This window comes from Streptomyces sp. NBC_01446, assembly GCF_026340095.1.
Classification (GTDB): domain Bacteria; phylum Actinomycetota; class Actinomycetes; order Streptomycetales; family Streptomycetaceae; genus Streptomyces; species Streptomyces aureus.
The window spans coordinates 1,246,148-1,301,303 of record NZ_JAPEPO010000002.1 but is presented as its reverse complement, the minus strand read 5'-3'; the positions used below and the strand labels follow the sequence as shown (position 1 = coordinate 1,301,303).

53 protein-coding genes and 4 pseudogenes (2 of these 57 cut by a window edge) are annotated in these 55,156 nt (G+C 71.6%); 26 read left to right on the top strand and 31 right to left on the bottom strand.

Features of this window, described 5'->3' with window-relative positions; all coding sequences use genetic code 11:
• The 3 genes and pseudogenes from OG456_RS43720 to OG456_RS43710 all read left to right on the top strand — a co-directional run.
• Positions 1-300: the 3' portion of a hypothetical protein gene (locus tag OG456_RS43720; RefSeq protein ID WP_266570655.1), read on the top strand. Its footprint begins 162 nt before the window's first position; only the last 300 of its 462 coding nucleotides appear in the window; its start codon lies off the left edge, out of view; it ends in the stop codon at positions 298-300.
• A gap of 62 nt (positions 301-362) precedes the next feature.
• Positions 363-581 (top strand): annotated as a pseudogene (locus tag OG456_RS43715) (transposase); the annotation flags it as partial.
• Between the two features lie 110 nt (positions 582-691).
• Positions 692-1,615 carry a phosphotransferase family protein gene (locus OG456_RS43710; protein ID WP_266570654.1) on the top strand — a complete coding sequence of 308 codons (924 nt, stop codon included), beginning with the start codon at positions 692-694 and terminating at the stop codon, positions 1,613-1,615.
• Here the strand turns inward: OG456_RS43710 and OG456_RS43705 are convergent.
• Entirely contained in the window at positions 1,583-2,509 is a 927-nt protein-coding gene (locus tag OG456_RS43705; RefSeq protein ID WP_266570653.1) for a Gfo/Idh/MocA family protein, read from the bottom strand. The two genes, OG456_RS43710 and OG456_RS43705, sit on opposite strands and share 33 nt — an antisense overlap.
• Before the next feature lie 368 nt (positions 2,510-2,877).
• Between OG456_RS43705 and OG456_RS43700 the strand changes: the two genes are divergently transcribed.
• From OG456_RS43700 to OG456_RS43690, 3 genes are read left to right on the top strand one after another with little or no spacing between them, the layout of a single operon-like run.
• Entirely contained in the window at positions 2,878-4,359 is a 1,482-nt protein-coding gene (locus tag OG456_RS43700) for an MFS transporter (RefSeq protein WP_266570652.1), read from the top strand.
• A 4-nt stretch (positions 4,360-4,363) separates the two neighbouring features.
• Complete coding sequence (locus OG456_RS43695) at positions 4,364-5,002, top strand: TetR family transcriptional regulator (RefSeq protein ID WP_266570651.1); 639 nt, start codon at positions 4,364-4,366, stop codon at positions 5,000-5,002.
• Positions 4,999-5,781, top strand: coding sequence for a nucleotidyltransferase domain-containing protein (locus OG456_RS43690; protein WP_266570650.1), 783 nt, complete (start codon positions 4,999-5,001; stop codon positions 5,779-5,781). Before OG456_RS43695 ends, OG456_RS43690 begins: the two co-directional genes overlap by 4 nt.
• 134 nt (positions 5,782-5,915) lie before the next feature.
• Here the strand turns inward: OG456_RS43690 and OG456_RS43685 are convergent, their stop codons facing one another.
• The 4 genes from OG456_RS43685 to OG456_RS43670 form a co-directional block, all read right to left on the bottom strand.
• Positions 5,916-6,695, bottom strand: a complete 780-nt coding sequence (locus tag OG456_RS43685; protein ID WP_266570649.1) for an arylamine N-acetyltransferase — start codon at positions 6,693-6,695, stop codon at positions 5,916-5,918.
• A gap of 109 nt (positions 6,696-6,804) precedes the next feature.
• Positions 6,805-8,055: a cytochrome P450 gene (locus OG456_RS43680; protein WP_266570648.1), complete on the bottom strand. Its 1,251-nt coding sequence runs from the start codon at positions 8,053-8,055 to the stop codon at positions 6,805-6,807.
• Positions 8,056-8,171: 116 nt separating this feature from the next.
• Complete coding sequence (locus OG456_RS43675; protein ID WP_266570647.1) at positions 8,172-8,402, bottom strand: hypothetical protein; 231 nt, start codon at positions 8,400-8,402, stop codon at positions 8,172-8,174.
• 135 nt (positions 8,403-8,537) lie between these two features.
• Entirely contained in the window at positions 8,538-10,019 is a 1,482-nt protein-coding gene (locus tag OG456_RS43670; protein ID WP_266570646.1) for a cytochrome P450, read from the bottom strand.
• 123 nt (positions 10,020-10,142) lie between these two features.
• On the opposite strand from OG456_RS43670, the gene OG456_RS43665 reads away from it, so the two are divergent.
• Positions 10,143-10,751, top strand: a complete 609-nt coding sequence (locus OG456_RS43665) for a TetR/AcrR family transcriptional regulator (RefSeq protein WP_266570645.1) — start codon at positions 10,143-10,145, stop codon at positions 10,749-10,751.
• Positions 10,752-10,770: 19 nt separating this feature from the next.
• Here the strand turns inward: OG456_RS43665 and OG456_RS43660 are convergent, their stop codons facing one another.
• The 3 genes from OG456_RS43660 to OG456_RS43650 form a co-directional block, all read right to left on the bottom strand.
• Entirely contained in the window at positions 10,771-12,240 is a 1,470-nt protein-coding gene (locus OG456_RS43660) for a SulP family inorganic anion transporter (RefSeq protein WP_266570644.1), read from the bottom strand.
• A gap of 122 nt (positions 12,241-12,362) precedes the next feature.
• On the bottom strand, positions 12,363-12,740 hold the full coding sequence (locus OG456_RS43655; protein WP_266570643.1) for a hypothetical protein: 378 nt from the start codon (positions 12,738-12,740) through the stop codon (positions 12,363-12,365).
• Positions 12,741-12,889: 149 nt separating this feature from the next.
• Positions 12,890-14,059, bottom strand: coding sequence for a serine hydrolase (locus OG456_RS43650; RefSeq protein ID WP_266570642.1), 1,170 nt, complete (start codon positions 14,057-14,059; stop codon positions 12,890-12,892).
• 212 nt (positions 14,060-14,271) lie between these two features.
• Between OG456_RS43650 and OG456_RS43645 the strand changes: the two genes are divergently transcribed.
• From OG456_RS43645 to OG456_RS43635, 3 genes are all read left to right on the top strand, one after another.
• A complete protein-coding gene (locus OG456_RS43645; RefSeq protein WP_266570641.1) occupies positions 14,272-15,474 on the top strand; it encodes an IS110 family transposase in 1,203 nt (400 codons plus the stop codon).
• A gap of 191 nt (positions 15,475-15,665) precedes the next feature.
• On the top strand, positions 15,666-16,112 hold the full coding sequence (locus tag OG456_RS43640; RefSeq protein ID WP_116513140.1) for a MarR family winged helix-turn-helix transcriptional regulator: 447 nt from the start codon (positions 15,666-15,668) through the stop codon (positions 16,110-16,112).
• Positions 16,113-16,217: 105 nt separating this feature from the next.
• The gene (locus OG456_RS43635) at positions 16,218-16,619 is read left to right on the top strand and encodes a hypothetical protein (RefSeq protein ID WP_266570640.1); all 402 of its coding nucleotides are present in this window, start codon (positions 16,218-16,220) and stop codon (positions 16,617-16,619) included.
• A gap of 62 nt (positions 16,620-16,681) precedes the next feature.
• On the opposite strand, the gene OG456_RS43630 is transcribed toward OG456_RS43635, so the two are convergent.
• Together OG456_RS43630 and OG456_RS43625 are read right to left on the bottom strand one after the other, a co-directional pair.
• Positions 16,682-17,314: an LUD domain-containing protein gene (locus OG456_RS43630; protein WP_266570639.1), complete on the bottom strand. Its 633-nt coding sequence runs from the start codon at positions 17,312-17,314 to the stop codon at positions 16,682-16,684.
• Entirely contained in the window at positions 17,311-17,778 is a 468-nt protein-coding gene (locus tag OG456_RS43625) for a nuclear transport factor 2 family protein (RefSeq protein ID WP_266570638.1), read from the bottom strand. Before OG456_RS43625 ends, OG456_RS43630 begins: the two co-directional genes overlap by 4 nt.
• Positions 17,779-17,922: 144 nt before the next feature.
• On the opposite strand from OG456_RS43625, the gene sigJ reads away from it, so the two are divergent.
• A complete protein-coding gene (gene sigJ, locus OG456_RS43620) occupies positions 17,923-18,906 on the top strand; it encodes an RNA polymerase sigma factor SigJ (protein ID WP_266570637.1) in 984 nt (327 codons plus the stop codon).
• On the opposite strand, the gene OG456_RS43615 is transcribed toward sigJ, so the two are convergent.
• The 8 genes and pseudogenes from OG456_RS43615 to OG456_RS43580 all read right to left on the bottom strand — a co-directional run bounded on the left by OG456_RS43615 (position 18,868) and on the right by OG456_RS43580 (position 26,588).
• Positions 18,868-20,352 (bottom strand): sialate:H+ symport family MFS transporter, encoded by a 1,485-nt coding sequence (locus OG456_RS43615; protein WP_266570636.1) that lies wholly within the window; start codon positions 20,350-20,352, stop codon positions 18,868-18,870. The genes sigJ and OG456_RS43615 overlap by 39 nt on opposite strands.
• A gap of 88 nt (positions 20,353-20,440) precedes the next feature.
• Positions 20,441-21,133, bottom strand: coding sequence for an N-acetylmannosamine-6-phosphate 2-epimerase (locus OG456_RS43610; protein WP_266570635.1), 693 nt, complete (start codon positions 21,131-21,133; stop codon positions 20,441-20,443).
• Between the two features lie 23 nt (positions 21,134-21,156).
• Complete coding sequence (locus OG456_RS43605; protein WP_266570634.1) at positions 21,157-22,092, bottom strand: ROK family protein; 936 nt, start codon at positions 22,090-22,092, stop codon at positions 21,157-21,159.
• On the bottom strand, positions 22,089-23,048 hold the full coding sequence (locus OG456_RS43600) for a dihydrodipicolinate synthase family protein (RefSeq protein WP_266570633.1): 960 nt from the start codon (positions 23,046-23,048) through the stop codon (positions 22,089-22,091). The genes OG456_RS43605 and OG456_RS43600 overlap by 4 nt, the downstream gene beginning before the upstream one ends.
• A 151-nt stretch (positions 23,049-23,199) precedes the next feature.
• Positions 23,200-24,345, bottom strand: a pseudogene (locus tag OG456_RS43595) (exo-alpha-sialidase); the annotation flags it as partial.
• 128 nt (positions 24,346-24,473) lie between these two features.
• Complete coding sequence (locus OG456_RS43590; protein ID WP_266570632.1) at positions 24,474-25,196, bottom strand: FadR/GntR family transcriptional regulator; 723 nt, start codon at positions 25,194-25,196, stop codon at positions 24,474-24,476.
• A gap of 112 nt (positions 25,197-25,308) precedes the next feature.
• The gene (locus OG456_RS43585; protein WP_266570631.1) at positions 25,309-25,734 is read right to left on the bottom strand and encodes a nuclear transport factor 2 family protein; all 426 of its coding nucleotides are present in this window, start codon (positions 25,732-25,734) and stop codon (positions 25,309-25,311) included.
• Positions 25,735-25,763: 29 nt separating this feature from the next.
• A complete protein-coding gene (locus tag OG456_RS43580; RefSeq protein WP_266570630.1) occupies positions 25,764-26,588 on the bottom strand; it encodes a slipin family protein in 825 nt (274 codons plus the stop codon).
• A gap of 422 nt (positions 26,589-27,010) precedes the next feature.
• Between OG456_RS43580 and OG456_RS43575 the strand changes: the two genes are divergently transcribed.
• Positions 27,011-27,820, top strand: a complete 810-nt coding sequence (locus OG456_RS43575; protein WP_266570629.1) for a putative protein N(5)-glutamine methyltransferase — start codon at positions 27,011-27,013, stop codon at positions 27,818-27,820.
• A gap of 40 nt (positions 27,821-27,860) precedes the next feature.
• On the opposite strand, the gene OG456_RS43570 is transcribed toward OG456_RS43575, so the two are convergent.
• The 3 genes from OG456_RS43570 to OG456_RS43560 form a co-directional block, all read right to left on the bottom strand.
• Entirely contained in the window at positions 27,861-28,910 is a 1,050-nt protein-coding gene (locus OG456_RS43570) for a PHP domain-containing protein (RefSeq protein ID WP_266570794.1), read from the bottom strand.
• 123 nt (positions 28,911-29,033) lie between these two features.
• Positions 29,034-30,953, bottom strand: a complete 1,920-nt coding sequence (gene otr(A), locus OG456_RS43565; RefSeq protein ID WP_266570628.1) for a tetracycline resistance ribosomal protection protein Otr(A) — start codon at positions 30,951-30,953, stop codon at positions 29,034-29,036.
• A 226-nt stretch (positions 30,954-31,179) separates the two neighbouring features.
• Positions 31,180-31,674 (bottom strand): protein phosphatase, encoded by a 495-nt coding sequence (locus tag OG456_RS43560; RefSeq protein WP_266570627.1) that lies wholly within the window; start codon positions 31,672-31,674, stop codon positions 31,180-31,182.
• A 149-nt stretch (positions 31,675-31,823) separates the two neighbouring features.
• Between OG456_RS43560 and OG456_RS43555 the strand changes: the two genes are divergently transcribed.
• The gene (locus OG456_RS43555) at positions 31,824-32,882 is read left to right on the top strand and encodes a DMT family transporter (RefSeq protein WP_266570626.1); all 1,059 of its coding nucleotides are present in this window, start codon (positions 31,824-31,826) and stop codon (positions 32,880-32,882) included.
• Here the strand turns inward: OG456_RS43555 and OG456_RS43550 are convergent.
• Both OG456_RS43550 and OG456_RS43545 read right to left on the bottom strand, forming a co-directional pair.
• Positions 32,821-33,258 carry an SPW repeat protein gene (locus tag OG456_RS43550; protein ID WP_266570625.1) on the bottom strand — a complete coding sequence of 146 codons (438 nt, stop codon included), beginning with the start codon at positions 33,256-33,258 and terminating at the stop codon, positions 32,821-32,823. The genes OG456_RS43555 and OG456_RS43550 overlap by 62 nt on opposite strands.
• Positions 33,259-33,335: 77 nt before the next feature.
• On the bottom strand, positions 33,336-34,508 hold the full coding sequence (locus OG456_RS43545) for a dihydrofolate reductase family protein (protein ID WP_266570624.1): 1,173 nt from the start codon (positions 34,506-34,508) through the stop codon (positions 33,336-33,338).
• Positions 34,509-34,665: 157 nt separating this feature from the next.
• On the opposite strand from OG456_RS43545, the gene OG456_RS43540 reads away from it, so the two are divergent.
• Both OG456_RS43540 and OG456_RS43535 read left to right on the top strand, forming a co-directional pair.
• Positions 34,666-35,004 (top strand): helix-turn-helix transcriptional regulator, encoded by a 339-nt coding sequence (locus OG456_RS43540; RefSeq protein WP_266570623.1) that lies wholly within the window; start codon positions 34,666-34,668, stop codon positions 35,002-35,004.
• Positions 35,005-35,009: 5 nt separating this feature from the next.
• Complete coding sequence (locus OG456_RS43535; RefSeq protein WP_266570622.1) at positions 35,010-35,552, top strand: SRPBCC family protein; 543 nt, start codon at positions 35,010-35,012, stop codon at positions 35,550-35,552.
• Between the two features lie 43 nt (positions 35,553-35,595).
• On the opposite strand, the gene OG456_RS43530 is transcribed toward OG456_RS43535, so the two are convergent.
• Positions 35,596-36,222 (bottom strand): helix-turn-helix transcriptional regulator, encoded by a 627-nt coding sequence (locus tag OG456_RS43530; protein ID WP_266570621.1) that lies wholly within the window; start codon positions 36,220-36,222, stop codon positions 35,596-35,598.
• Between the two features lie 212 nt (positions 36,223-36,434).
• On the opposite strand from OG456_RS43530, the gene OG456_RS43525 reads away from it, so the two are divergent.
• The gene (locus tag OG456_RS43525; protein WP_266570620.1) at positions 36,435-39,602 is read left to right on the top strand and encodes a bifunctional cytochrome P450/NADPH--P450 reductase; all 3,168 of its coding nucleotides are present in this window, start codon (positions 36,435-36,437) and stop codon (positions 39,600-39,602) included.
• Positions 39,603-39,680: 78 nt separating this feature from the next.
• On the opposite strand, the gene asnB is transcribed toward OG456_RS43525, so the two are convergent.
• The 3 genes from asnB to OG456_RS43510 form a co-directional block, all read right to left on the bottom strand.
• Positions 39,681-41,522 carry an asparagine synthase (glutamine-hydrolyzing) gene (gene asnB / locus OG456_RS43520; RefSeq protein WP_266570619.1) on the bottom strand — a complete coding sequence of 614 codons (1,842 nt, stop codon included), beginning with the start codon at positions 41,520-41,522 and terminating at the stop codon, positions 39,681-39,683.
• A 276-nt stretch (positions 41,523-41,798) separates the two neighbouring features.
• Positions 41,799-43,139: an MFS transporter gene (locus OG456_RS43515; RefSeq protein ID WP_266570618.1), complete on the bottom strand. Its 1,341-nt coding sequence runs from the start codon at positions 43,137-43,139 to the stop codon at positions 41,799-41,801.
• A 165-nt stretch (positions 43,140-43,304) separates the two neighbouring features.
• Positions 43,305-44,489 (bottom strand): TIGR03364 family FAD-dependent oxidoreductase, encoded by a 1,185-nt coding sequence (locus OG456_RS43510; RefSeq protein WP_266570617.1) that lies wholly within the window; start codon positions 44,487-44,489, stop codon positions 43,305-43,307.
• A gap of 179 nt (positions 44,490-44,668) precedes the next feature.
• Here OG456_RS43510 and OG456_RS43505 point away from each other — a divergent pair, with 179 nt between their 5' ends.
• Positions 44,669-45,442: a GntR family transcriptional regulator gene (locus tag OG456_RS43505; protein WP_266570616.1), complete on the top strand. Its 774-nt coding sequence runs from the start codon at positions 44,669-44,671 to the stop codon at positions 45,440-45,442.
• Positions 45,435-46,124 (top strand): phosphonatase-like hydrolase, encoded by a 690-nt coding sequence (locus tag OG456_RS43500; protein WP_266570615.1) that lies wholly within the window; start codon positions 45,435-45,437, stop codon positions 46,122-46,124. Before OG456_RS43505 ends, OG456_RS43500 begins: the two co-directional genes overlap by 8 nt.
• 67 nt (positions 46,125-46,191) lie before the next feature.
• On the opposite strand, the gene pgm is transcribed toward OG456_RS43500, so the two are convergent.
• Together pgm and OG456_RS43490 are read right to left on the bottom strand one after the other, a co-directional pair.
• Positions 46,192-47,820: a phosphoglucomutase (alpha-D-glucose-1,6-bisphosphate-dependent) gene (gene pgm / locus OG456_RS43495; protein WP_266570614.1), complete on the bottom strand. Its 1,629-nt coding sequence runs from the start codon at positions 47,818-47,820 to the stop codon at positions 46,192-46,194.
• Positions 47,821-47,918: 98 nt separating this feature from the next.
• Positions 47,919-48,647: a Clp protease N-terminal domain-containing protein gene (locus OG456_RS43490; protein ID WP_266570613.1), complete on the bottom strand. Its 729-nt coding sequence runs from the start codon at positions 48,645-48,647 to the stop codon at positions 47,919-47,921.
• Between the two features lie 160 nt (positions 48,648-48,807).
• Here OG456_RS43490 and OG456_RS43485 point away from each other — a divergent pair, with 160 nt between their 5' ends.
• From OG456_RS43485 to OG456_RS43470, 4 genes and pseudogenes are all read left to right on the top strand, one after another.
• Positions 48,808-49,281 carry a cupin domain-containing protein gene (locus tag OG456_RS43485; RefSeq protein ID WP_266570612.1) on the top strand — a complete coding sequence of 158 codons (474 nt, stop codon included), beginning with the start codon at positions 48,808-48,810 and terminating at the stop codon, positions 49,279-49,281.
• A gap of 123 nt (positions 49,282-49,404) precedes the next feature.
• Complete coding sequence (locus tag OG456_RS43480; protein ID WP_266570611.1) at positions 49,405-49,845, top strand: OsmC family protein; 441 nt, start codon at positions 49,405-49,407, stop codon at positions 49,843-49,845.
• A 161-nt stretch (positions 49,846-50,006) separates the two neighbouring features.
• A pseudogene (locus tag OG456_RS43475) lies at positions 50,007-50,458 on the top strand (TNT domain-containing protein); the annotation flags it as partial.
• 27 nt (positions 50,459-50,485) lie between these two features.
• A pseudogene (locus OG456_RS43470) lies at positions 50,486-50,754 on the top strand (hypothetical protein).
• On the opposite strand, the gene OG456_RS43465 reads toward OG456_RS43470, so the two are convergent.
• Positions 50,743-52,431 (bottom strand): glycoside hydrolase family 18 protein, encoded by a 1,689-nt coding sequence (locus OG456_RS43465; RefSeq protein ID WP_323136448.1) that lies wholly within the window; start codon positions 52,429-52,431, stop codon positions 50,743-50,745. The pseudogene OG456_RS43470 and the gene OG456_RS43465 overlap by 12 nt on opposite strands.
• A 197-nt stretch (positions 52,432-52,628) precedes the next feature.
• Here OG456_RS43465 and OG456_RS43460 point away from each other — a divergent pair, with 197 nt between their 5' ends.
• Positions 52,629-52,916, top strand: coding sequence for a DUF1905 domain-containing protein (locus OG456_RS43460; RefSeq protein ID WP_266570610.1), 288 nt, complete (start codon positions 52,629-52,631; stop codon positions 52,914-52,916).
• 188 nt (positions 52,917-53,104) lie between these two features.
• Here OG456_RS43460 and OG456_RS43455 read toward each other — a convergent pair whose 3' ends face one another.
• A complete protein-coding gene (locus tag OG456_RS43455; protein ID WP_266570609.1) occupies positions 53,105-53,614 on the bottom strand; it encodes a DinB family protein in 510 nt (169 codons plus the stop codon).
• A gap of 270 nt (positions 53,615-53,884) precedes the next feature.
• Here OG456_RS43455 and OG456_RS43450 point away from each other — a divergent pair, with 270 nt between their 5' ends.
• From OG456_RS43450 to OG456_RS43440, 3 genes are all read left to right on the top strand, one after another.
• Positions 53,885-54,301 carry a hypothetical protein gene (locus OG456_RS43450; RefSeq protein ID WP_266570608.1) on the top strand — a complete coding sequence of 139 codons (417 nt, stop codon included), beginning with the start codon at positions 53,885-53,887 and terminating at the stop codon, positions 54,299-54,301.
• A gap of 117 nt (positions 54,302-54,418) precedes the next feature.
• Positions 54,419-54,811 carry a hypothetical protein gene (locus tag OG456_RS43445; protein WP_266570607.1) on the top strand — a complete coding sequence of 131 codons (393 nt, stop codon included), beginning with the start codon at positions 54,419-54,421 and terminating at the stop codon, positions 54,809-54,811.
• A gap of 7 nt (positions 54,812-54,818) precedes the next feature.
• Positions 54,819-55,156: the 5' portion of a hypothetical protein gene (locus OG456_RS43440; protein WP_266570606.1), read on the top strand. It continues 250 nt past the right edge of the window; only the first 338 of its 588 coding nucleotides appear in the window; it begins with the start codon at positions 54,819-54,821; its stop codon lies beyond the right edge, outside the window.

Below are 55,156 nucleotides of genomic sequence, written 5' to 3'. Positions count from 1 at the left end.
TCCAGCACGGCCAAACGAGCCCGCCAGGCTGCAGAAGGAACGGATGACCGGCGGGAGTATCTCGCCGCGATGGAGACGGCCGAGCTGACGAGGAGCGTGCTGTTCGAGACCCTCGTCCTCCTGGCGTCGTCAGCAGCGATCGAGGCCGCGCACGAAGTCAACCTCGTCCTGTGGCAAGAGGAGAACACGGCCCGTGACGGAGGCGCCACCCCCGTCGAAGGAGGGCGGGGGCTCATAGAACTGATCAACCGCTATCACGAACAGGCCCGAGCCGATCTGGGCGTTCCTCACAGCGCCTGACGCGACTGGGACTTGTCGGGCCGATCATGTGACTGCCTCGTGCCCGGGTCGCTGGTGGGAGCATGGGGCGGGGTGATCTGAGCGATGCCGAGGGGCAAACGGCTGCGGCCGTTCCTGCCGGCCGGCAACAGGCGTTGTGGCCGGTGGCGGGACCATCGGCAGGTGATCGACGGGATTCTGCACCAGGTCCGGACCGGCGTGCAGTGGCGCGACCTGCCCGAACGGTTCGGCCGTGGAAGACCGTCTACGAGCGGCACCGGTTGTGGTCGGCCGACGGCACCTAAGAACGGCTGCTCCAACAGGTCCAGGCATGGTCGGCCGAACAAAGTCCTAGTCGCCGGGCGCCGAAATCCCGTTGAGGCCCGCCTGGCCCCGTCCTAGGGTGCGGATCATGTTGCCCCTCGTGGAAACCGACGAGCAATGGGACGCCGTGGTCCCCGACGAAGCGGTCATGCGGCGGGGAGCGGACGACCTCTGCGCGCGGCTCGGCCTCACCGGCCTCCCGCTCACGCGCTACGAAGCGGGCACCCAGCCCGTCTACGCCGTCGGTGACGAGCACGTCCTGAAGCTTTTCCCGGCGGCCTCGGCGGAGGACGGCGTCACCGAAGCCCGGGTCCTCACCCATCTCGAGGGCAGGCTCCCCGTGCCCACCCCCGAGGTCCGCTCCGCGGGCGCGTACGAGAACGGGTGGCGCTACATCCTCATGTCCCGGCTGCCGGGCGAGGACCTGGCCGTGGCCTGGCCCGACATCCCGCGCGCCGACCGGGATCGCGTCGTCGCGGAGGCCGGAGCGTGCCTCGCCGCGCTGCACGCCCTCGACCCCACGCCCCTCGCCGGAGCGGTGGGCCCGGGAGAATGGGACACGTTCGTGGGCGAGCAGCGCGCGGGCGCCGTACAGCAGCAGCGCGAACGCGGCCTCGCGGAGGGCTGGTTGGAGCAGATCCCCGACTTCCTCGACTCCGTCAAGCTGCCAGCCGGGCCCGAACGCGCCCTGCTGCACACGGAGTTCATGCGCCAGCACCTCGTCGTCGACTCCCGGAACCGTGCTCTGACCGGACTCCTCGACTTCGAGCCCGCCATGATCGGAGACCCCGCCTACGACTTCGTGGCCGTCGGCCTGTTCGTCACCCGGGCCGACCCGCGCCTGATGACCCGCTTCACCGAGGCATACGGGCGCTCTTTCGCGCCCCGCACCGTGACGGCGTACACACTCCTGCACGTGTACAGCGATCTGCCCTGGTACCTGCGGGAACTGCCCGCGCCGCCGGAGGCGACGTTCGACTCACTCGCCGGGGCCTGGTTCACCGCCGGATGACCCGAGGCGGGCCTCCGCCGCCACGAGGATCTGCGTGACGCGCAACGCGAAAGCGGCGTCGCAGGCGTGCGGCCGGCCCGTGCGCACGGACTCCAGGAGCGCGTCGACCGCCACGCCGAACGCGTCGACCGACGCACCGCCCGTCGGCATCGACACGATGCCGGACTCCCCGCGCAGCTCCACGTCGACGCCCGCCGCCTTCGCCGGAGTGGTCAGACTCAACGCGGCCGTGGCGGACGCGCCCGACGCATGCGCGAGGACCAGATGCACGGTGTCCGCCGGGCCCCGCGCGGCCGTCACGGACGTGACGTCCCCGAGCACCGGAAGCAGTACGGACAGGGCGTGCGGGCCGACGTCCCACAGGGCGCCGCGCCCGACCCGCCACGGCGACGCGGTCAGCTCCGAGGTGTCGCCGGGGATGTACAGGGACCCGTACCAGTCGGCCCGACCCGTGAACCAGCCTCCCTCGACGGCCTGTTGGGCCAGCCAGTCCGACGTGACGGCGGCGAAGCGCAGGGTGAAGAACACGACGGAAGCGACCCCCGCCTCCCGTACCGCGTCCACGACCTCCCTGGCCGCAGGCACCGACGTGGCCAGCGGCTTGTCGAGGAGGAGATGACAGCCCGCGGCGGCTGCCCGCGCGGCGAGCGGTGCCTGCACGTCCGGCGGCACCGCGAACGCCACCGCGTCGCACGCCGCGAACAGCGCGTCGACGTCCTCGAAGACCCGAGTCCCATGGGCGGCGGCGACCCCGGCCGCGGCCTCGGGCCTGCGCCCCCAGACGCCCACGAGATCCGTCCCCGGGTGGGCGCGCAGAGCGGCGGCGTGCGTCCTCGAGGCCCAGGTGCCGGTGCCGACGAGCCCGACGCGAAGGGTAGTGGCAGCAGAAGTCATGGTCGGCAGTATGGCTGGCGTGCGACGGAGGGAACAGGAGCAGCCGGCGCCCCGGTGGCCTCACGCGTCCCCTTTCGGGCGAATGCCTTTCGCACCATCCCCGCCCCGGACAGCACGACCGCCACCCCTTCCACCACTCGCCCCGAAAGGTCCTCGCCGAGCACGACGGCGCCCAGCGCCGCCGAGACGACCGGCAGGAGAGGCCGGCCGTCGCCGCAGTACACCGGGGCTCGTGCCTGGTATGCAGGGCTTTGTCCATACGTTCTGGTCAGATGCGAGGGCTCTGGTGAATACTGATTCACCACTTAGGTGAATAGAAATTCACCCCACCTCCCGCCTCCGCCCTCGAGGCGTCCACCGGAGCGCTCATGGAGCCCGCGATAAACCCCGACCTACGCCCCGAAACAGCCCCACTGCCCGGTCTGCGCGGCCGGCTGACGATCCCGGTCCTCGCCTTCGGCGGCATCCTCATGGCCGTCATGCAGACCGTCGTGGTCCCGCTGCTCCCCGACCTGCCGCGGCTGACCGGAGCCTCACCCGGCGCGGTCTCCTGGACGGTCACCGCGACCCTCCTCGCCGGCGCCGTCCTCACCCCCGTGCTCGGCAGGGCGGGCGACATGTACGGCAAGCGGCGCGTCCTGCTGCTCGCGCTGGGCCTGATGACCGGCGGGTCGGTGCTGTGCGCGCTCACCTCCGACATCCGCGTCCTGATCGCGGCCCGCGCGCTCCAGGGCGCGGCTGCCGCGGTCGTCCCGCTCTCCATCAGCATCCTGCGCGACGAACTCCCGCCCCACCGCACGGGATCCGCGGTCGCCCTCATGAGCTCGACCGTGGGGATCGGTGCCGCGCTCGGCCTGCCGCTCGCCGCCCTGATCGTCCAGTACGCCAACTGGCACGTCATGTTCTGGGCGACCAGCGCCCTCGGCGCGCTCGGCCTCGCCCTCGCCTGCTGGGCCGTGCGCGAGTCGCCCGTACACGAACCGGGCCGGTTCGACACACTCGGCGCGGCCGGGATCGCCGGCGGTCTGGTCTGTCTGCTGCTCGCCGTGTCGCAGGGCGGCCAGTGGGGCTGGGGCAGCGCCCGCGTGATCGGCCTGTTCGCCGGAGCCGTCGTGATCCTGGCGCTGTGGTCGTGGCAGCAGCTGAGGGCCGAGCGACCGCTGGTGGACCTCCGGCTCGCCGTCGGCCGCCGCGTCGGCCTGCCGCACCTCGCCGCCCTGATCGCCGGATTCGCCTTCTACGCCAACTCGCTCGTCACGGCACAGCTCGTCCAGGCGCCCAAGTCCAGCGGCTACGGGCTCGGCCTCTCCATCGTGCAGACCGGCCTGTGCCTGCTGCCCAACGGCGTGATCATGCTGCTCCTCTCGCCGGTGTCGGCCCGTGTCTCCGCGGCGCGCGGCCCCCGCCTGAGCCTCGCCATCGGCGGCGCCGCCATGGCGCTCGGCTATGTCGTCCGCATCGCCGACAGCCGCGACCTGTGGGTGATCGTCCTGGGCGCCGCCATCGTGTCGACCGGCACCACGTTCGCGTACTCGGCGCTGCCCACCCTCATCCTGCGGGCCGTGCCCGCGGGCCAGACCGCCTCGGCGAACGGCGTGAACGTCCTGATGCGGACCATCGGCCAGGCAGTCTCCAGCGCCGCGGTCGCCGCGATCCTCGTCCACCACGCGACCGGCGCCGGCTTCCCGTCACTGCGCGGCTATCAGTTGGCCTTCGTCATGGCGGGTACGGTCGCCCTCGTGGTCATAGCGGCGGCGTTCACCGTTCCCGCCGACGCGGCGGACAATGGAGGGCGCAGGTCCGTCAGCGGCACGACCGGGCGGACGGACAAGGCCTTCGAAGGAGCGTGACCCCGTGACGAGCCCGGCCCCGACGGCGTCCGCCGAGGCGCAGTCCGCCTCCGGCGTGACCGGCGACCACCGTTCGGGGCCGGCCCGCCGTGACGCCGAGGCGACCAAGGCCGCCATCATCCGTGCCTGCCGCCACCTCCTCGCCCGGCACGCGCACACCGACATCACCCTCAAGGCCGTCGCCGAGCGCGCCGGGGTCAGCGCCCCGCTGATCCTCAAGTACTTCGGCAACAAGGACGCCCTGTTCTCCCAGGTGATGAACTTCGAGGCGGACGTCGAGACCTTCCTCGACGCTCCCCTGGAGGACCTCGGCCGGCACATGGTGCGCCACCTCCTCACCGGCCAGTCCGAGCACGGCGTGGATCCCATCCTGCGCATCGTGTTCGCCCCGCTCCACGGCGAACAGGGCGACATCCTCCGCGCCAACTTCCGTACCCAGGTCAGCGACCGCCTCGCCGAACGCCTGCACGGGCCGGACACGGGCCTGCGCGCCGAACTCGCCGTCTCCCTCCTCCTCGGCCTCGGCGTCATGTACGGCATCGCACGCGGCCCCCATGTGCGCTCCGCGCCCATCGAAGAGATCACCGAACGCTACGGACCAGCCGTACAGGCCCAGTTGACTCCTGGCACACTGACCGGATGACCACAGCGGAGGAACATCCGGCGGCCACGTCCGACCTGCTCGCCCGCTTTCTGACCGGGCTCCGCGAGGCGCTGCCCGCCCCGTTCTCGCTGTGGGTGCACGGGTCGCTCGCCGGCGGGGACTACCAGGAAGGGCGCAGCGACCTCGACCTCGTCGCCGTCGTCCCGCATCCGCTCAAGCCGGACGAGGAGACACGGCTCACCACGCTGCACGAGGGAATCGACGCCGAACTGCCCCTCGCGGCACACCTCCACTGCTCCTACATGTCGCGCGGCGACCTCGATGACCCTGACCGTACGCACTTCACCTGGGCGCACCGGGAGGCCTACGCCCGCACGGTCACGCCCATCACCCGGCGCGAACTCCACACCTTCGGCCTCGTGCTCCATGGGGCCCCGATCGCGAGCACCCTGCCGCCGGTGGACGACCGCACGCTCAGGGAGTACATCCTCGCCGACCTGGCCGGCTACTGGCGGCCCAGGACCGGACGCCCCGAGCTGTGGATGGAGCACGTCTGGGTCGACCTGGGACTGATGGTCCTGGCCCGGGCCACGGTCACCCTGCGCGACGGCACCCTCATCAGCAAGGCCGAGGCACTCGCCGTCCTCACCGAGCTCGGCGCACCCGCCGACGTCGTGGCGGACATCGAACGCCGACGGTACGAGGGCGGCCCGGCCGACACCGACCCCGAGTGGCTCGCGCGGCGGGCGGAGCTGACCCTCGACTGGCTCGCACCCGCACTCGACCGCACCATCGCCGCGCACACCACCGACGGCTGAGAGCCGGAGTACGGGAGAGACACCGAGTCGGAGAGTGTGAGAGCCGGAGAGACACCGAGCCGGAGGGTCGGAGGGGGAGGGCCGGAGGGCCGGGGCGGAGAGCTGGAGAGCCGGAGTGTCGGGGCGGAGCCGGATTAGGCGGTCGGATCCGCCGGTACCCGGTCGAGCTCGATGCCGAACGATTCGCGATAGGTGTCGAGCACCTCACGGTCGGACGTGAGCTCCGTGCTGTGGCGCTCGCCGCCGACCGTCGTCTTCAGCGTGCGGCCGCTCAGGGTCAGCCGGCCCTCGTCCGTGACCAGCGAGCAGACCAGCGACCGCGTGAACGTGGACCGCGACGACGTGCAGTTGTACCAGCAGCCGACCTCGAAGTCCCTCAGCTCCCGCGGGCGTTGTTCGAGGAGGTACTCCGGCGCCCCGTCCTTGGACACGCGCAGATCGCCCTCCTTCGTCTCGGCGATCCGGAAGACGCCACCCGGATCCCGCTGCTCCCCGCGCTCACCGAGGTCGAGCGGGAAGTGGCTGTGTGCCCCGAAGCCGACGTCCGCGAGCAGATCGGCCCCGTCGACGGTGCGGACGCGGAGGGCGAGATGGTCGTACGGGATGCCGAGGTGTCCCTCCTTGCCGTACACCCGGGCCTGGAGCAGGGACACCTCGAAGCCCAGCGCGGTGAGCAGCGCCGCGAACCCGCCGTTGAGCTCGTAACAGAAGCCGCCGCGGTGGCGGTCCACGAGCTTGGCGACGATCGCTTCCTCATCGATGGAGATGTCCTCGCCGAGATGGATCGAGAGGTTCTCGAACGGGACCGTTCGCTGGTGCGCGAGGTGCAGGGTGCGCAGCGCCTGTGCGGTCGGCGCCGCGGGGCGCGGGGTCGCGATGCGGCGGAGATAGGCGTCGGTGCGTGAGGCGTCCATAGGGCCAGTCTGGAGGGCCGGGCGGACCTGGGCCATGGGCGGTGGGACCGTATCGGCCCAGGTCGCGCGGCCTAGGACCAGCGGACCAGAAACCCTGAGGAGCCGTCCGTCAGGCCGCCCCGGCAACCGGCCGCAGGCGCACCGGGAGTCGGTCGACGCTGTTGCCCACGAAACCCGCCTTGCGCGCGAGCTCCGCGTCGGGCGCGGCCAGATCGAGATCGGGGAAACGGGCGAACAGGCGCTCCAGGGCGACGGTGGCCTCCAGACGGGCGAGCGGCGCCCCCAGGCAGTAGTGCGGGCCGTGGCCCAGTGAGAGATGGCGGGCGGCCGAGGCGCGCGTGACGTCGAAGCGGTCCGCGTCCGCGCCGTGCGCGCTCCGGTCACGGCCCGCCGCCGAGTAGCCCGCGAGCACCGGAGTGCCCCGGGGTATCACCGTCCCGGCCACCGTCAGATCCCGCTTCGGGTAGCGGAACGGGAAGTAGCTGACGGGGCTGTTCCAGCGCAGCGTCTCCTCCACCACGTCGGACCAGGACGCCGCGCCCGACAGGACGAGGTCGAGCTGGTCGCGGTGGGCGCACAGGGCACGCACGGCGTTCGTGATCAGGTTCAGCGTCGTCTCGTGCCCGGCGATGATCATGAGGAGCAGGGTGCCGATCAGCTCCTGCTCGCTCAGGCGGTCGCCATCCTCCTCGCGCGCCGCGATCAGCGCGCTCGTCAGGTCGTCGCCCGGCCGGCTCGCCCGGGACGCGGCGACTGCCGCGAGCACGGAGACCAGCTCACGGTTGGCGGCCACCGCCTCGCGCGGGCCGATGTCGGTGGCCACGACCTGGCCCGACAGATGGTGCAGCCCGCCCCTGAACTCCTCGTCCACGCCGAGCAGTTCACAGATCACGCTCATCGGGAGCGGCAGCGCGAACCGCCGCCGCAGCTCCACGATGTCCTCGCCCTCCGTCACGGCGGCTTCCAGCCCGTCGAGCAGCTCTGCGGTCAGCTCCTCGACGCGTGGCCGCAGGGCCTCGACGCGGCGCGCGGTGAACGCGCGGCTCACCAGCGACCGCAGCCGCCGGTGGTCCTCGTCGTCCGCGGTCGTCATGCCCTGCACGGTCGCGAACGTCATGAGCGGCCAGCCGTCGGGTATGCGGCCCTCGTTGAGCGCGGTGAAGTGCCGGGCGCTCTTGGCGACATCGGGGTGCGCGAGGAAGTCCTTGAGGGCGTCGTGGCCGAGGACCACCATGCCCTCGACGTCACCGGGCAGCACGACCGGGGCGACGGCGCCCTGGTCCAGCAGTCGCGCGTTCGCCGCGTGCGGGCAGCCACCGGCCGGATCGATACGGTGCGGGACCACGGGTGGGATCGTCAACGGAGCTCTCCTGAACGGTCTCGGGAACGCGGGAACGCGGGAACGCGGGAATCGGACGCACGCGCGCCACCTACGGACGAACACACGTACCTCACCCACGGACGAGTACACCTACCTCACGTATGAACGCGCGTCTCCGTTCCCAAGTCGTACAGCTTCTCGAGCAGCCAGGCCTCGTTTCCCGCCAGTCCCGCCCTGTCCAGGGCCTCGTCGGCCTCCGCGATCGGCAGGGCGAGGAGCGAGGCGGCGGTCCCCGACTCGCATCCGGTCAGCGCGGCGCGCGCGGTGTGCAGCAGGCGCAGGCAGGCCTGGGCCGCGGCGAGTTCGGCATTCCTGGTCGCGTTCATGTCGATGGGCCCCTCAGCTCGGCGAAGATGTGGATGTGGAGACATGTGCCTCCACTCTTGCGCACGGGTCTGACAATTCGCCTTCGACGCGAGGGGTGAGCGGGGTGCTCGGTCGTCGAACTCGGTCGATCGAACTCAGTCCGTCGTACGGACCTTCGCGCGGCGTCCCAAATTGAGCCGCAGGCCTTCCGGCATCAGCGTCAGGCGCTCCGCGACGCGCAGCCGGTAGCCCGGTTCGGGGTTCAGGTCGTAGCGGCGCAGCAGCAGGCCGAGTACCAACGTCGCCTCATGCAGGGCGAATTGGCGGCCGATGCACGCGCGCGCCCCGGTGCCGAAAGGCTTGAAGACATGCGGGGCGCGCGAGCGCACGGCCGCCGGAGCGAAGCGGTCCGGGTCGAAGGCCTCCGGGTCGTCACCCCACGCCTCCGGGTCGCGGTGCAGGAGCGATGTCAGGACCAGCGCCCAAGCGCCCCTGCGCATCGGGTGGATCCCGCCGAGCGTCGTGTCGACGGTGGCCTCGCGCGCGAACGCCGGAGCCGTCGGCCACAGCCGCAGGGACTCGTCGAGAACGCGGCGCAGATAGCGGAGCTTGGGCACTTGCTCGTAGGCGGGCTCGTCCGTGTCGCCCCACACCCGCTCCACCTCTTCACGTGCCTTCGCCAGGACGTCGGGGTGGTGCGCCAGATAGTGCAGCGCGAACGACAGGGCGCCCGACGTCGTCTCGTGCCCGGCGACGAGGAACGTGATGACCTGGCGCCGGATGTTCTCGGGGGAGAGGCGCTCCCCGGTGTCGGGGTGGGCGACCTCCAGCATGCGGTCGAGCAGGTCGCCCTGCCCGGCTGAGGGCGATCCGGGTGCGGCCCGCCGCGCGGCGACGACGTCGTCCACGGTCCGGTTGAGGTACGCCATGTCCGCGGCGTTGCGCCGCTCCGCGCCCCGCAGGAGCAGGGGGGCGAGCGACGGTGGCACCACGTTGCGGCGCTGCGCGAACGACAGCGTGCCGACCATGGCGCTCACGAACGGGTGCGGCCGCTCCCGCTCGAACGACCCGAAGTCATGGCCGAAACCGGTCCGCGCGATCGTCTCCAGGGTCAGCTTCGTCATGTCGCCGGGCACGTCCACGGCCAGGCCCGCCGCCTCCCGGGCGTCCCAGGCCGCCATCAGGCGCCCCGCGACGTCCAGCATCAGCGGGTGGTAGCCCTCCATGGCGTCGCGGCCGAAACCGGGAGCGAGCACGTCGTGCGCCAGCTGCCAGTTGGGCTCGTGGTTGTACGCGGTGAAGAGGCCGTCACCGGCCACCGGCCGCAGATTGGCGACGCCCAGGCCGACATGCTTGGCGAAGCGTGACTCGTCCGCCATGTCGGCGGCGAACCGCGCGCCCCAGACGAACACGATCTCGTTCCCGAAGGCCTTGCGGCGGAAGACCGGCCCGAGCTCCTTGCCGATCCGCATCGAGTCCTGCACCGGCGTGCGCACGTTCGCGCCGAGGATGTCGCCGACGAGGGGAATCCGTCGCGTCGGGTGCGGAATCCGGTCGAGTCCGGGCCAGCCGAGCTCGGCACTGCGAAAGCCCTTCGTCGGTGTCGAGTCCGTCGCCGGCCGCGTCAACTGAGCCATGATCCCCACCTGTTGGACGTAGAGAGTGCCTGTACCCGACCGTTGTTATACGTGGGTTCAATACGCCCCACAGTGTGGTCCCGCTATTGAATTCACGTCAAGTAATGCGAGTAAGGTGCTGCCATGGCCGCCAGGGAGCAGGAGCGCACGCGCCGTCGGCTGAGCACCGAGGAGCGCCGCGAGCAGCTGCTCAGCGTGGGCGCGCGGCTGTTCGCGCAGAGCACGTACGACGACGTCTGGATCGAGCAGGTCGCCGAGATCGCCGGCGTCTCGCGCGGGCTCCTCTACCACTACTTCCCGACGAAACGGGACTTCTTCGCCGCCGTCGTCCAGCGCGAGAGTGAGCGGATGCTGCGCCTGACGGCCGCCGTTCCCGGGATCCCCGTGCGCGACCAGATCGCCGTGGGCCTGGATACGTTTCTCGGGTATGTGGAGGCGCACGGCGAGGGCTTCCGCGCCTTCCACCGGGCCGAGGCCGCGGGCGACCCGGCCGTGCGCGAGGTGTACCGGCGGGGACTGGCCGCGCAGGAGCGCCAGATCGTCGAGGCGCTCGCCGCCGACCCTGACCGGTCCCGTGCCGACGGCGAATCCCCGGTGCTCCGGCTCGCCGTACGCGGCTGGCTGGCCTTCATGGTGGCCGTGTGCCTCGAGTGGCTCGACGAGCCGGAGCTGTCACGGGATCAGGTGCGCGACCTGTGCGCGCGGGCCCTGCTCGGCGCGATCACGACGTAGGGCTCCGCGCGGGCCGGTCTCAGCCCCCTGGAGTGGCCTGGCCCGGAGTCACCTTGACGGGCTCCGTGCCGGCGCCGCTGTGCCGGTCCGCCCAGTTCCGCAGCGCCGTCCCGAAGGCGTGGTCGAGGTGGTGAAGACCGGACAGGTCGAGCACGACGGGCCGGTCCTGCGGCAGCGCCTCCAGGCTGTCGAGGATCTTCGGCAGACGCAGGAACGTCGCGTTGCCGGTCAGATATACCTGGATCGGCCCGGCCCCCTTGTCTATGACGTCGAGCCGCACGTGCGATGCCTCCCACGCCGTCTTGGCCACCGCGAGAGCGAGGCCGACGAGCACGCCCTCGAACATGCTGACCGCGACGATCGACACCGCTGTGACGACCAGTACCAGCGCCTCGCCCCGGTGCTCACGCCACAGCTTCGCGATCTGCCGTACGGGGATCAGTTTGCCGCCCGCGTGGACCAGGACGGCCGCGAGCGCGGCGACCGGGATCACACCGAGCGCGGCGGGCAGCAGCGCCGCGAACAGCAGCAGCCATACACCGTGCAGGACCCGGGACGCCTTGGTGCGGGCGCCCGCCTGGACGTTGGCGGCGCTGCGCACGATCACCGCCGTCATCGGCAGCGCGCCGAGCAGCCCGCACACCGTGTTGCCGGTGCCCTGCGCGATGAGTTCCTTGTCGTACGTGGTGCGCGGCCCGTCGTGCATCCGGTCGACGGCGGCCGCGCTGAACAGGCTCTCGGCGGAGGCGATGAGGGTGAACGCGAGGACGGTGCCGACGACCCCGACGCTCGCGAGCTGCGCGAACGCGTCGGCGCCGGGCGGCTGTACGGACTCGATCAGACCCTGCACCTCGACCCGCGCGACCGGCAGCCCGAACCCGGCCGCCGCCAGCGTCGCGAGCCCCACCGCGGCGAGCGGCGCGGGCACCACCTGGGCCGCCTTGGGCAGCCGCTTCCAGCCGAGCAGCACGACGATCGTGCCGACGCCGAGGGCGAGCGCGGTGAGCGCCTTCGGCGAGGTGGCCGAGCCGATCAACAGCCCGGGCAGTCCGGCGAGTTTGTCGATACCCGACGCGGGCGCCGGCGTGTCGGCCATCGCGTAGAGCTGCCCGGCGATCAGGACGAGGCCGATCCCGGCGAGCATGCCCTCGACGACCGCTACTGAGATCGCCCGGAACCAGCGGCCCAGGCGCAGGCTGCCCATGAGGAGCTGGAGCAGCCCCGCCGCGAGCACGACGACGCCGAGCACCGGCAGGCCGTACGCCTGCACGGCCTCGTACACGAGCACGGTGAGCCCGGCCGCGGGCCCGCTCACCTGCAGACTGCTGCCGGGCATGGAGCCGGCCACCAGACCGCCCACGATGCCGGTGACGAGGCCCAGTTCGGCCGGGACGCCGGACGCCACGGCCACGCCCACGCACAGCGGCAGGGCGACCAGGAACACGACGAGAGACGCGGCGAAGTCCTGCCGCGGTACCAAACGCTTCACGAGCGCATACCTCCAGCGCGCCCCGTGCGGGGCGCGTAGTCCTACACGTGCGGAGTGTCACGGGAGGCGGGCAGGAGGGTGCGCCGAAGACGCGGGGGAACTGCTCCTGCCCTCGGGCGCTCTCAGCAGCGGAAGACCTGGAGTATGACGGGGAGGGAGTCGGCCGCCCGTCTCGGCTGGCGGTGCGGGGACCTTTCGCCGGCGCCCGCCGTGGGCGCGACACCCGGGTCCCCGGCCTGGACCTGCCACGGGCACACGGCCCCGCGCACGGTGCCGTCGGGCACGTACTCCTCCGCGCGGTACCGGTCGCGGGGCAGGTAGTGGTGGGACGAACTCCGGGGCAGCTCGGTGTCGTCGCACGTGGCGACCGGGCCGCCGGTGTACGGCACCGACTCGTGCGCGGACGCGGACGGGGCGCCCTTGACCAGGAGTTGGAGGACGAGCATGCCGACCGTGAGGGCCATCAGGCAGGCCCTCGCTGTCGTCGTGCCCCGTGCCATCCGGTCGGCCCCCTGGTCGCGTCGCCTCGTAATCCTCTTGGGCAGTTAGCAGATTAGCCTGGCGAACTGCCCATGTGGTTACCGTAAGGTTGCGCGGCGGTAAGGGCGCGCAGGACGGCGCGTGGTGACCTGTTTCCGGCGGTCGGATCTCAGCCGAGAGCGTCGTACACCGCGCTGATCAGGGCCATCTTGCGCGGGTCGTCTGCGATGTGAGGGCCCATCCGGTTCATCACATAGCCCACGGCGACACCCGACTCGGGGTCGGCCGACCCGAACGAGCCGCCGAAACCGTCGTGTCCGACAGCGCGCGGGTTGGGCCCGTACGAGCCGTTCGGTCCGCTCAGCCAGAGCCCGAGGCCCAGCTCCGTCTCGTGCGTGAATCCGGCCCCCAGGACCAGGTCGCGGCAGCTGCCCTGACCCTCGCGAATCCGCTCGGCGCCCTGCGGGGACAGGATCTGCCGGTCGCCGGAGCGGCCCTTGCCCGCGACGATCGCGTACAGCGCGGCGACGGCGCGCGCCGTGCCGTGACCGTTGGCGGCCGGGATCTCGGCGGCGCGCCATGCAGCGGTGTTCGCCTCCGACGCGCCGGCGATCGGGTTGGTCAGCGCCGCGAGGGCGGCGGGGGCCAACTGGGCGAAGATCGCGGCCTGTTCGCTGGTGGCCTGCGCGCGCGGGTGCACCAGTTCCGCCGCGCGGCCCGCCTCCTTGTCCGGCAGTCCGATCGTGAAGTCGATGCCGAGCGGGCCCGTCACCTCCCGCTCCAGGAACGCGCCCGGCAGCAGGCCGCTGACGCGCCGGACGACCTCGCCGACCAGGAACCCGTACGTCAGCGCGTGGTACCCGGAGACCGTGCCGGGCTCCCACCAGGGCTCCTGCGCCGCGAGCCGGGACGTGGTGAGCTCCCAGTCGAAGAGCTGCTCCAGGGAGTGCGGCTCGCGCAGCCCGGCGAGCCCGGCCCGGTGCGACAGCAGATGACGTACGAGTACGCCTTCCTTGCCGGCGGCGGCGAACTCGGGCCAGTACGTGGCGACCGGCGCGTCCGGGTCGAGCAGGCCGCGGTCGATGAGGATGTGGGCGCACAGAGCCGTCGGGCCCTTCGTCGTCGACCACACGTTGACGACCGTGTCGCGCTCCCACGCGCGCGTGCGGGCGGCGTCGGCCCAGCCGCCCCACAGGTCGACGACGGGCGCGCCGTCGATCAGGACGGTGACGGCCGCGCCCAGCTCCTCGCGCTCGTCGAAGTTCTCCTCGAAGGCGGCGCGGACGGCGTCGAAGCGTGCGTCGCAGTGTCCCTGGATGCCGGGCGCGTGCTGGGTCATGGGGTCTCCGTAAGTTGTTAGGCGGCCCGGGAGGGCCGGGTGTGGCTTATGGGTTCTTGCCTTCAGTGGCTTCCAAGGAGTGGCCGCCCGGCTCTCCGGGGAGCCCTGGCTGCTGATTGAGATGTGCGCGCTTCGTGCGGTCGCTGATTACGGAGATGACAGCGGGGTGTTCCTCGGGCCGACGGCATGCCGAGCGGTGCGAGGAGGGGCAAGTGAACGAGCGGAAAGCCCGGGTCTGGGCTGGCGTCGACGCGGGCAAGGGCCACCACTGGGCAGCCGTGGTTGACGAGACCGGCGCCACGCTGTGGTCGAAGAAGATCGACAATGACGAGTCGGCGATCCTGACCGCGCTCGGCGAGATCCTCGCCCTGGCCGGCCAAGTGCACTGGGCAGTGGACATCTCCGGCACGTCCTCCGCGCTGCTGCTGGCTCTGCTGGCAGCCCACGACCAGCGGGCCGTCTACGTGCCCGGACGCACGGTCAACCGCATGTCCGGCGCCTACCGCGGTGAGGCGAAGACCGACGCCAGGGATGCCTACGTCATCGCCGAAACCGCCCGCCACCGAGGCGACTTCGCGGCGATCGACGTGCCCGCCCAGCTTGCCGCCGACCTCGCGCTGCTGACCGCGCACCGCACGGATCTGATGGCCGACCGGGTGCGGATGATCAACCGCCTGCGGGACGTGCTGACCGGCGTCTTCCCTGCTCTGGAGCGGGCGTTTGACTACTCCGCCCACAAGGGCGCCCTGGTGCTGCTGACCGGTTATCAGACCCCGGCGGCGATCCGCCGACGCGGCCGGGCAAGGCTGACGGCCTGGCTGGCCAACCGCAGTGTCCGCGGCGCCGACATGGTGGCCGCAACCGCATTGGAAGCCGCGCAGGCCCAGCAGACCGTGCTGCCCGGCGAAGATGTCGCCGCGCAGATCGTCGCCGACCTGGCAGGGCAGATCCTGGCCCTGGACGACCGCGTGAAGCGGATCGACCGGCAGATCCGGGAGACGTTCCGCAGCCACCCGCACGCAGAGATCATCGAGTCCCTGCCCGGCATGGGCCCTATCCTCGGCGCCGAGTTCATCGTCGCCGCCGGTGACCTGTCGGCCTACGCCGACGCCGGCCATCTCGCCTCGGCGGCCGGGCTGGTGCCCGTCCCGCGTGACTCTGGCCGGCGCACCGGCAACCTGCACCGGCCCAAGCGCTACAGCCGCCGCCTGCGCAGAGTGTTCTACATGTCCGCGCAGTCCAGCATCGTCCGCGAAGGGCCGAACCGGGACTTCTACCTGAAGAAGCGCGGCGAGGGCTGCAAGCACGTTCAGGCCGTCATCGCCCTGGCCCGCCGACGAGCTGGCGTGCTCTGGGCATTGCTGCGTGACGGACGGATCTTCACCTCCGCCCCACCGGTCACACAGGCGGCTTGACTTCGTCATTGAGACTCCGTGGGCCGAAGCGATGAGGCGGGGCGAGTCGGGATGGGTCCGCAGGAGGTGAACATACCGACTGGTCGGACCAGCGGGAAGAGGGGCGGCGGCCGATGGTTTCCCCGCGCCGGCCCGGCAGGCGAAAAGGGGCGAAATTGCAAGGCTGCCTGTCGGCCTTCTACGGTGAGGCCATGCAGCGAGAACCCGCGGACGAGCCGCTCGCCGAACAGGTGGCCGCCGATCTCTCCACCGTTGTCGGACGCCTGCTCAGGCGACTGCGCACCGCGTCGCCCGACAGCCTCCTCACCCCGACGCAGCGGACCGTACTGGCCCGCCTCGACGGAGAGGGCCCCGCCACCACGGCCGCGCTCGCGCGCGCCGAGTACGTGCGGCCCCAGTCGATGCGGCTCACCCTCGCCGCCCTGGAGGAACGGGACTTCGTCGCGCGTACGCCGGACCCGGACGACGGCCGTCAATCCGTCGTCGCCATCACGGAGAGCGGCCGGAGCACCCTCGCCTCGGTCCGGGCGGCCAAGCACGGCTGGCTCGTCCAGGCCCTGGCCGGCGAACTCGACGAGGCCGAACTGCGCACCCTCGCCGAGGCCACCGCGCTCATGGAGCGGCTCGTGGAGAAGTGAGCGGTCCGGGGAACGGGCGTTCCACGTCCCGAAGTTGATCTACGTATGGCATTCTCCTTCCGAGCGTCGGCGGGCACCGGTCCGCCGGCAAGGGGAGGGGACGTCATGAAGACCCGAAGCACCGTGATCAGAGCACTCGCCACCGGTGCCTGCGCGATAGGTCTGGTCGCCGGCCTGCAGGGCCAGGCCTGGGCCGGAACGGTCACCATCTACGCGCCCAGCGGCGCCGGCAGCGCCACGTGGAACGCCGACCCGGACGGCTCGACCCCCGGCGACGCGATCCGCGCGTGCGACACCAAGTCGGACGGCTGGGGCATCGAGACCGCGCTCGACTACAACTACGACGGCATCATGGACCGGCGCGTCGACACCCGCGGCCACACGGCCGGTTACTGCAGCCCGTGGAAGGGCGGCGACCTCACCGAGGGCCGGACCGTCCGCATGTACGTCACCCCGGTCAGCGGATCCAGCTACGGCCCCTCGACGTACATCGACGTCACGGCCTGACACCCACACGCGCCTTGAGCCTCCCCCGGCGTCAGCTGGGGGAGGCCGCGTCAAGCGTCGGTTCAGAACCCGATCGCCTCGCGGAGCAGCAGGACGATTCCCTGGCCCGTGAGGGGTTGCGCGTGGAGGACCAGGAGTTGGTTGACGGAGCTGGGCTGTCCGTACACCTCCAGGGCGCGGGTGGTTTCGAGCGGGAGGGCGTGTTCCTCCAGGCGGCGCAGAGCGGTGTCCAGGTCGGGCACCACCTTCTGCGCCCCGACGACCAGGATCGTGCGCCCGGCGCCACCGGCGTACGCGGGCAACTGGCTTCCGCTGGCCGAGGCCACCACGAGGGAGCCGGTCTCGGTGAGCGCGGCGACGCTGCCCACGACGACGTCGGGAACGGCGATCAGGCGCCGGATGGCGTCGGCCTCGGTGGCCCGGTCCATGGTCACCGCACGGGGCTTGACGGCCGCCCGGTACCGGCCGCTGGTGTTGATGTCGTCGTCGATGCCGGACAGCCGCAGCGTCTCGCTGGCCGTGGTGAACACACTGGCGTCCTCCGGGATCAGCTCCTGGACCCGGGTCCGCGCCGCCGCGGCGTCATCGAGGATCTCGACGGTGAAGCGGTGCGCCGCCAGCGCGGCGGCCGCCCGCTCCAGGCGGTCCGCCGGCGCCGGGTCGGTGAACTGTGTGGCGGGAGTCGAGACAGTCATCGTGCCTCCTGGGTCGTGTGGGGGTCCCAGGCCGGCGCCGAGCCCGTCAGTGGGGTGGTGTCGAAGTAGCGGATCTCGTAGACCCGCTCGGAGAACTTCCAGCCTTCGTCGGTGCGGCGGTAACGGTCGTGGTAGATCGCGTAGTTGAGGCCCTGGAAACCGCTCTGCATGCGCGCGATCTCCTGCATGTAGGCGCGGCCGGTCGCGGTGTCGCCGTCGAGCCGGATCACGCCCGGATGCGTGTTCTGCACGAAGAAGTCCCACTGGGCCTGGAGCCGCTCGCCCCCGGTGCGGATCTCCTCCCGGCCGGTCATCTCGATGGGGACGTCGGGCATCCGCAGCACGCCGTCCTCCGTGAAGAGGGAGGCGAGGCGGGCGCGGTCGCGCATCATCGCCGCGTCGGTGAACTCGCCGCGCAGCGCCTCGATCTCCACGCGGTCGGCAATCGCTTGAAAGTCGGTCATCGGCTTCCTCCGTTCCGTATGCCTGTGACGACAACGCAGCCCTCCGGAATGTGAGGCGCCGGGAGCGACGTCACATTCCGAAGGGCTGTCCCGTCAAAGAGATGGAGGCATGTACGAGGCCGAGGCAAGGGAGTGCGCGACACCATGGCCAACCGATCCGAGACGGCCCACGGTCATCGGCCCGATCCGGGCCTGGACGCGATCATGAGCGAGCGGCGCCAGCTGATCAATCTGGCGTACCGGCTCCTCGGCTCGCTGGCCGATGCCGAGGACGTCGTGCAGGAGACGTACGTCCGCTGGTACGGCATGGACCGACCGCAACGGGATGCCATCGAATCCCCTGGCGCCTGGCTGACGACGGTCGCGAGCCGTATCTGCCTCAATCTGCTCGGCTCCGCCCGTGCGCGCAGGGAGCGGTACGTGGGCGAGTGGATCCCCGAGCCGCTTCCCGAGCGCCGTGAGTGGACCGACGGCGTCGCGGCGGACCCGGCGGACCGGATCACCCTCGACGAGTCGGTCGACATGGCCTTCCTCGTCGTACTGGAATCCATGACGCCGGCCGAACGCGTCGCCTTCATCCTTCACGACGTCTTCCGTTACGCGTTCGCCGAGGTGGCCGAGATCGTCGGCCGCACACCGGCGGCCTGCCGCCAACTGGCCTCCTCGGCCCGCCGCCGCATCCGCGACGCACAGGCCCCCGCGGGGCCGACGACCGCGCAGGCCGGCATCGTCCGGAAGTTCAAACAGGCCTGGGCGGCGAAGGACGTGAGCGCCCTCGTGGACCTCCTCGACCCTGACGCCACCGTGATCGCCGACGGCGGGGGCCTGGTCGGCGCCCTGCGGCGGCCGATCACGGGTCGCGAACGGGTCGCCCACGCCTATCTCAACGTCGCCCGCCTCGCACCCGACCAGACGCTCCTGGAGCGTACGGTCAATGGCCGGCCCGGCCTGGTCGCCCAGCAGGACGGCGTCACCGTCACCGTGTTCGCGTTCCGCGTCTCCGGCGACCGGATCACCCACATCTGGGCCGTACGCAACCCGGAGAAACTCCGCCCCTGGACAGAGGGTGACCGTGGCGGGGCCCGTATGTCAGCGGGACGCCGCGGGGACTTGCCCGTTGGACGGTGACGTCGCCGTCTCCGGCGCCGCATCGGCGAGGTGGTCGACGGTGCCGTCCGGGTCGGTGAGGCGGTTCAGGCGTCCCGGTACGTCGAAGCCGACCAGCAGGACCACGATCACCGTCCCCGCGAAGGTCAGCACGGCCAGGGCGCGCCCCAGGTCCATGCCCGCGGCGAGATGCGCGCCGAGCACCGGCGCGACGGCCCCGCCGAGCGCACCCACGTTGTAGGTGAAGCCCAGCGCGGCGGCGCGGTTCTCGGTGGGGAAGTGGCCGCCGATGTACCGGGGCAGCAGCCCCGAGATGCCGAAGCTGGTCGCCTGGAGCACGAAGAGCAGGGCGCCGAGCAGGAGAAGGTTGTCGCGCACCGCGAACACCGGGAAGACGAAGACGAGCGAGGCGAGCAGCGTCAGCGCGTACGCCTTCTTCGTGCCCATCCAGTCTCCGGCGAAGCCCGCGAGCCAGCAGCCCGCCATCGTGCCGAAGCCCGCGAAGTACAGCGCGTCGGTGACCTGTTCCGGCGAGTAGCCCAGCTCGGTCTTGAGGTATGTCGGCAGCAGCGCCTGGATCGGCCACGAGTACAGGAACGCGAAGAAGATCGTCACGATCATCGACACGTAGAGCAGCCAGCTCCTGCGCCCGCCCAGCTGCACGGCGAACGCGATGAGCGCGCCGGCGGCCACGACGGACAGCACGGGCACGAGTCCGTCGCCGGCGGGCGTGAAGACGGCGAACAGCGACACGGTGGCGGCCACGGCGAGGACGATGTTCACCGTCGCCCTGGCGGGGGTCGCGAACAGGGGCCGGAACGGGTTCGGCCGCTTCTTCTCCGTCTGCTTGCCGACCGACTCGTTCCAGTCCGCCGCCTCCGGCAGCGCCCGCCGCATCCACAGGGCGACGGCGATCGGGAGGAGGCCCACGTAGAACATCCAGCGCCAGCCCAGCGTGGGCACGACCCAGTTGTAGACCTGCGCGGCGAGCACCGAGCCCATCGAGAAGCCTGAGATCAGGAAGCCGCTGGCCCGGTTGCGTACGCGTGTGGGCCAGCTCTCCATGACGTACGTGGCGCTGGCGCTGTACTCGCCGGCCATGCCCATCCCGATCGCGAGGCGCGCCACGAACAGGCTCGTGTAGTCCCATGCGAAGCCGCACGCGAACGTGCCCAGGGAGTACAGCAGGATGCTGAGGACCATCGAGAGCTTGCGGCCGTACCGGTCGCCGAGCGCGCCCAGGACCGCTCCGCCGAGCCAGCGCGTGATGAACGCGCCGGAGATCAGGCTCGCGGCCTGCACGGTGCTCAGGCCGAAGTCCGAGCTGATCTCGGTCAGCACGAGGGTGATCAGGACGAAGTCGAACCCGTCGAGGACGTAGCCGATCCAGGCGGCGAAGAACGCCTTCCACTGGGTGCGGCTCACCTCGCGGTACCAGGGGAGCGGTGGCTTGGCTGTGGTGTGCACGATTACTCCAGGATGCCGGAAGGACTCGCCGTCGAGTCCCGTCTGCGGTGTGGGGTGCGGTACGGCCTGAGTGGGGATGGAGCGGGAACTACGTACGGGGGAGTGCCTTCACGAAACGCGAGGTCAGCGCGGTGGGTGCGGTGATCGCGGTGCCGACGACGACGCTGTGCGCACCCCGCGCGAGCGCCAGCGCGGCCTCCTCGGGGGTGCTGATACGGCCTTCGGCGACGACCGGTACGGCCAGCGCGGCGAAGAGCGCGGCCACCAGATCCAGGTCGGGACCGTCCTGACGGGGGGAGCCGGGCACGTAGCCGGACAGCGTCGTCGACACGAAGTCCGCGCCGGCGGCCGCCGCGGCGACGCCCTCGTCGAAGGTCGCCACATCGGCCATCACCAGGGCCCCGGCGGTGTGCACCGCCGCCACGATGTCGGCGAACGTGCCGCCGTCGGGCCGGGGGCGCGCGGTCGCGTCGGCGGCGACGACGTGGGCGCCCGCCTCGGCGACGGCCAGCGCGTGCCGGACGGTCGGCGTGATGTAGACGCCGGTGTCCCCGTCCTTCCACAGCCCGATGAGCGGCAGGTCGACGGCGGCGGAGATCGCGGCGATCACCTCGGGTTCGTTGGCCCGGATCCCGGCCGCCCCGCCGGCCGCGGCGGCCCGGGCCAGCCGTACGAGGGTGCCGGTGTCGCGCAGGGGATCTCCGGGCGGTGCCTGACAGGACACGATCAGCCTGCCGTTGAGCAGATCGGCGACGGGGGACGAGGGCGCGGGGGCGTTCATCGAGGGCTCCAGGGAGGGGACGTTCAGGACGGGGGCGGGGCGTGCAGCGGGACGTGCGTGGGCAGGCGCGCGGCGCCGATGACGGCGGCGTCCGCCCCGAAGAGGGGCCTTGAGGGACGTAGCCGGGCCAGTGGCGGCATGAGTTCGGCGGCGAACGCCTCGGTCAGCGCGTCCCAGTAGAGCGGCCCGATGTGCGGCACTCCGCCGCCGACGACGACGCGGTCGGGCCCGAGTGTGTTGGCGAGCCCGCCCAGGATTCGGCCCGCGGCGACCGCGCCGGTCACGATGGCGCGCACGGCCGGCTCCTCACCCGACGCTGCCCGCTCGGCCACGGTCTCCAGGCGGTCCACGGGCAGGCCGGTGAGCCGGCCGTACAGTGCGGCGATCCCCGGCCCCGAGGCGACGGCCTCCAGATGCCCCGTGCCGCCACAGGTGCAGGGCAGCCCCGCCGCTTCGGGGCTCGGCACATGGCCGAGATGACCGGCGATGCCCGCGGTTCCGTGCACCATGCGCCCGCCCACGGCCACTGCGCCGCCGACACCCGTGCCGATCGCCGCATAGACGAGGGACGCGCCCGCGCCGGCGGCGGCCAGTTCGGGGGCCGCCGTCGCGCGTACGTCGTTGTCGCACGCGACCGGGAGACCCGTACGGGCCGCGAGACCGGCGGCGAGTGCCGTGCCCGCCCAGCCGCGGATCGAGTCAGTGGCGCTGGTGACGGTGCCCGTCACCGGGTCGATCACCCCGGCCGCGGCGACCCCGAGGACGCCGACGCCGGGGCCGGTGTCACCGTCGACCGAACGGGCCGCGGCGGCGAGCGCGTCGAGCACGGCGTCGGGCCCGTCGGCGGCCGGCGTGGCCCGCGTGTGCCGGGCGAGGACCGTGCCGTCCGGGGCGACGAGCGCGGCGGCGATCTTCGTACCTCCGAGGTCGAGGCCGATCGCCGCACCCGTGACCGTCATCGGACCGGCGCGAGCCCGGCGGCCCGCAGGTGCCGTGCGACCTCGGCGACGGACTCCTCACCGAGCTGGATCTGCGGGAACGCCGTGTCGCCGCACTCGATGACCCCGAGGAGCCGCAGCGCCGCCTTGAACGAGCCGAGCGCGGACGAGCTGCGCCCCATGTCGGCCTCGGGGCCCACGTCGACCATGCCGAACAGCGCGATGAGACGCTTCTGCTCCTTGGCGGCGAGTGCCCAGTCACCGGCCAGCGCGGCGTCGTAGAGGCGCACGTATCCGGCGGGGTCGACGTTGCCGATGCCGGGTACGACGCCGTCCGCGCCCGCCAACAGGGCGCAGTCCACGGTGAGTTCGGATCCGGTCAGGACGGAGAAGCGCGGGGCGGGCCCGTCCGTGCGGCCGTCGCGGCCGCCGAGCTCGACGATCAGCCGGCGCAGCCCGCCCTCGTCGCCGCTGCTGTCCTTGACGCCGGCGAGCGTGCCGTCCTCGGCGAGCTCCCGCACCAGCGACGCGGGGAGCTTGCTGTGGACGGCGACCGGGATGTCGTACGCGAACAGCGGCAGGTCCACGCTCGCGTGCAGGGTACGGAAGTGGCCCGCGATCTCCTTGGGGTGGGTGCGTGTGTAGAAGGGCGCGGTGGCGACCAGGGCGTCGGCGCCGAGCTCGGCGGCCACGCGCGCGTGGGCGATGACGCGCGCGGTCGTCGTGTCGATGACACCGGCGAGCACGGGGACCCGGCCCGCCGCCGCCTCCACGACGGTCCGCAGGGTGACGGCACGCTGCTCGTCGGTCAGATAGGCGACCTCGCTGGTCGAGCCGAGGGTGAACAGTCCGTGCACTCCGCCCGCGACGAGGTGGTCGACGAGACGGGCCAGGGAGGCGGTGTCCACCTCGCCCGTCTCGTCGAGGGGGGTGCAGACGGGCGGGACGACCCCGCGCAGGGGTGCGGGCAGGGGCATGGCGGCGCTCCGGGTTCTCTTCGGTTCAGAGGGGGTAGGGTGTCAGACATAAGACGTCCTACGTCCTGCGTCACCTTAAGTCGCACCCTGCGGGGGCGGTCAAGGGGTGGAGGTCACATTCCCGCGACGGTCACCGTTGGCGCCCGCACCCGCCGCCCAGCCACTTCAGGTCGAACGAGGCGTACGTCATGTACTGGTAACCGCCGCGTTCGTACAGCAGGCCCACACGTCCGTCCGGCAGCCGGGTCAGGGTGGAGTAGGCGGCCGACCCCGGGTCGACGACCTTCTTCACTGGCCACGTCCTGCCGTTGTCGCAGGACATCTTGACGGTGAGGTTGCGGCGGGCCCCGGTGTCCTCGGTGTTGCTGAACAGGAGCCATTTCGAGGAGGGGCTGCTCGGCGGTGCGTCGGGGGCGTACCGGATGATCGACGCGTTGTTCGCCGGGTCGGGCAGCTGCGGGTCGGGCGTGAACGGTGTGTACGTGGCGCCGCCGTCGGTGGAGTACGCGACGGTCCGGTACGGCGCCGAACGGTTGTTGAGCATGACCGTCCCGTCGGACAGCTCCACCGTCTTGTTCTCGTCGCCGCCCGGCCCGACCGGCTCGCCCATCTTCCAGGTAGCGCCGTGGTCGTCGCTGAACGCGCTCGCTGCGTAGTTCGCGCCGTTGATCCGGATCGCGTACTGCTGGAGGAGGCGCCCCTTGTGCGGGCCGTGCCGCAGCTGGATGCCCTCACCGGACGCGGCGAACAGGCCGCCCCACGCGGGGTTCTTGACCATCGACGTGATGCGGCGGTGGCGCCAGGTCACTCCGTCGTCGTCCGAGTAGCTGTAGTCGGCGTGGAGGACGTCGGGATCGTCGTCGCGGCTGCCGGTGTGCGAACCGGCGAAGCCCTGGTTCACCGAGGCAGCGTGGAAAAGGAAGATCCGGCCCGTGGTGCGGTCGGTGAGCAGGCTCGGGTCGCCGAACCCCTTCGGGGCTGCCTCGATCCGCACGACGCGCTGCGCCTGCCAGGTGGCGCCGCCGTCCGTGCTGCGGCGCACCACGAGGGCGATATGGCTGGGCAGATCGGCCATGGTGGGCCGGCCGTCGTAGGCCGCTATGAGTGTGCCGTTTGTCGACGTGGTCAGGGCCGGTATCCGGTACTGCGGGAATCCGTCTCCCCGGGTGGCGAGGTCCTGGGAGGTCAACTCGCCCCGGTCGTCCGGGTGTCGGTCGCCGTGGGCGAGGGCGGGCGTCCCCGATCCCAGGGCGAGAAGTCCGGCGGACACCAGCGCGACGAGCACTCTTCGATGCATGGACGGCTCTCATCTCTGTGGAGGTTCCTGCGGGTACATCCGACGTCAGATGTCCGTGCAAAAGAGAAAACAGCAGACGTCAGATGTCCTGTTTCGTTGAGGGACCCTAGGGGCGCCGCAGAGGGCCGTCAAGAGCGCGTGCGGGCCTCGGAGATGCGCCGCCGGACCGGCGCGTAGTGCTCACCGATGGCCTGGACGAACGCCGCCGCGTCGCCCGCGCGGGCCGCCGTCACGATGCTGTGGTGCGCGGCGACGGTCTCCGCCTGCTCGGTGTGCGTGAAGCCGTCGATCTGCGGGGCGACGATGGCGTACACATCCCAGAACGCCATCGACAGCTGGCCCATCAGGTCATTGCCGAGCGGCGCTACGAGCAGGGCGTGGAACGCGCGGTCGGCCTCGATGAGCCCCTGCCCGTCACCGCCGACGCCGGCGTCGCTCATCCTGGTCACCAGGCGTTCCAGCGCGTCGAGTTGCTCACCACTGAGTGACGCGACGATCCGCTCGGCCATGCCGCGCTCGAACAGCTCACGCACGTCGACGAGGTCGGCGAGCACCTGCACGTCGTCGTCAGGGCTCAGCAGCCCGCGGAACGTCAGGCTCTCGACAAGGGCGGACAGGCTCAGACGTCCCACGTATGTGCCGTGGCCGTGCCTGACCTCGACGATGTCGAGCGCGTGCAGGATCTTGACCGCCTCGCGGACACTGGACCGGCTCGCACCGAGCGCCTCGCACAACTCCGTCTCCGTGGGCAGCGGATCGCCGGGGTGCAGCCGGTTCTCGAGGATGTACCGCTTGATGCCGTCGGCGACTTCCTGCCGGAGCAGTGGCCGGACCGGCCTGGTACCGGGCATGAGCACTCTCCCCACCTCTGGACGCACCTGGACCCGCCGCCCGGGCCGTTTCTACGCTACCAAGGCATCGGACATCAGATGTCCCGGGTCGGACGGACGAGGAACGCGCCCCTCAAGGTGTCAGGCCGCCCTCTTCCCCGAGTAACAGTCCGCCCTCGGGTTCCTGTCGGCCGCCGCTCTGGTGCCAGTAGTCCCGCGTCTCGACGGCGAGTCCGTCGCCACGGAACCGTACGAACACGCATCCCGCCAGCGTCGAGACCTCGCCGCCCACCTCGGCCACCACCCGGAACTCGGCGACGGCCAGTCCGTCCGGGCCGACCACCGGCGGTCCGAACCGCACGTCGAGCGGGCGCTCGTCCTCGAACGACCAGCGCAGATAGCCGGCGAGCGCCGCCCGCCCGCGGTGCGGCTCGCGGAACGGCATCGAGCGGTGCACGCAATCCTCCGCGTAGAGGGTGAGGAGCGCAGGGACGTCGTGCCGCGCCCATCCCCGCTCCCAGGTCTCGACGAACCGCCGTGCCGCGTCAGCTGTGTCCATGCCGGTGCGAACGCGCTTGTGTGGCGCCGTCATTCCTCGGGGCTCGGCGGCTTCTCGTGCTTGCCCTCCTCGACGGCGGGCGGTGGGGGAGTGGCCTGCTGGGCCCGTTCGAGGAAGCGCAGGAGCTCCACCGGGAAGGGCAGTACGAGGGTCGAGTTCTTCTCGGCGGCGACGGCCACCACGGTCTGCAGGAGCCTGAGTTGGAGCGCCGCGGGCTGTTCGGACATCTGGGCCGCCGCCTCGGCCAGTTTCTTCGAGGCCTGGAGTTCGGCGTCGGCGTTGATGACGCGGGCGCGCCGCTCACGGTCGGCCTCGGCCTGCCGGGCCATGGACCGCTTCATCGTTTCGGGCAGCGACACGTCCTTGATCTCGACGCGGTCGATCTGCACGCCCCAGCCGATGGCCGGGCTGTCGATCATCAGCTCCAGGCCCTGGTTGAGCTTTTCGCGGTTGGAGAGCAGATCGTCGAGGTCGCTCTTGCCGATGATGGACCGCAGCGAGGTCTGAGCCATCTGGGAGACGGCGAACCGGTAGTCCTCGACCTGCACGATCGCGCTGGCGGCGTCCACGACCTTGAAATAGATGACGGCGTCGACCCGCACCGTGACGTTGTCGCGGGTGATGCCGTCCTGCGCGGGCACCGGCATGGTCACTATCTGCATGTTGACTTTGTGCAGCCGGTCGATGGCGGGGATGACGGTGGTGAACCCCGGGCCACGGACGTTGCCGTGGAGCCGGCCCAGGCGGAAGACCACGCCCCGCTCGTACTGCTTGACGACACGGGCCGCCGCGGCGGCGTAGACAGCGCAGGCCGAAGCGGTCACGGCGGCGGCGGTGAACAATTCCGCCAGCATGGCGACCCCCTGTCTTTTGAGTCGTCCGGCTCGATGTGCGGGGGCCGGCTCGGGGTAGGTGAGCCGGCGCGGTGTGCGGAGGCGGGCTGGTGTGCCCATTCCACGATATGCCCGAAATGTTCGGAAAGGCGAGGAGTGGTGGACGGTCACGCGGCGTGACCGCGTCCCGCCGCGCGGCGTACAAGGAACGGGCACTTCGGCGGCCCGTCGGCAACCCGCCGGCGGTCCCAACTCCCGGCCGGGCCACGGCGACGGCTGAGGTAGTGTTACCGCGCCCAGCAGCGCTTCGGCCGAGGAGGTGAGCCCCATTACCGCTGTGTCAGGTCGGGTGCTCCCTTCGCAGACCCCCGCGGTCCACCGGACGTAGGTGGCCGCAGGTCGTCGGGAGCCCCATCGGCATCCCGAAAGGTCATGCTTCACACATGTCGGTTCACCCGTCACCCCCGTCACACCACCTCGCCGTCGTCGCCAGACTGCGAGCAGCGGGCTGCGTCTTCGCCGAGGAAGAGGCGGACATCCTCCTGTCGACGGCCCGTGCGCCGGACGAACTCGCCGCGATGGTCGAGCGCCGCGTGGAGGGCCTGCCCCTCGAACACGTCGTCGGCTGGGCGGAGTTCTGCGGTCTGCGCATCACGCTCGAACCCGGTGTCTTCGTACCGCGGCGCCGCACCGAGTTCCTCGCCCGCCAGGCCGCCGCCCTCGCACCCGCCGGGGCCGTCGTGCTCGATCTGTGCTGCGGCAGCGGGGCCGTGGCCGCCGCGCTCGCCACCCACGCCGATTTCGCCGAACTTCACGCGGCCGATCTGGACCCGGCAGCCGTGCGCTGCGCCCGCCGGAACGTGTCGCGGTTCGGCGGCGAGGTCCACGAGGGCGACCTGTACGGGCCTCTGCCCGCGGCACTCAGGGGCCGCGTCGACATCCTGGCCGCCAACGGCCCGTACGTCCCCACCGGCGACGTCGCCCTGCTCCCGCCAGAGGCCCGCGACCACGAGCGGCGCATGGCGCTCGACGGAGGCGCCGACGGGCTCGACATCATGCGCCGCGTCGCGGCCGGGGCCCCTCAGTGGCTGGCCCCGGGCGGACTTCTCTTCGTGGAGACCAGCGAACAGCAGACCGCCGAGGCCGTCGCGGCGGTCACCCGCAGCGGTCTGTCGGCCCGGGTGGTGACGGACGAAGACCTGTACGCCACCGTGGTCATCGGCACGAAGCGGGGTGCGGCGGGGGAGGCGTAGCGAGCCTGTGCGGGGGACGTCGTACCCCGCGCCCCCGCATCTACCCCGCCCGGCTCGGTACCCGGCGCGTTCGTGTCCATTCGAGGAGTTCGTCGGCCGGCCACGTGTTCACCACGCGGTCGGCCGGTACCTCGCACTCCTCGGCGCGGGCGCAGCCGAGGGGCTGCCAGTCGAGCTGGCCCGGTGCGTGCGCGTCCGTGTCGACGGAGAACAGCGTGCCCGCCGCCACGGCCTCGCGCAGCAGCCGGCGGGGCGGGTCGAGGCGTTCGGGGCGGCTGTTGATCTCGACCGCGGTGCCCGACTCCGCGCACGCCGCGAACACGGCCTCCGCGTCGAACTGCGACTCGGGGCGGCCTCGCCCCACCCTGTTCCTTCCCGTCACGAGCCGCCCCGTGCAGTGTCCGAGCACGTCGGCGAGCGGGTTCGTCACCGCGGCGACCATCCGGCGCGTCATCGCCGGAGCGTCCATGCGCAGTTTGGAGTGGACCGACACGACGACCACGTCGAGCTGGTCGAGGAGTTCGGGTTCCTGGTCGAGGGAACCGTCGGCGAGGATGTCGCACTCGATGCCGGTGAGCAGCCGGAAGGGCGCCCAGCGCTCGTTCAACTCCGCCACTACGGCCAGCTGTTCACGTAACCGCTCCGGCGACAGGCCGCGCGCCACCGTCAGGCGCGGAGAGTGGTCGGTCAGCACCGCCCACTCGTGCCCGAGGGCGATCGCCGCGCGGCCCATCTCCTCGACGGTGCTGCCGCCGTCCGACCAGTCGGAGTGCAGATGGCAGTCGCCGCGCAGCAGCGCGCGCAGCCGCTCACCGCCCTCCGCGAGCGGCGCCGCCGCGCCCTCGCTCTCCAGGCGCCCCAGATAGTCCGGCACTTCGCCCGCCAGCGCCTCCCGCACCACCTGCGCCGTCTTGGGCCCGACCCCCTTGAGCGATTCGAGCGTCCCGGCCGCGGCGCGCTCGGCCACCTCCCCGTCCGGCAGCGCGCCGAGCACCTGGGCGGCGGTACGGAAGGCTCCGGCCCGATACGGGGGCGCGAGCGTGCGCTCCAGGAGGAAGGCGACCCGCTCCAGCGCCTCGACGGGTCCCATCGCCATGGCCTTCGCCACCTCCCGCTTCGCGTACCGCTTCCCTCCAGGGTGGCTCACCCCCGCGTGCGCCGCGACACGCGGGAGTCCCGGGGTGCGGGGACGCGGCGCGGGCAGAACCGTCGCCTACGCCGCATGCTCCGGCGCCCGGACGAGTCGGTCGCCCGACACCCGGGACCACCACACGCCCTCCCCGCGCGTCAGCCCCGGCAGAGCGAGCTCGGCCTCCCGGACCTTGCGGGCCGGAAGCGTGCCCGTGACCACCCAGGACGTGGTGCCGCCCGTCGTGTCACCGAACTCGGCCTCCGCGGCGGAGAGCCGGGCGGTCACAGCGGCGAGCGCGTCCAGCGGGATCTCCGCCTCGAACGCGTGCACCGGCTCGTGCACCGTCGTCCCCGCCCGCTCCAGAGCGCGCCGCAGGACGAGCCGCGTCAGCCCCCGGAAGTCCCCGGCGACACTGATCGGCGAACAGAACCCGGAGCGGACGAGCGTGACCCGGCAGTCCGTCACGGGCCACCCGCGCGGCCCCTCGCCGAGCGTCGCCTGCACCGTGTCCGCGACGGCCTGGTGGAACGCGCGGGGCAGCGCGCCCAACTCCGTCTCGTACGCGAAGACCCGCCCGGATCCACGTGGCCCCGGCTCCACGCGCAGCCCGACCGTCGCGCAGAACCCCGTCTCGCGGCTGTTCGTGATGTCCTCGTACACCTCGACGGTGCCCGTGGGCCGCTCTACGCAGCGGATGCGGCTCGGCTCGAAGACGGCCTCGATGCCGTAGTCCTGGACGAGGGTCGCGGCCAGGACCTCCTTCTGCACCTCGCCGTAGAGCAGCAAGGTCGTGCTTCCGTCGGGCGCGGCCTCCGCGTGGATGAGCGGATCCTGCCCCGCGATGTCGAGGAGCGCGCTCCGCAGAGCGGCCGAGCGGCCTGGGCGCACGGCGCGTACCAGGGTCTCCAGCGTGGGCGGTGCGAAACCCGGCGCCCGGCCGGGGCCGTCGCGCGGGCCGAGCCGGTCGCCGACCCGGACGTCCGGCACGCCCCGCAGCTCACCGATGTTCCCGGCCGTGAGGGTGTGGGTCGTTGGCCCCACCACGTCCAGTCCGGTGGCCCGCCCGGGGATCCGGGTGACAGAACCGTCGGACGCGTCCCGCAGGAATGTCACTCGCTGACGTTCTGTCACCTCTCCTTCGTACAGGCGGAGATAGGCCACTCGCTCGCCCGCCGGGCCGCGTCGTACCGCGAAGACGGTGCCGCGCGGTGCGGCTTCGGGGCTTGGTTCGACCGGCGGGAGCGGGATCAACCGGGGGATTTCCCGGACGAGTTGGGCTACTCCCTGACCGCCGAGGGCCGAGCCGAACAGGACGGGGTGAACGGAGCCGTCCGCGGTGCGGGCCGCCAGGGCGTGGCGCAGATCGGCGGTGGTCGGTTCGGGGCCGTCGACGAGCCCTGCGAGCACCGAGTCGTCGACTTCGGCGAGCGCTTCCGCGACAGCGGTCCGTACGGCCGGGTCGGTGAGGCGTCGCGGTTCCGTCCGGGCGTGCGGGGTGCCCGCGTCGTGGACCTCCGTGAGCGGCACGACGTGCGGGGTCAGGCGGCGGCGGACCTCGTCGAGCAGCGTCTCGTCCCGCGCGCCCGCCCGGTCGATCTTGTTGACGAAGACGAGCGTGGGCAGCCGCAACCGGCGCAGCGTCTTCAGGAGGACACGCGTCTGGGCCTGGACGCCCTCCACGGCGGACAGCAGGAGCACGGCGCCGTCGAGGACTTCGAGGGCGCGCTCGACCTCGGCGATGAAGTCGGAGTGCCCAGGGGTGTCGATCAGGTTGATCTGGACGTCGCCGACGGTGAACGCGGCGACGGCCGAGCGGATCGTGATGCCGCGCTGCCGCTCGATCTCGCCCGTGTCGGTACGGGTGTCGCCCGCGTCGACGCTGCCGAGGCGGGTGATCGCGCCGGTGTCGAAGAGGAGGCGCTCGGTGAGGCTGGTCTTACCGGCGTCGACGTGGGCGAGAATGCCGATGTTCAGGGTGTGGCGCGGGGGCTGGGAAGGCATGGAAGGTCGAGTCCTCGAAAGAGTTCGTCCGGTCAGGGCGCTGAACTGCTTCGAAGGAATGACGCATTCCGTGCTCCAGGGCTGTCGGGGGCGTGGCCCGACCATGATGCGGGGCGACGGCCGGGCCGGCGCAACTCATTTTCCGTCGCCAGAGTCCGTCGTCCGCTGCCCGCTGCCCGCCGTCCGTCGCCCGTCGCCCGGCTCTGTCGGGCTACGGCAAGTGGCGTCAGCCCGAGAACTGCCGCACGTACCGCTTCTGCCAGGGCGTCTCCACCGCGTGCGCGTCGTAGTTCCGGCGCACGAACTCCACGGCGCGGTCGGCCGGTACGCCGTCCAGGACGGCCAGGCAGGCCAGCGCCGTCCCGGTCCGCCCGCGGCCACCGCCGCACGCGAACTCGACCCGCTCCCCGGCGGCCCGCTCCCACGCGTCCGTGAACACCTCCCGGGCCTCCGCACGGTTGCTCGGCAGCCAGAAGTCGGGCCACCGCAGCCAGCGCGACTCCCACGGGACTCCGGGCGGCCGCTGGCCGAGGAGATGGACCGCGTACGAGGGTGAGGGGCCCGGCGGGAGCGGGCGGCGCAGGCCGCGCCCGCGAACCGTCCGGCCGGAGGGCAGAAGCAGCACGCCGGTGGTGCCCGCCTCCCAGCGACCCCCGGCGCCCGGTTCCCGCGGACCCCCGGCGCCGGTCCCGGACGCCGATCCGGAATCGAACTCGTTCATGCGCACTCCACCCCATCCGCGACCGCTCGGCCTCCGCCATGCCCAGGACGGGCCATCGTCTCCCGAAATCCATTGACCTTTCCGTGACTTGGCTGCCGGCAGTGACAGACTCGACGGACGTGTGACCACGACTCAGGGGAAGCGAGAGCATGCGCGAGGGCCTGACCGAGAAGAGGCCGTTCCCGATGGCCGGGCGCGCGCTCGTGCCGCTGCTCGCGACGGTGCTCGTCGCACTGCTCGCCGGGACCTGGCTCATGTCCGGCGCACTCGTCGAGGCCGCCGGGCCGCTGACGGTCGCCACGGGACGCACCGCAGTGTGCTGCGTCGTCCTCACCGCCTTCGCGGCCGCCCGCTCCTCGGGGCGCGCGCAACTGCGTCAAGTGACCCAACGCCCCTGGCTGGTCTGCCTGTTGGCCCTGCTGGGCTTCGCCGGATACGCGGCGGGCACCCTCCTCGCCATCGGGCGCGTCGGCACCTCGCTCACGAACCTCGTCGTGGCCCTCATGCCGTGCGCGGGCGTGGCGATCGGCGCGCTCTGGTTCGGCGAGCGCGCGAGCGCACGCTCCGTGGTCGGCGCCCTCCTCGCCACGGCGGCGACCGGCGCCTACGCGGCACTCGGCGGCCAGGGCACCCTCGACGCCCCGGGCCTGCTCCTCGCGCTCGCCGGGATGCTCGGGTTCGCGGTGTACGGGTTCCTCTACCGGCGCACCCTCGCCGCACTGCCACCACTGGCCGTACTGCCGGTGCTGCTCGCCGCCGCCACCGTGATGCTGCTGCCCCTCGCCCTGCCGGGGCTCCTCACGCATCCCCCGTCGCCGGCGCAGTGGGCGGGGATCGCGCTCCTCGGGGGCGCCGTGTACGCCCCCGCCTATCTGGTGCAGCACCGGCTGATCCTGCTCAAGGGGCCCGTGTTCACCGCCGCCGTCCAGCTCGCCGTGCCGTTCGCGGTGCGGATCGGCGACTGGGCCCTGGGCACGGCGGGTGCTCCGGGAGCCGCCGAGGCCGCGCTCCTCGTCGCCGCGTGCGGGGGCATCGCCCTTGTCACGCTGGAACGGCGACGGCCCGGGAGCGGTGCGAGCGCTCCCGGGCTGTCGGTGACTCCCGATTCCGTTGGATCTGCCGACTCTTCTGGGGCGGCGTTGCCGGCTACGTCGCCCGGTTGGCCTTCATCGACAGGCTCGCGCACAGGATCCCGAGCAGGACGATGAGACCACCGATGATCACGTTGTTGAGGATGACTCCCAGATCGGGGCTGGAGCCCACGACCCACGGCGCGATGATCATCCAGGCGCCCATGGCGCACATGGCCCAGCTGAGGCCGTACATACGGGTCGGGGTGACGGCGAACCCGACGGCCAGGACTCCGATCGCGATACCCATGATCAGGTTATGGGTCGCGAGCTGGGGCTGGTTGGCGCTGTAGTGGAGCACCAAGGGGGAGATGGCGCAGTAGAGACCGATCAGGAAGACCGGTGCGTCCATGAGCGCCACATCGCGGCCACCGAGTACGCGCGCGTACCGGTCCCGCATTTCCGAGACATCAGGGTGACTGGAGAGGTCAGGCCTGTGGTGAAGGTCGGCCATGAGAATCGACTCCTTAGGTTTCGAAGTCTGACCGCGTAGCGCGGCGGGCTGCCGCACACTTCTCATTCTGCGCTTATTTAATCCTTATGTGTACCTGTGGTGAGAATGAGGTGCCGATTGGGACGAATCGCCGCTTCGGCAAGGTCTGGAATCTCCGCGACGGTCACGCCCGCGCCCTCCAGGATTCCGATGCCGTCGGCGCCCGCCACGAAGGTGTCGGGCTCCCGCCAGGCCGTCACCACGCGCCGCACCCCCGCGTCGAGGATGAGCCGGGCGCAGGGGTTGGGGCGTGACGCGCGGCGGGCGCACGGTTCGAGGCTGCTGTAGACGGTGGCGGTACGCAGCCGGGGGTCCGCCGGATCGATCTTGGCGAGTGCCGCCTCCTCGGCGTGCACGACCGGATCGCCGCCCTCCCGAGAGTGGCCCCGTGCCAGCTCCGTGCCGTCACTCGCGACGATCACCGCACCGACGCTGAACGCCGTTTCGGAGGGCGGGCAGTCCGCGGCGAGGGCGCAGGCGAGGGCGAGCCAGTGCCGGTCGGCCGCGGTGGGGGAGTCGTCGGTGCCGGGCGCGCAGGGCGCGTACCGCATCAGCACCACGTCGCCGACCGGGCGGGTCTCCAGGAGCCGCATCCGGTGCCGGCTGCCGCCGGGGTACGGGCCGGGGCCGAAGAGCCGGGGCGCGTCCGGTTCGCCCACGACGAGCGGCGCCAGTGCGAGCTGCACCTCGTCGGCCAGGCCGCGCTGGAGCAGTTGGGTGTGGACGCGGGCGCCTCCCTCCACCATCAGGCGCCGCACACCGTGCGCCGAGGCCAGGTCGTCGAGCACCCTCTCCCAGTCGACGGTGTCCCCGAGGGCGACCACCTCGGCGAGCCCGCCGAGCCGCTCCCGCGCTAGGGCCGCCCCGGCGTCGGTGGTGTACACGACCTTGTCGCCGCCCGTCGTCCAGAACGGGTCCCCCGCGTCCAGGTCGCCCGAAGCAGTCACCGCCACCTTCATGGGATACGCGGGCACCCCGGCGGCCACCCGGTCGGCGCGCCGCCGCGCCGACTTGACCAGGAGCCGCGGCCGGTCGGCCCGCAGAGTGCCCGCCCCCACGAGGATCGCGTCGCACGACGCACGCATCGCGTCGACCCGGTCGAAGTCCTCGGCGTTGGACAGGAGCAGGCGCTCGGGCCCCGCGTCGTCCAGACAGCCGTCGAGGGAGACGGCGGCGGACAACAGGACGTACGGGCGGGACGGCTGGGACATGGCGGCTCCGGGTCCGGGTGGCGAGAGCTGTGCTGCTTCAACCTTCGAACACTATCCGGGAGCTGCCGCAGTCGAGGGGGCCGTCGCCGCAGGTGTAGTGGGTGCCTGACACTTACATGCCTTGACCGGAATATAACCAGTGGGGCATATTGAGGTCATGCCCGCACCCGCCGTCTGGACCGCACTCGCCGACCCGCACCGCCGCGCCATCGTCGCGCTGCTGCTCGAGCGTCCGCGGCCGGTCGGTGAGATCGTCGAGGCGTGCGGCCTGAGCCAGCCCAGCACCTCGAAGCACCTGCGGGTACTGCGCGAGGCGGGCCTGGTCGATGTCGAACAGGAGGCCCAGCGCCGCGTCTACCGGCTCGAACCCGGACCGGTCGCCGAGCTCGACGCCTGGCTCGAGCCCTACCGGCGCCTGTGGAACGACCGCCTCGACGCACTCGGGCGCCGTCTCGACGCCCATGCCCCCGAGGACGACGAACCAGCGAAGGACTGAAGGCCATGACCACTCCACACCCCGACCCCGCCGGCAGCTACGCCCCGCTCGACGACGGCCGCCCCGCAGTCCGCTTCACCCGCACGTACCACCACGCGATCGAGCGGGTCTGGCGGTACGTCACCGACCCCGCCGAACTCGCGCACTGGTTCCCCTCCCAGGTCGAGATCGAGTTGCGCGCCGGCGGCGTGATCCGTTTCCACGGCGACCCGAACATGCCGGAGTCGACCGGCCGCGTCCTCGCCGTGGACGCGCCGCGCCACCTCTCCTTCAGCTGGGGCGGCGACGAACTCCGCTTCGACCTGGAGGCGCTCGACGAGGGCCACACCCGCTTCACCCTGACCAATGTCCTGGAGGCGGCAGACACCGCGGCCCGCAACGCCGCGGGGTGGGAGGTCTGTCTCGACGCCCTGGACGCGGCCGACCGCGGCGAGAGCTTCGACGGCCCGCACGCGGGGCCGCGCGCCCCGTGGAAGGTCCGCTACGACGCCTACGTCGAGGCCGGATTGCCTTCGGGCGCACCGGTCCCGGGCATGGACGAGGCGTAACCGCGCCCCTTACGGAGAGCCGTCAGCCGTCAGCCGTCAGCCGTCAGCCGCCCGGTGCCGTGGCGCGCGGCGGCCACACTCCGGGCGCCAGCACGCCCGACGCGTAGGCGCGCGCGACCAGTTCCGTACGGTTCGTCGCACCCCACCGCCGGGACAGGCGCCGCAGGTGGTAGTTGACGCCGTCCGTGGTCAGGCCCGTGTCGCGGGCTGCCTGAGCCGTGGTGGCACCGGAGGCGAGCAGCTCAAGGATCCGTGACTCGGCCGCCCCTGCCGTCGCCCGCGGCCGGGTGGGCGCGGGCGGGCGCTCGCCGACGACCCGCAGCATGACGAGCAGATCCGGCGTCCGGTCGACGGTGTCGCTGACCGGATCCACCGTCAGTTGGCCCTCCCGGAGTGCCCCGTCGGGCGTCTCCCAGGTGACCGAGACCCGATAGCGGGAGCGCCGCCGCAGACGCAGTGCCTCGGCGATCCGGTGGAGCTGTGACTCGTCCCCCGGGCGGAACAGATGCAGGATGTCCCGGCCCTTCAGACGGCCGGGGGTGGTGTCGCACTCGGCGGCCATCGCCGCGTTCGCCAGCATGATCGTCCCGCGTGGTCCGCACACCGCGACGGGCATCGGGATCCGGTCGAAGAGCAGCATCGCGCGATTGCGCCACAGCACCCCGTCCATCGCGTACCCCTTTCGTATGTCACGTCCGGTCCCCTGCCGCGGCCGGACCTGCATCACGGCCGGGCCCATGTCATGTGCGGCCGGTGAGCGCAAGCGCGGCGGGCCGCAGGCCACTACACAATCATGTAGTGCGGCGGCCCGGCTCGGCGGGGCCACGGGATCAAGCTGGACACGCACCGAACTCCGTACCGCGAAAGGCAGTTGCCGCCCCCATGCCCGACTCCGCGCTGCTCCCGCCGGCCCCCACCGACGGCCTTCCGCTCATCGACATCTCCGCCACGGGTCCCGGACCCGCGCCCCTCCAGCAGGCCATGGAGCTGTCCCGCCGCCACGGCCCCGCGCTCGTGCGCAGGCTGCACGGCCGCGACGCCCTCTTCGTCAGCGACCTCGACCTCGTCACCGAACTGGCCGACGAGACCCGCTTCGCCAAGCACGTGGGCCCCGCCCTGGAGAACGTCCGCGCCTTCACCGCCGACGGCCTCTTCACCGCCTACAACGACGAACCGAACTGGGCCCGCGCCCACGACATCCTCATGCCTGCCTTCGCGCTGGGCTCCATGCGGATCTACCACCCCGTCATGTACCAGGTGTCCCGCCGCCTCATCGAGTCCTGGGACCGCGCCGCGCATTCGGGCAGCCCCGTGGACGTGCCGGGCGACATGACGCGCATGACCCTCGACACCATCGGACTCGCGGGCTTCGGTTACGACTTCGGGTCCTTCGAGGGCTCGGAGCCGCACCCCTTCGTGGAGGCCATGGTCCGCTGCCTCGAATGGTCGATGAAGCGTCTCGCCCGCACGCCCAGCTCCGACCACTCGGCCGCCGACGCGGCGTTCAAGGCGGACGCGGACTATCTGGCGCAGGTGGTCGACGACGTCATCGCGGCGCGCGCCGACGCCCCCGAAGGCGACGACCTGCTCGGCCTGATGCTCACCGCCCGCCACCCCGACGGCTCCGCGCTGGACACGGCGAACATCCGCAACCAGGTCATCACCTTCCTCATCGCGGGCCACGAGACCACCTCGGGCGCGATGTCCTTCGCCCTGTACTACCTTGCCAAGCACCCGGCCGTGCTCGATCTCGTACGCCGTGAGGCCGACGCCCTGTTCGGGGACGCGGCAGACCCCGAGCCCACCTTCGACGAGGTCGGCCGGCTCACGTACACACGGCAGGTACTGAACGAGGCGCTCCGCCTGTGGCCGACGGCGGCCGCGTTCAGCCGCCACGCGCGCGAGGACACCCTCCTCGGCGGACGCATCCCGCTGCGCGCCGGGCAGCCGGTCACCGTCCTCGCGCCGATGCTGCACCGGCAGCCGGTGTGGGGCGACAACCCGGAGCTCTTCGACCCCTCCCGGTTCACGCCCGAGGCCGAGGCCGCACGCTCACCGCACGCCTTCAAGCCGTTCGGCACCGGTGAACGCGCCTGCATCGGGCGGCAGTTCGCGCTCCACGAGGCGACGATGCTGCTCGCCCTCCTGGTGCACCGCTACCGGCTCGTCGACCACGCCGACTACGACCTCACGGTCAAGGAGACGCTGACGCTCAAGCCCGAGGGCTTCACCCTCGCGCTCGTGCCGCGCACCTCCGCCGACCGCAAGCACCCGGCCCTGCCCGGCCACGCGCCCGTCGAGGAGCGGACGGCCGCACCGGACACGCTGCCCGCACGGGTGCGGCCCGGCACCGGGGTCCTGTTCCTGCACGGCAGCAACTACGGGACCTGCCGCGGCCTCGCCGAGCAGCTCGCCGACGACGTCGCCGCGCTGGGCTGCGACACGGCCGTCGCGCCCCTCGACACCCATGCGGGAGCGCTGCCCACCGACCGTCCCGTCGTCGTGGTCGCGGCCTCCTACAACGGCCAGCCCACCGACGACGCGGCCGAGTTCGCCACGTGGCTCGACGGTGCGCCGGACGGCGCCGCGAACGACGTCACCTACGCGGTCCTCGGCGTGGGTGACCGCAACTGGGCCGCCACCTACCAGCACGTCCCGACCCGCATCGACGAACGGCTCGACGCGCTCGGCGGCACCCGCCTGTGCGAGCGCGCCGCGGCCGACGCCTCCGGCGACCTCAACGCGACCGTCCGCACCTTCACGACGGGACTGCGCGCCGCGCTCCTCACGCAGTACGGGGACCCCGACGCCGCCCCGGCCGACACCGCGGAGCCCGAGGACGCGTACGAGATCCGGGAGATCGGCGGCGGGCCGCTCGACGCCGCGGCCGCCCGGCACGGGCTGGTCCCGTTCACCGTCACCGAGGCAAGCTCCCTCACCGCGCCCGACCACCCGCGCAGCAAGCGCTTCGTGCGTCTCGCGCTGCCCGAGGGCGTCACGTACCGCACGGGGGACCATCTCACCGTGCTGCCCGCGCAGGATCCCGCGCTCGTGGAACGGGCGGCCGCCGCTTTCGGAGTCGGCCTGGACACGGTCCTCGACATCAGGGCCCGCCGCCCGCGCCGCGACGGCCTCGCGCTCGACCGACTGCTGACGGTCCGTGAACTCCTCACATCCCACGTCGAGTTGGGGCAGGTCCCCACTCCGGACCAGGTGGCGCTGCTCGCCGAGGCCAACCCCTGTCCTCCCGAGAAGGCAGCACTGGGGGCCCTCGCCGACGACCCGCGCACGCTCGTCGAACTCGTGGAGGACCACCCCGCGCTGCGCGGCGCGCTCACGTGGCCGCACCTTCTCGACCTGCTGCCGCCGCTGAAGCCCCGGCACTACTCGATCTCGTCGAGCGCCGAGCGGAGCCCCGCACACGCCGACCTCATGGTGTCCGTCCTCGACGCCCCGGCCCGCTCGGGCCGCGGCCGGTTCCGCGGCACCGGATCGACGCACCTGGCCGGGCTCCGGCCCGGCGACACGGTGCTCGCCCGCGTTCAGCCGTGCCGCGAGGTCTTCCGCGTCCCGAACGACTCGGAGACCCCGGTCGTCATGATCGCCGCGGGGACGGGCCTCGCGCCGTTCCGCGGCGCCATCGCCGACCGCGGCGCCCTGCTCGCCGCCGGCACCCCGCTCGCGCCCGCCCTGTGCTACTTCGGCTGCGACCACCCCCGCGGTGACTTCCTGCACGCCGACGAACTGCGCGCCGCCGAGGCCGCGGGCGCCGTCTCCCTGCGCCCCGTCTTCAGCGAGGCACCCGAGGCGGGCCACGCCTTCGTCCAGCACCGGGTGGCCGCCGAGGCCGACGAACTGTGGGCGCTGCTCGGGTCCGGGGCGCGCGTCTACGTCTGCGGTGACGGGGCCCGGATGGCGCCCGGCGTCCGTGACGCGTTCCGCACCCTGTTCCGCGACCGCACACCGGGAGCCGACGACGCCGAAGCCGAGCGCTGGCTGGCCGGTCTGATCGCGGACGGTCTGTACGTGGAGGACGTCTACGCGGGCTGAGGACTCCACGCACAGGGCGCCGCACCCCGGCGGCAGCGTACGGCCGACGCCGCGCGCTGCCGCCGGGGCGGACCGAACTCAGGAAAGGACCAGTTCAGGGCTGTACATGTCGAGCCAGAGCGCGAGGTCCAGCGTGCGTTCGAGCCCGCGCCGCGACGCCTGCTCGGTCTGCGGTACGTCACGGTGCGCGGCCCGCGTCACCCGCGCCCGGTCGACCAGGTCGAACACCCGGTGCGAGGGCCGGGCGAGCAGATCCTTCGCCTGGTTCTGGAGTGCCACGGCGTACTTCGGGTCCTGCGTCGACGGATACGGGCTCTTCACCCGGTCGTAGACCGACTTCGGCAGCACGTCGGCGGTCGCCTCGCGCAGCAGGCTCTTCTCGCGGCCGTCGAACGACTTCAGCGACCAGGGCGTGTTGTACACGTACTCGACGAGGCGGTGGTCGCAGAAGGGGACGCGCACCTCCAGGCCGACGGCCATGCTCGCGCGGTCCTTGCGGTCGAGCAGGATCCGCACGAACCGGGTCAGGTGCAGATGGCACATCCGGCGCATCCGGTACTCGAAGTCGCTCTCGCCGTCCAGGCGTCGGATGCCGCGCACGGCATCGGCGTAGCTGCGGCGGACATAACCGTCCAGGTCGAGGGCGCCGGCCAGGTCGTCGCGCAGGACGTTGGAGTCGTCGCCGAAGTGCTGGGACATGCGCACCAGCCAGGGGAACGTATCGGCAGTGCGCGCCTCCTCGTCGAAGAACTGGAGGTAGCCGCCGAACACCTCGTCCGCGGACTCGCCCGACAGGGCGACCGTCGAGTGCTTCCTGATCGCCCGGAACAGCAGATAGAGCGACGCGTCCATGTCGCCGAAGCCCGCGGGGATGTCACGGGCCCGGATCACCCGGGCCCGGACCTCCGGGTCGGCCAGCTCGTTCGAGTCGAGGACGATGTCGCGGTGGTCGGTGCCGGCGGCCTTCGCCACGTCGTGCACGTACGGGGCGTCGGGCGTGCCGCGCATCTCGTCGGCGACGAAGTTCTCCGTCTGGCCGACGAAGTCCACGGCGAAGCTGCGTACGGTCTCGCCCTGTTCACCGAGCTGCCGCGCGGCGATCGCCGTCATGGCGGACGAGTCGAGGCCGCCGGACAGCAGCGTGCAGCGCGGCACGTCGGAGACGAGCTGGCGCCGCACGATGTCGTCGAGGAGCGAGCGCACGGTCGCGATCGAGGTGTCGCGGTCGTCGGTGTGCGGGCGGGTCCGCAGCGTCCAGTACGCCCGCTGCCGTAGTCCGCCGCGGTCGACGGTCACGACGGTGCCCGGCTCCACCTCGTGCATCCCGTCCCAGACAGCATGGCCCGGGGTCTTCACGATGGTGAAGAGCTCCCGCAGGCCGTCGAGCGTCACCCGCGACTTCGCGAGCGGATTGGCGAGGATCGCCTTGGGCTCGGACCCGAACAGGACGCCGTCGGGAGTCTCGTAGAAATAGAAGGGCTTGATGCCCATGCGGTCCCTGATCATCACGAGCTTGTTCTCGCGGCCGTCCCAGACGGCGAACGCGTACATGCCGTTCAGGCGCTCGGCCAGCTCCTCGCCCCACTCCAGGTAGCCGCGCAGCACGACCTCGGTGTCGGAGTCGGTGGTGAACCTGTGCCCGCGTCCGGTCAGTTCGCTGCGGAGTTCCGTGTAGTTGTACGTCTCGCCGGAGTACACGAGCGCGACGGTGCCGCGCGGCGTCTCGGCGGTCATCGGCTGACGCCCGCCCGGCAGGTCGATGATCGCGAGCCTGCGGTGGCCGAGCGCCGCGGGCCCGTCGGTCCACGTGCCGCGGTCGTCCGGGCCTCGGCACTCCATCGTCTGCGTCATCGCATCCAATGTGTCGGCCGAAGCGCGCAGGTCGCGATCGAAGGAGACCCAGCCGGTGATGCCACACATACGTTCCTCCTGCATGCCGTTCCGGCGCCGAATCAGTTGTATCCAGCACCTATATGTCGAGCGTGTGACATGGCGCTGTGTACGGTCAACGCGCCGATAACCCGGTGGAGGCCGGTGACCCGACGGTTTCGGCCGCTCTTTGCTTGACAGGGTGGAACGGTCCCCATCGCAAATCGCGGCGGCGCGCCGGTCATTGCCGGAATGCGGGCGGGCCGGCCGGGCGGGATCCGGCCAAGGGCAAAAACTTGATCAACCCCGGGCCGGGCCCCCCGGTCCTCAGGCCGTCACGGCCGTCCGGTTCCAGTGCGGCAGCATGACCACTCCCGCGAGTGCCGCGGCGGCGGCGAAGCCGTAGAAGAGCACAGTGGTCGAGAGGAAGCCCGGGAGCAGGCCGCCGAGGATCGCGCCGACGGAGCCGCAGCCGTTGACGAAACCGGTGGCGGTGCCCGCCCCGGCCTGGCCTCCCGAGTCGACGGCCGCGACGCCCGCGATCAGGGCGTCGGCGGCGTAGAGACCGAAGCCGATCACGGCCAGGACGCCGACCATCGTGCAGGTGCTGCCCGTCGCGGTGAGGGGCACGAACGCCGCGAGCATCACCGTCAGCAGACCGAGCGAGAGGACGCACGGCGGGACGCGCCGGGAGGAGAACAGGCGGTCGGAGATCCAGCCGACCGTCATCGGCGCGAGCACGCCGGCCACGCCGAACGCCACCGGGATCAGCGTGGCCCCCAACTTGCCCACCTCGGGCAGCCGTTCACTGACGATCACCGGGCCCCACAGCAGGAGCGCGTACCGGGCGGGCTTGAGCAGGAAGTACGCGGCGCTGAGCGTGAGAACCATCCGGTTGCGCAGGATCTCGCGGTAGATCTCGCGGGAGGTGAGCGGCGCCTCGGCCGGCCCGGACACGGCGCCGGACTCGGCCGTCGCCTCCTGGGCGTCGGGCCGGGGGAGACCCGCGTCCGCGGGCTCGTTGCGCTGGAGGACGACGAACAGCGCGAGCACGACGGCCAGCGTCGCCGACCCGGCCAGGAACGCCGCGTGCCAGCTGTCGAAGACCGAGTACGCCCACCAGCCGAGGAAGGGCGGCGCCGCGAGGCCGCCGAACGCGTAGTTCGTGCACCACAGACCGAGGATCCGGCCCCGCTCCTTCACCGGCACGAAACTGGTTACGTTCTTGCACAGCGGGGCCCAGCCCGTCGACTGCGCGAGCCCCTGCACGGCCATCGCGACGCCGAACACCACGAGCGAGGTGCTCAGGCCGATGACCGCCGACGCGACCACCGCGCCGGTCATCCCGCCGATCACGACGACCCGCGGCCCGAACCGGTCCGCCCACGAGCCCCACGCGAACTGCCCCACCGCGTACGCCGCGAGATACACGGCGTCGATCAGTCCGAGCGTGTGGGACGTGAAGGTGTGGTTGACCGCGGGGTCGTCCAGAATGCCGAGCTTGGCGACCGAGAACGCCTGCCGGACGAAGTAGAAGCCCGCGTACGCGATCCAGGTGACGGCGAAGATCTGCCAGCGCCAGCGCTGCGAGAGCCGGACGGAAGCGGGGTCTGCCGCGGGGGACCGGAGCGGGTCGGGCGCGACCCCTGGCCGGGTGCCGTCGGGCATGGTGGTCTCCTTGTCCTCGGTGCCTGGTGAGCGATGGATGCGGGGGTGACGTGCCGCAGTGCTACGCAGTGCCGGGCCCCGCGCCGCGAGACGTGCTCGCGGCGCGGGCTGCCCTCTGTGCCGCGGTGGAGGGGCGGTGGCCGGGATCTTGTCCGCGGCGGGTGGTCAGGCCGTCGCGGCCAGGGACTCGTCGAACGTGGCGGCGGCGAGACCGAACGAGAGCGTCATGCCGATCCCCGAGGTGACCGAGATGGCCCGCACGCCGGGTGCCACGTCCCGGACCAGGAGCGGGCCGCGGCCACTGCTCGCGTAGACGCCCTGCCAGCGTTCCGTCACCCGCAGGTCGCCGGCTCCGAGGACCTCGGCCGCCGAGTCGAGCAGCAGCTGCGCCGTCGGCTCGTCCTCGAACGGGGTCGTGGTCCGCCCGTAGGCGTGGGAGTCCCCGACCAGGACCGTGCCGTCGGGCAGGCGGGTGAACATGACGTTCGCGACGACGTCGAGCAGCTCGGGGCTGTGGCCGATGACCTCCTCGCGCAGCCTCGGCCCGGACGGCATGGCCGTGAAGGCGTCGTAGCGCAGCATGGACGTCGCGGTCAGGATCGCCGCGTCCGTACGGAAGGCATCGGGCGCCGTGACCCGCGCCATGGTGAGCCGGCAGCGCTCGATGCCGTGCTCCTCCGCCGCCGTGGGGTACAGGCGGTCCAGGTCGTGGCCCACGCAGACGAGGATCCGGTCGCTGTGGACCGGGCCACGGCCGGTGTGGACGGTGCCCTCCTCGACGCCGTTCACGTTCGTGCCCCACACCACGGTGACGTTGGGCTGTATGGACAGCCATGCGGCCAGGTCCGGGGCGGCCTCGCGGGGGTTGACGCGCAGGTCGTCGGGGAGGAAGGCGCCGCCCACGATGTCACCGGCGTCGGCGCCCCGGCCGAGCTCGCCCGCGACCTCCTCGCGGGTCCGCAGCCGGACGGTGTCCGCGCCGCGCTCCTCGCGCAGCTCCTCCAGGACCGCGAGTTCCGCCTCCGACCTCGCCACCACGAGGGCGCCGGCCTCCTTGGCCCACAGGCCCGAGCTCTTCGCGGCCTCCAGCCACCCCGCCCGCGAGCGGTAGGCGAGTTCCAGCAGGTCGCCGCGCTGTGCCGTGATGCAGCAGTGCCCGAAGTTGCGTACCGAAGCGCCTACGGGCTGCCAGTCCCGCTCGATGACCGTGACGGTCAGGCCACGCCGGGCGGCCTCGAAGGCGTGGGCGAGGCCGACGACCCCGGCACCGACGATGACCAGGTCGCTGCGGCCGCCGGGGAGGTCGGCGGCGGGCGAAGGGGCGGACGAGGGCGCTGTTGTGATGCTCATGGTTGGCAGCGTGCGAGCCCTCGGGCGCATGGGGCAAGACTTGTGTGTACAAGTTTTCCGTCTGTTTACCTTCCGTGCCCCGGAGCAGGGGTGGGTGACCCCGAAACGTCATCGAGCGGCCCCGTACTGGCCACGCACGGGCCTTGAGGAGAGGCGGGTCGAGCTGCGATAGTCGTCTTGTGAAGACAAGTAAGGGTGTGCCGCTCCATGAGCAGCTCGGCGCCGAGTTCCTGCGGCGCATCGAGTCCGGTGAGTGGCCGGAGGGCGAGCCGGTACCGAGCGAATCCCAGCTCTGCGAAGAGTTCGGGACCTCCCGCGGGCCGGTCAGGCAGGCCTTGTCGATACTGCGGTCGGACGGGCATCTCGTGGGCGGCCGGGGCAAGCCGCCCGTCGCCAGAAAGGCGGCCCCGTCGCAGCCCTTCGCGTCGCTCATGTCGTTCACCCAGTGGGCCAGGTCCATCGGCCGCGAACCCGGTCAGCTGACCGTCGAGGTCGCCCGCCGCCGGGCCTCCCCTGAGGCCGCCGCACGGCTCGGCCTCGACGAGGGTGAACCCGTGGTCGACCTGGTCCGGCTGCGCCACCTGGACGGCGTGCCGGTCATGGTCGAACGCTCCACGTTCGTCCTCCACGTCGGCCGGCACCTGTTCGACATGGACCCCGACGCGGGCTCGATCTACGAGGCCCTGTGCGGCCGCGATGTCGACCTGCACCACGCCCGCCACACCATCGACGCCATCGCCGCCGACACACAGGACGCGTCGCTCCTCGGCATCGAGCCAGGCGAACCCCTGCTGCGCGTAAGGCGGTTGGCGTTCTCACGGGACGGCGTGCCCCTGGAGTACGCCGACGACCGCTATCTTCCCGCACTCGCCAACTTCACCATCGAGAACACCGCCGAGGGACGCACCGTCGTCGGCCGGTACCGCACTGACGAGGAGAACCCCAGTGATTGAACTCGCCGTCTTCGACATGGCAGGCACCACGATCGAGGAGCACGGCGCGGTGTACGAGGCGCTGCGCCACGCCGTCGAGTCGACCGGCGTGACGGTGGACCCGCAGGACCTCCAGACGTGGATGGGTACGGACAAGCGCGAAGCCATCGACGCGCTGGTCCGCCTCGGCGGCGGCACCCCCGACGCGGAGCTGGTCGAGCGGCAGTACGGCGTCTTCCGCGCGTTCCTGAAGGAGCGCTACGAAGAGGTCCCGCCGCAGCCCGTAGCCCAGGCCGACAAGGCCCTCACCGAACTGCGCGCCCGGGGCATCAAGGTCGCCCTGACCACCGGGTTCAGCGCTGACGTCGCCCTGCCACTGCTCGCGTCGCTCGGCTGGGCCACGGGTGAGGGCGGCAACCTCGACGCGGTCGTCACCGCCGACGAGGTCGTCCGCGGCCGTCCCGCCCCGTACATGATCCACCGGGCGATGGAGAAGACCGGCGTCGTGGACGTCCGCAAGGTGCTCGTCGCGGGCGACACCGCGGTCGACCTCCAGGCGGGGCACCACGCGGGCGCGGGCATCGTCGTCGGTGTCCTCACCGGCCAGCTCCCGCGCACGGAGCTCGAACTGCACCCGCACACCTACGTGCTGGACAGCGTCGCCGAGGTGCCGGGCCTCGCGGAGGCGACGGCCGCGGAGTAGTCGTACACCGCAAGACGTGGGCGGCAGCGCTCGGGCGAGCGTCCCGCGCGCTGCCGCCCATGTTCCGTCAGTCCTTCGCGAGCGCCGCGTCCACGATCGACTGCGCCTCCGTCTGCACCTGGGCCAGGTGGTCCGGGCCGCGGAACGACTCGGCGTAGATCTTGTACACGTCCTCCGTGCCGCTCGGCCGTGCGGCGAACCAGGCGTTCTCCGTGGTGACCTTCACGCCGCCGATCGCGGCGCCGTTGCCCGGCGCGTGGCTGAGCCGTCCCGTGATGGGCTCGCCCGCGAGGGTGTCCGCGGTGATCGCGTCGCCGCTGAGCTCGGCGAGGCGGGCCTTCTGCTGCTTGGTCGCTTTCGCGTCCACGCGCGCGTACGACGACGAGCCGTGCTCCGCGGCGAGTTCGGCGTAGTACTGCGACGGGGTCTTCCCGGTCACCGCGGTGATCTCGGCCGCGAGCAGAGCGAGCAGGATGCCGTCCTTGTCGGTCGTCCAGACACCGCCGTCCTTGCGTACGAAGCTCGCGCCCGCGCTCTCCTCGCCGCCGAAGGCGACCGACCCGTCGACGAGTCCCGGCACGAACCACTTGAATCCGACGGGGACTTCGAGCAGTTCGCGGCCGAGGGACGCGACGATCCGGTCGATGACGGCGCTCGACACCAGCGTCTTGCCGATCGCGGCGTCGGACCGCCAGCCGGTGCGGTGCGTCGCCAGGTAGTGGATCGCGACGGCGAGATAGTGGTTCGGGTTCATGAGCCCGGCGTCGGGCGTGACGATGCCGTGCCGGTCGGCGTCCGCGTCGTTCCCCGTCAGCAGGTCGTAGTCGTGCCGCTTCGCGAGGACGGACGCCATCGCGGGGGCCGACGAGGGATCCATCCGGATCTTGCCGTCCCAGTCGAGCGTCATGAACTGCCAGGTCGGGTCCACCTCGGGGTTGACCACCGTCAGGTCGAGTCCGTACATCTCGGCGATCCGCGCCCAGTAGTGCACACTCGCCCCGCCGAGCGGGTCCGCGCCGATGCGCAGCCCCGACGCCCGGATGGCGTCGGTGTCGATGACGGTGCTCAGCTCCTCGACGTACCGCTCACGGAAGTCGTACGTCTCCGGAGTCACGTCCTTCGTGGTGCGCACATCCCGATTGCCGTCGGCGAGCAGCTCGTTGGCGCGGCGCGCGATCCAGGACGTCGCGGTGGAGTCGGCGGGGCCGCCGTGGGGCGGGTTGTACTTGAAGCCGCCGTCGCGCGGCGGGTTGTGGCTCGGCGTGATGACGATGCCGTCCGCCTGGCCGAGCTCGTCGGACGCGGTGCTGTTCCAGCGCAGGATGGCGTGGCTGAGCGCGGGGGTCGGCACGTAGCCGTCGTGGACGTCGGCGAAGACGCGTACGCCGTTCGCCGCGAGGACGCCGAGTGCCGTGTCGAGCGCGGGGCGCGAGAGGGCGTGGGTGTCGGGCCCGATGAACAGCGGGCCCGTGATGCCCTCGGCCGTGCGGTACTCGACGATGGCCTGCGTGATCGCCGCGATGTGCCGTTCGTTGAACGCGCCGTCCAGGCTGGAGCCTCGGTGCCCGCTCGTGCCGAAGACGACGCGCTGCTCGGGGCGGTCCACGTCGGGGACCTTGGTGAAATACGCGTCGACGAGTTCATCGATGTCGACGAGGTCCTCCGGCCGGGCCTGGGTTCCTGCGCGCTCAGTCATGGGGGCATTCTCCCATCAGGACCGCGCGCGACGCAGGACGGCAAAGGTGTCCCGAAGTGCCGCGAGCACTCCGGGACACCCGATCGGCGGACGGTCCGTCAGGACTCCCCCTTCGCCCGCTCCTTGACGATCGCGGCCAGCATCTGCGCGATGTGCGCCTCCGACGCGGCCTTGTCGATGCCCGACTCGGCGAGGGTGCCCGAGCCGTTCTCCTGTTCCAGGAGGGCCAGCAGGATGTGCTCCGTACCGATGTAGTTGTGGCCCAGGCGCAACGCCTCGCGGAAGGTCAGCTCCAGGGCCTTCTTCGCGTTCGCGTCGAACTTGACGAGGCCGGGCACGTCGGAGACGGCCGGGGGCAGCGTGGCCGTCGCGTTCTGCCGGACGGTGTCGAGGAGCACGCCCTGCGCGCGGATGGCCTGCGCGGCGAGCCCCTCGGGCTCGGCGAGGAGGCCGAGGACGAGGTGTTCGGGCCGGATCTCGTCGTTGCCGGCGGCCTGGGCCTCGTTCTGCGCGGACATCACGACGTTGCGTGCCCGCGGGGTGTAGCGGCCGAAGCCGGAGCTGGGATCGAGGTCACCGACCTCGCCGGAGGCCTTGGGCACGAACCGCTTCTGGGCGGCCTGCCGGGTGACCCCCATGCTCCTGCCGATGTCGGTCCAGGACGCCCCGGAGCGGCGCGCCTGGTCCACGAAGTGGCCGATCAGATGGTCCGCGACATCGCCGAGGTGGTCGGCGGCGATCACGGCGTCGGAGAGCTGGTCGAGTGCGTCGGTGTGGACCTTCTTGATGGCGTCGATCAGGTCGTCGAGGCGTACGGGTGTGGTCATGCCTACTGGCTCCGCAGATTCCGTCATGTGACAACCTTAGGTTGACAGTAGAAGGGTGTCAACCGTCAGTTGACAGTCGTTGGGGATGCCCTCACGCACGCCGTAGGCTGCGGAGTCCACGACGTACCAACCGATGAAACCGACCGATGAAGGAAGAGCCATGCCGTCGGGCCGAGTGTCACTTGCGGACGTGCTGCGCACCGCGGACGAGTCCCGGACGGGCGCCCTGTGGAAGCTCGACGGCGCGGCACGGCAGCTCGACGCGAACCTCGTCCGGCTGCGGCCGGGCACCGCCGTCGCCGAGCACGTCGAGCCGGACCTCGACGTCCTGCTCGTCGTCCTCGAAGGTGAGGGGTCGCTCCGGCACGCCGACACGGAGGAGCAACTCACGCCCGGCGCCCTGGTGTTCGTCGCGCGCGGCGAACGGCGTTCCGTGACGGCCGGCGCAGACGGTCTCGCCTACCTCACCGCCCACCGCAGACGCCCCGGCCTGTCCATCGCGAGGCCCCCGGCCCGCGAGGGCGGTGAACCGGCCTGCCTGCTCAGCCGGATCTGCCCCGCCTGCGGCCGGGTCTCCGAGGATGCCGCGGCGGCCTTCTGCGCCCGCTGCGGCGGGCGCCTGCCCACTCCCTGACGCGACCGAGCGGGCGTTCATGCCCGTCCGACGGTCCGGCCTGCGCCGCCCCGCGCCCCCTCGCCCGTACGGTGCCGGGGACGAGCAGGACCGGACGACCGCAGCGAGGGAGAACCACCCGACATGGCCGACTACCGCATCGAGACCGTCCGCAACGGCTTCCGCGACTGGACCGCACGCAACGACCGCGGCGCCGAGGTGCGCATCGGCGCCGCCGAAGACCCCGACGTGCAGCCGTCGTTCACCCCGGTCGAGCTGCTCCTCGCCGCGCTGGGCGGCTGCGGCGGCCTCGTCACCGACCGCACGGCCCGCACCGTCGAACACGAGGGGCTGCGCATCGTCGTGGAGTCCGTGTCACGCCCCGAGGACGACGGCCGCGTCGGCGCGGTCCGCGTCAGCTACGAACTGGAGCTGCCCGAGGGCGACATGCGGGCGGACGACGCCTTCGCCCGCGGCGTGCGCCTGACCCACGAGAAGTACTGCACCGTCAGCCGGACCGTGGAACACGGCGCCCGGATCGAGGCACGGCTCCCGGACGGCACCCTCGTCTTCATGGCGGGCTGACTCGCCCGCGTACCGCGTGTGGCGTCTTTGCGGCGGGGCGTCGCGTCTTCATGACGGGGTGAAAGGCGTGGTGGCCGGATGCCGCCGCCACAGCCGAAGATCGCCGTAGTCTCCCCCAGTGTCCACATGATCACTGTGTGCATGCGAACCTGGCGATCCGTCGAAGCATCGAGGAGACGACCGCGGCGTTCCTGAAGAAGTACTGGGAGGGGGCGGCCGACTCCGGCAGCTGGAAGTGCCCGCCGAACGACGGATTCACCGAGACCGACGGCCAGGTCGACCGCCGCCCCACCGAGCTGCCCCCCCCGGGCAGACCCTCGACGGGTTCGGCTCGGAGTACGGCTCCTACCTGGCGCCCGCCGGGGACGCGTACGAGAAGCGGGCGCTGCCCCCGCAGAACCTCAACACTCGTGAGCCCGCCCACGCGTGTGACTATCACGTCTACGAGGTCGCCAAGCCGTTCTTCGTGTGGCAGGGCTCGATCGCTCCCTGGTTCTAGCAGCCCGGCGGCGGCCGGCAGATCAAGCTCGACCAGGTGTTCCTCAACCCCGGTGAGGGCCGGCGCCTCAACGTGAAGTGGCTCCTGGAACACGACTACCTCGAGCCCGCGTGAGCGAGATCGGGCCAGAAGGACGGTCTCGTGGACCGGCACGCGCTGGAGCACGCTCTGCGGCAGGCCGCCGTGCCCCCGGCCCACTACTGGATCGAGGGCGTCCACGAACCGTCCCTCACCCCCACCGATTCCTCTATGTGCGCGAGGACCCCGGCGGGGGCTGGGAGACCGGGGCGTACGAGCGCGGCACCCACGAGACGATCGCGCGGCATCCCACGGAGGACCCGGCCTACGCCCCTGTGGCAGCTGCTGAACTGAGTGCCGCCGTACAGGCCGCAGCGTGCTTACGGGAGTGAATGCACCTTGGGGCCCACGCTGTTCGACCAGGAGTTGCCCGCCGTCGCGTCCCAGTTCGTGGACCAGGTCATCGCGCCCCGCAGTCCCGGATAGGTCCTCGCGGGCTTGAAGGAGCCGCAGCCGGTGCCGCGCGTCAGGCAGTCGAGCGCGTTGTTGACGACCGACGGGTCCACGTAGCCACTGCCGGCGCCACGCGTCGACGCCGGGACGCCGAGGCCGACCTGCGACGGGTCGAGACCGCCCTCCAGCTGGATGCAGGCCAGCGCGGTCAGGAAGTCGACCGATCCCTGGCTGTACACCTTGCCGTCGCAGCCCAGCATCGAACCGCTGTTGTAGTACTGCATGTTGACGACCGTGAGGATGTCCTTCACGTTCAGCGCCGTCTTGAAGTACTCACCTGACGTGGACTGCATGTCGATGGTCTGCGGCGCCATCGTGAGGACCAGCTTCGCGCCGGCCTTCGCGGCGAGCTGGTGCAGGGCCTTCGACATATAGGTGGAGTTGAGGCCGTTCTCGAGGTCGATGTCGACGCCGTCGAACCCGTACTGCTGCATCAGGGAGTAGGCGCTGTCGGCGAACGCGGTGGCCGAGGCGTCACTGTTGACGGACACACTGCCCTTCTCGCCGCCGACCGACAGGATCACGGACTTGCCCGCGGCCTGCTTCGCGGCGATGTCGGCCTTGAAGTCGGCGGCCGACGCGTATCCGACGGCGGGGTCGAGCGTGAAGGAGATCTGCCCCGGCGTGCTGGTCGCGTCGGCGAAGGACACCGCGATGATGTCGTACTGCGAGGGGACGTCCCGCAGCTTCTGCACGGTCGCGCCGTTGTTGAAGTTCTGCCAGTAGCCGGTCACCGCGTGCTTGGGCACGGTGCCGCCGCCACCGCCCCCGGAGGTCGCGGTCCTGGCGGTGACGGCCGCCGACTTCGCGGACTCACCGGCCGAGTTGGTCGCGCTGACCTGGAAGCTGTACGAGGTGGCGGCGGCGAGTCCGGTGACGGTGGCGGACGCGCCGCCGACGGAGGCGACCTTCGCGCCGTCGCGGTACACGTTGTAGCCGGTGGCGCCGGAGACCGGGTTCCAGGAGAGGTCGACCGACGAGGACGTCGCGGTGCCCGCCGCGAGTCCCGCGGGGACCGCCGGGATGACGACGGGATCGCCGCCGCCACCGCCGCCGTCGGGACCGAGCACGCTCACGTCGTCAGCGTAGTACGCGCTCTGCCCGTACCAGCCGTGCGTGTAGACGGTCACGGACGTCGTGTTCGCGCCGGTCGTGAACGTGGTGCTCAACTGCTGCCAGCCGGAGGATCCCGGTGTCCACGTCGACACGTCGGTGGTGCCGGTGCCGCTCGCGCCGAGGTACACGTAACTGCCCTGGACCCAGGAGCTCAGTGTGTACGTCGAGTTGGGCTTGACCGCTACGGCCTGGGAACACTGGGCGGTGTCCTGCGCGGTCGGGGTGCCCTTGAGCGCCTTGGCGCCGCCGTGCACGGGAGAGCCGACCACGGAACCGGTGCCGGGGGAGCACGTCCAGTTGCTCAGGTCCGATTCGAACCCGGCGTTCTTGGCGACGTTGATGTCGGCGGCCTGCGCCGTGGTCGCCAGAGCGGTGCCGCCGAGCGCCGCGGCCGCGGTGACGGCCAGTGCGCCCTTGATCCATCTGCGTGCACGGTCCACTTACTGCCTCCGGTGGGGGAGAGAAGGGGGCGGGAGTGAACGGTGGCCACCGCTGTAGGGCCCAAAGCTGGTCCAGACCAATCGAGTTGTCAAGACCTCAACCGTGCCGGGGAGGGCTGTCGGAGCGCTCCGGGTGCGATGAGTTCCGCGCGCGCGGAAGGTCTTCAGTGGTGACGGAGGACCCCGAGGAGGCAGAGATGAGCACGTCCAGCACCCTGAACGAGGAGTTCAGCGCCGTCCTGGAGAAGAGTCCGAACGAAGGCGGCTGGACCTATGTCGTATGGCCCGGATCGGCCGCCTTCTTCGGGACGCGCGGTCTGGTCAAGGTCAGGGGCACGGTCGACGGGCATCCGTTCCGGAGCTCTTTCATGGCTCTGGGGGACGGGCGGCACAAGCTGCCCGTCAAGGCCGAGGTGCGCAAGGCGATCGGCAAGGAGGCGGGGGACCGCGTCACGATCCGGCTCGAGGAGCGGCTCGGGAGCTGACGCCGGTGAGTGGGTGAACGGGGCCGCCGGCCTGGGCGTGGGTAGGGAGTGGCCGGCGGCCCCTCCGCGCAGGAGCCGTCAATCCTGTGCGGGGTTCCCCTCGTAGTGGACTGCGTCGTTCCGATGGCTGGAAGCGTGCGAACGCAGTGACTGGGTGCGTCCGGTTCACACGGGGCGCGCGCCGGGTCTCAGAGGCGCTCGAGAATCCCGCGGACATAGGCGGCCTGTCCCGAGTGCTGGAGATCGTCCGAGATGACGCTCACCAGCCGCACGCCCAGCCTGACCGGCGGCGACCAGGTGTCGTCGATCACCTGGTCCAGGTCGGCGTCGGTCAGTCCTGCCACGTGGGAGAGGGTGCGCTCGTGCACGGCGTCGAAGTAGCCGAGCAGCAGATCGGCCGACGGGACCTGCACCTTGGCCACTTGCTTGTCGCTGTGGCCGTATCCCGTGTCGGAGGGCGGCAGGGCGAGATCGAAGCGGTCGGCCCAGCCGTCGGCGAGCCAGACCTGATCGGTGCGGAAAGCGTCGGAGATGTGATCGTCCTGCACGCGTGAGAGGTGCCAGATCAGCCACGCGATCGAGTTCGAGTCGTCATTGAGGCGGGTGTTGAGTTCCTCGGCGGAAAGATCTTCCACCGCCGAGTGAACCGTTTCGTGGACCCGTCCGAATGCGTCGGTGAGAACGTCCTTGGAGTGCATGACGTGCTGCTTCCTCGATGGCGGGGATTTCACACCCGCGCACCCGTTCCCTTCCGGCCATTCGGCGCTCTGAATATGCCAGGAGACTGGCCAGAAAGGCATGGTGACAGCGCGTCGGAAGTGTCGATACTCGTCTTCTGAGGAAGTTGAATGATGCCCGACAAATAGATCACTCCGCCGGTCCGGCCCGGCGCACCCACACGGATCACGCACATCGCACGGAATGAAAGTGAGGCCTGCAGGGCGGCGAACGACGCGACGGGGGAGAACGTGCACGAGGAATTCCTGTGCCATGTCACCGCGTACGGAATCTGCGGCGGTCGGCGCGTCGGCGTACCGCTCGGAACGTATCGCGCGCCCACTCTGCCGCTCGCGATGTGGTGGCTGCGCGACCGCGCTTCCTGGATAGCCGAACGGCTCGATCCGCGCCCCGGCAATCCGCATTTCCCCGAACACGCCATTGCACCGGTCGCCGACACCGTCCCCGATGTGCCGGGCGCGCTGCGTGACTGGTGCGGCGATAGCGAGCGGCAGGAACAAGTGGCCGAGGAACTCGCCGACGGGAAACTCGTCCGGCTGATCACTCGCGACGACACCACGGAATACGAGTTCCTCGCCGAGTCGGTCGACGCCCTGCGGATGCAGCGCACCCGCGCGTCCAGGGCCGCGCTCGTTCCCCACCCATGATCGACGCGGCGTCGATATGACTAGTAGCCGGTACGGGTGGCGCCGCGCTTACCTGCACAAACGCCGGGGGATTGTGGTCCTGCACAGCGCCGTCACCACACTTTCGGAGCCGCTCGAATGCACCGCAGCACTGTCTTGCTCACCACCGCTCTCGTCGGCGTCGCCGCCGCGCTGACCCTCGCCGCCCCGACCGCCGTCGCCACCGCGCCGGCCGGTTCCGCGCGCGCCGCGGGCCCTGGACAGGTCTGCTTCTGGACCGAGGCGGGCCAGCACGGCCAGGCCTGGTGTTACGCGCCACCCGGCTACGCCGAGGCGGAGAACGGCACTCAGCGCCACGCCTACTCCTTCGACTCCCGCGTCGACGGCACCGTCTATGCGATCAGCTACGGGCCGGGTAACAGCTGCCTCTACCGCGAGATCCGCAAGGACGACTACGACGAGAACTGGGAGGCATGGGCCACCAAGTTCGACGGCGTCAGCGACAACAAGATGGGATGCGAAGCGGGCTGATCCGCCGATGACCCACCGACCGCGCCCCTGGGCACGGCCGTTCCTGGTGTTCACCGTGCTCGGCCCGCTGTCCCTGGCCGGGCTGCTCGTCACCGGCTGCGCGGCCCGGGACCCCGGGCCCGCACTCTCCCCGGACGACACCGTCAAGGCAGCCACCCAGCTCCTGACCGACCGCTGCCTCACCGCGCAGGGACTCACGCCGCCGCGCCCCGGCAGACGGCCCGGCACGCAGGCTCAGGAGGAACACCTGGCCGACGCCCTCTTCGGCGCCGGACGCACGGAACTCTCCCTGAGGCTGCCGACCGGATACTCCGTGCGCGCCCACACCGACGGCTGCCTGGCCTC

Excerpts from the sequence above, each read along its gene's own strand:
- OG456_RS43710 (WP_266570654.1), top strand. The coding sequence starts at position 692 with ATGTTGCCCCTCGTGGAAACCGACGAGCAATGGGACGCCGTGGTCCCC.
- OG456_RS43705 (WP_266570653.1), bottom strand. The coding sequence starts at position 2,509 with ATGACTTCTGCTGCCACTACCCTTCGCGTCGGGCTCGTCGGCACCGGC.
- OG456_RS43700 (WP_266570652.1), top strand. The coding sequence starts at position 2,878 with ATGGAGCCCGCGATAAACCCCGACCTACGCCCCGAAACAGCCCCACTG.
- OG456_RS43690 (WP_266570650.1), top strand. The coding sequence starts at position 4,999 with ATGACCACAGCGGAGGAACATCCGGCGGCCACGTCCGACCTGCTCGCC.
- OG456_RS43685 (WP_266570649.1), bottom strand. The coding sequence starts at position 6,695 with ATGGACGCCTCACGCACCGACGCCTATCTCCGCCGCATCGCGACCCCG.
- OG456_RS43675 (WP_266570647.1), bottom strand. The coding sequence starts at position 8,402 with ATGAACGCGACCAGGAATGCCGAACTCGCCGCGGCCCAGGCCTGCCTG.
- OG456_RS43670 (WP_266570646.1), bottom strand. The coding sequence starts at position 10,019 with ATGGCTCAGTTGACGCGGCCGGCGACGGACTCGACACCGACGAAGGGC.
- OG456_RS43665 (WP_266570645.1), top strand. The coding sequence starts at position 10,143 with ATGGCCGCCAGGGAGCAGGAGCGCACGCGCCGTCGGCTGAGCACCGAG.
- OG456_RS43655 (WP_266570643.1), bottom strand. The coding sequence starts at position 12,740 with ATGGCACGGGGCACGACGACAGCGAGGGCCTGCCTGATGGCCCTCACG.
- OG456_RS43650 (WP_266570642.1), bottom strand. The coding sequence starts at position 14,059 with ATGACCCAGCACGCGCCCGGCATCCAGGGACACTGCGACGCACGCTTC.
- OG456_RS43640 (WP_116513140.1), top strand. The coding sequence starts at position 15,666 with ATGCAGCGAGAACCCGCGGACGAGCCGCTCGCCGAACAGGTGGCCGCC.
- OG456_RS43635 (WP_266570640.1), top strand. The coding sequence starts at position 16,218 with ATGAAGACCCGAAGCACCGTGATCAGAGCACTCGCCACCGGTGCCTGC.
- OG456_RS43630 (WP_266570639.1), bottom strand. The coding sequence starts at position 17,314 with ATGACTGTCTCGACTCCCGCCACACAGTTCACCGACCCGGCGCCGGCG.
- OG456_RS43625 (WP_266570638.1), bottom strand. The coding sequence starts at position 17,778 with ATGACCGACTTTCAAGCGATTGCCGACCGCGTGGAGATCGAGGCGCTG.
- sigJ (WP_266570637.1), top strand. The coding sequence starts at position 17,923 with ATGGCCAACCGATCCGAGACGGCCCACGGTCATCGGCCCGATCCGGGC.
- OG456_RS43610 (WP_266570635.1), bottom strand. The coding sequence starts at position 21,133 with ATGAACGCCCCCGCGCCCTCGTCCCCCGTCGCCGATCTGCTCAACGGC.
- OG456_RS43605 (WP_266570634.1), bottom strand. The coding sequence starts at position 22,092 with ATGACGGTCACGGGTGCGGCGATCGGCCTCGACCTCGGAGGTACGAAG.
- OG456_RS43600 (WP_266570633.1), bottom strand. The coding sequence starts at position 23,048 with ATGCCCCTGCCCGCACCCCTGCGCGGGGTCGTCCCGCCCGTCTGCACC.
- OG456_RS43590 (WP_266570632.1), bottom strand. The coding sequence starts at position 25,196 with ATGCCCGGTACCAGGCCGGTCCGGCCACTGCTCCGGCAGGAAGTCGCC.
- OG456_RS43585 (WP_266570631.1), bottom strand. The coding sequence starts at position 25,734 with ATGGACACAGCTGACGCGGCACGGCGGTTCGTCGAGACCTGGGAGCGG.
- OG456_RS43580 (WP_266570630.1), bottom strand. The coding sequence starts at position 26,588 with ATGCTGGCGGAATTGTTCACCGCCGCCGCCGTGACCGCTTCGGCCTGC.
- OG456_RS43575 (WP_266570629.1), top strand. The coding sequence starts at position 27,011 with ATGTCGGTTCACCCGTCACCCCCGTCACACCACCTCGCCGTCGTCGCC.
- OG456_RS43570 (WP_266570794.1), bottom strand. The coding sequence starts at position 28,910 with ATGGGACCCGTCGAGGCGCTGGAGCGGGTCGCCTTCCTCCTGGAGCGC.
- OG456_RS43560 (WP_266570627.1), bottom strand. The coding sequence starts at position 31,674 with ATGAACGAGTTCGATTCCGGATCGGCGTCCGGGACCGGCGCCGGGGGT.
- OG456_RS43555 (WP_266570626.1), top strand. The coding sequence starts at position 31,824 with ATGCGCGAGGGCCTGACCGAGAAGAGGCCGTTCCCGATGGCCGGGCGC.
- OG456_RS43550 (WP_266570625.1), bottom strand. The coding sequence starts at position 33,258 with ATGGCCGACCTTCACCACAGGCCTGACCTCTCCAGTCACCCTGATGTC.
- OG456_RS43545 (WP_266570624.1), bottom strand. The coding sequence starts at position 34,508 with ATGTCCCAGCCGTCCCGCCCGTACGTCCTGTTGTCCGCCGCCGTCTCC.
- OG456_RS43540 (WP_266570623.1), top strand. The coding sequence starts at position 34,666 with ATGCCCGCACCCGCCGTCTGGACCGCACTCGCCGACCCGCACCGCCGC.
- OG456_RS43535 (WP_266570622.1), top strand. The coding sequence starts at position 35,010 with ATGACCACTCCACACCCCGACCCCGCCGGCAGCTACGCCCCGCTCGAC.
- OG456_RS43530 (WP_266570621.1), bottom strand. The coding sequence starts at position 36,222 with ATGGACGGGGTGCTGTGGCGCAATCGCGCGATGCTGCTCTTCGACCGG.
- OG456_RS43525 (WP_266570620.1), top strand. The coding sequence starts at position 36,435 with ATGCCCGACTCCGCGCTGCTCCCGCCGGCCCCCACCGACGGCCTTCCG.
- asnB (WP_266570619.1), bottom strand. The coding sequence starts at position 41,522 with ATGTGTGGCATCACCGGCTGGGTCTCCTTCGATCGCGACCTGCGCGCT.
- OG456_RS43515 (WP_266570618.1), bottom strand. The coding sequence starts at position 43,139 with ATGCCCGACGGCACCCGGCCAGGGGTCGCGCCCGACCCGCTCCGGTCC.
- OG456_RS43510 (WP_266570617.1), bottom strand. The coding sequence starts at position 44,489 with ATGAGCATCACAACAGCGCCCTCGTCCGCCCCTTCGCCCGCCGCCGAC.
- pgm (WP_266570614.1), bottom strand. The coding sequence starts at position 47,820 with ATGACTGAGCGCGCAGGAACCCAGGCCCGGCCGGAGGACCTCGTCGAC.
- OG456_RS43490 (WP_266570613.1), bottom strand. The coding sequence starts at position 48,647 with ATGACCACACCCGTACGCCTCGACGACCTGATCGACGCCATCAAGAAG.
- OG456_RS43485 (WP_266570612.1), top strand. The coding sequence starts at position 48,808 with ATGCCGTCGGGCCGAGTGTCACTTGCGGACGTGCTGCGCACCGCGGAC.
- OG456_RS43480 (WP_266570611.1), top strand. The coding sequence starts at position 49,405 with ATGGCCGACTACCGCATCGAGACCGTCCGCAACGGCTTCCGCGACTGG.
- OG456_RS43460 (WP_266570610.1), top strand. The coding sequence starts at position 52,629 with ATGAGCACGTCCAGCACCCTGAACGAGGAGTTCAGCGCCGTCCTGGAG.
- OG456_RS43455 (WP_266570609.1), bottom strand. The coding sequence starts at position 53,614 with ATGCACTCCAAGGACGTTCTCACCGACGCATTCGGACGGGTCCACGAA.
- OG456_RS43445 (WP_266570607.1), top strand. The coding sequence starts at position 54,419 with ATGCACCGCAGCACTGTCTTGCTCACCACCGCTCTCGTCGGCGTCGCC.